At 31.5% G+C, this 57,671-nt stretch carries 43 protein-coding genes and 2 pseudogenes (2 of these 45 cut by a window edge); 43 read left to right on the top strand and 2 right to left on the bottom strand.

Annotated features, from left to right (window positions below):
* Positions 1 to 141 carry the 3' end of a stage V sporulation protein AE gene (locus CLOPA_RS14175; protein ID WP_015616133.1) on the top strand. The gene continues 426 nt to the left of window position 1, outside the view, so the window shows 141 of its 567 coding nt (coding positions 427-567); its start codon lies beyond the left edge, outside the window; it ends in the stop codon at positions 139 to 141.
* Between the two features lie 94 nt (positions 142 to 235).
* Here the strand turns inward: CLOPA_RS14175 and CLOPA_RS14170 are convergent, their stop codons facing one another.
* Entirely contained in the window at positions 236 to 2,668 is a 2,433-nt protein-coding gene (locus CLOPA_RS14170; protein ID WP_431602582.1) for a transglycosylase domain-containing protein, read from the bottom strand.
* A gap of 243 nt (positions 2,669 to 2,911) precedes the next feature.
* On the opposite strand from CLOPA_RS14170, the gene yunB reads away from it, so the two are divergent.
* From yunB to CLOPA_RS14010, 31 genes and pseudogenes are all read left to right on the top strand, one after another.
* Positions 2,912 to 3,571, top strand: a complete 660-nt coding sequence (gene yunB / locus CLOPA_RS14165) for a sporulation protein YunB (RefSeq protein WP_015616131.1) — start codon at positions 2,912 to 2,914, stop codon at positions 3,569 to 3,571.
* Positions 3,572 to 3,720: 149 nt separating this feature from the next.
* A complete protein-coding gene (gene hflX / locus CLOPA_RS14160) occupies positions 3,721 to 5,505 on the top strand; it encodes a GTPase HflX (RefSeq protein ID WP_015616130.1) in 1,785 nt (594 codons plus the stop codon).
* Positions 5,506 to 5,568: 63 nt separating this feature from the next.
* Positions 5,569 to 6,954 carry a PLP-dependent aminotransferase family protein gene (locus CLOPA_RS14155; RefSeq protein ID WP_431602581.1) on the top strand — a complete coding sequence of 462 codons (1,386 nt, stop codon included), beginning with the start codon at positions 5,569 to 5,571 and terminating at the stop codon, positions 6,952 to 6,954.
* Between the two features lie 32 nt (positions 6,955 to 6,986).
* Positions 6,987 to 7,637 (top strand): HEAT repeat domain-containing protein, encoded by a 651-nt coding sequence (locus CLOPA_RS14150; protein ID WP_041710900.1) that lies wholly within the window; start codon positions 6,987 to 6,989, stop codon positions 7,635 to 7,637.
* A 136-nt stretch (positions 7,638 to 7,773) separates the two neighbouring features.
* On the top strand, positions 7,774 to 8,421 hold the full coding sequence (locus CLOPA_RS14145) for a YigZ family protein (protein WP_015616127.1): 648 nt from the start codon (positions 7,774 to 7,776) through the stop codon (positions 8,419 to 8,421).
* A gap of 302 nt (positions 8,422 to 8,723) precedes the next feature.
* Positions 8,724 to 9,461, top strand: a complete 738-nt coding sequence (locus CLOPA_RS14140; RefSeq protein WP_015616126.1) for a YebC/PmpR family DNA-binding transcriptional regulator — start codon at positions 8,724 to 8,726, stop codon at positions 9,459 to 9,461.
* 156 nt (positions 9,462 to 9,617) lie between these two features.
* Positions 9,618 to 10,430, top strand: coding sequence for a helix-turn-helix domain-containing protein (locus tag CLOPA_RS24455; RefSeq protein WP_015616125.1), 813 nt, complete (start codon positions 9,618 to 9,620; stop codon positions 10,428 to 10,430).
* Positions 10,431 to 11,107: 677 nt separating this feature from the next.
* The gene (locus tag CLOPA_RS14125) at positions 11,108 to 11,347 is read left to right on the top strand and encodes a DUF3102 domain-containing protein (RefSeq protein ID WP_041710899.1); all 240 of its coding nucleotides are present in this window, start codon (positions 11,108 to 11,110) and stop codon (positions 11,345 to 11,347) included.
* 180 nt (positions 11,348 to 11,527) lie between these two features.
* The gene (locus CLOPA_RS14120) at positions 11,528 to 12,058 is read left to right on the top strand and encodes a DUF2127 domain-containing protein (RefSeq protein ID WP_015616124.1); all 531 of its coding nucleotides are present in this window, start codon (positions 11,528 to 11,530) and stop codon (positions 12,056 to 12,058) included.
* Between the two features lie 504 nt (positions 12,059 to 12,562).
* Positions 12,563 to 14,038: a hypothetical protein gene (locus CLOPA_RS14115; protein ID WP_015616123.1), complete on the top strand. Its 1,476-nt coding sequence runs from the start codon at positions 12,563 to 12,565 to the stop codon at positions 14,036 to 14,038.
* Between the two features lie 45 nt (positions 14,039 to 14,083).
* A complete protein-coding gene (locus CLOPA_RS14110) occupies positions 14,084 to 14,518 on the top strand; it encodes a DUF3102 domain-containing protein (RefSeq protein ID WP_080648319.1) in 435 nt (144 codons plus the stop codon).
* 238 nt (positions 14,519 to 14,756) lie between these two features.
* Entirely contained in the window at positions 14,757 to 15,491 is a 735-nt protein-coding gene (locus CLOPA_RS14105; RefSeq protein ID WP_015616122.1) for an MBL fold metallo-hydrolase, read from the top strand.
* Positions 15,492 to 16,436: 945 nt separating this feature from the next.
* The gene (gene pdxS / locus CLOPA_RS14100; RefSeq protein ID WP_015616121.1) at positions 16,437 to 17,306 is read left to right on the top strand and encodes a pyridoxal 5'-phosphate synthase lyase subunit PdxS; all 870 of its coding nucleotides are present in this window, start codon (positions 16,437 to 16,439) and stop codon (positions 17,304 to 17,306) included.
* Between the two features lies 1 nt (position 17,307).
* Positions 17,308 to 17,883, top strand: coding sequence for a pyridoxal 5'-phosphate synthase glutaminase subunit PdxT (gene pdxT / locus CLOPA_RS14095; RefSeq protein ID WP_015616120.1), 576 nt, complete (start codon positions 17,308 to 17,310; stop codon positions 17,881 to 17,883).
* Positions 17,884 to 18,563: 680 nt separating this feature from the next.
* On the top strand, positions 18,564 to 20,591 hold the full coding sequence (ptsG, locus tag CLOPA_RS14090) for a glucose-specific PTS transporter subunit IIBC (RefSeq protein WP_015616119.1): 2,028 nt from the start codon (positions 18,564 to 18,566) through the stop codon (positions 20,589 to 20,591).
* A gap of 174 nt (positions 20,592 to 20,765) precedes the next feature.
* A complete protein-coding gene (locus CLOPA_RS14085; RefSeq protein WP_015616118.1) occupies positions 20,766 to 21,146 on the top strand; it encodes a hypothetical protein in 381 nt (126 codons plus the stop codon).
* A 501-nt stretch (positions 21,147 to 21,647) separates the two neighbouring features.
* A complete protein-coding gene (locus tag CLOPA_RS14080) occupies positions 21,648 to 23,603 on the top strand; it encodes a DNA gyrase/topoisomerase IV subunit B (protein ID WP_015616117.1) in 1,956 nt (651 codons plus the stop codon).
* 67 nt (positions 23,604 to 23,670) lie between these two features.
* The gene (locus CLOPA_RS14075) at positions 23,671 to 26,556 is read left to right on the top strand and encodes a DNA topoisomerase IV subunit A (protein WP_015616116.1); all 2,886 of its coding nucleotides are present in this window, start codon (positions 23,671 to 23,673) and stop codon (positions 26,554 to 26,556) included.
* Between the two features lie 77 nt (positions 26,557 to 26,633).
* A complete protein-coding gene (locus CLOPA_RS14070; protein ID WP_015616115.1) occupies positions 26,634 to 27,200 on the top strand; it encodes a DJ-1 family glyoxalase III in 567 nt (188 codons plus the stop codon).
* A gap of 262 nt (positions 27,201 to 27,462) precedes the next feature.
* A pseudogene (locus CLOPA_RS14065) lies at positions 27,463 to 29,300 on the top strand (APC family permease).
* Positions 29,301 to 29,389: 89 nt separating this feature from the next.
* Positions 29,390 to 30,607, top strand: a complete 1,218-nt coding sequence (locus CLOPA_RS14060; protein WP_015616114.1) for a M16 family metallopeptidase — start codon at positions 29,390 to 29,392, stop codon at positions 30,605 to 30,607.
* 154 nt (positions 30,608 to 30,761) lie between these two features.
* Positions 30,762 to 31,829 carry a [FeFe] hydrogenase H-cluster radical SAM maturase HydE gene (gene hydE / locus CLOPA_RS14055; RefSeq protein WP_015616113.1) on the top strand — a complete coding sequence of 356 codons (1,068 nt, stop codon included), beginning with the start codon at positions 30,762 to 30,764 and terminating at the stop codon, positions 31,827 to 31,829.
* 221 nt (positions 31,830 to 32,050) lie between these two features.
* Positions 32,051 to 33,826: a single-stranded-DNA-specific exonuclease RecJ gene (gene recJ, locus CLOPA_RS14050; protein WP_015616112.1), complete on the top strand. Its 1,776-nt coding sequence runs from the start codon at positions 32,051 to 32,053 to the stop codon at positions 33,824 to 33,826.
* 150 nt (positions 33,827 to 33,976) lie between these two features.
* Positions 33,977 to 35,056 carry an undecaprenyldiphospho-muramoylpentapeptide beta-N-acetylglucosaminyltransferase gene (locus tag CLOPA_RS14045; protein ID WP_015616111.1) on the top strand — a complete coding sequence of 360 codons (1,080 nt, stop codon included), beginning with the start codon at positions 33,977 to 33,979 and terminating at the stop codon, positions 35,054 to 35,056.
* A 265-nt stretch (positions 35,057 to 35,321) separates the two neighbouring features.
* A complete protein-coding gene (locus CLOPA_RS14040) occupies positions 35,322 to 36,857 on the top strand; it encodes an MBL fold metallo-hydrolase RNA specificity domain-containing protein (protein ID WP_015616110.1) in 1,536 nt (511 codons plus the stop codon).
* 118 nt (positions 36,858 to 36,975) lie between these two features.
* The gene (locus tag CLOPA_RS14035; protein ID WP_015616109.1) at positions 36,976 to 37,401 is read left to right on the top strand and encodes a flavodoxin; all 426 of its coding nucleotides are present in this window, start codon (positions 36,976 to 36,978) and stop codon (positions 37,399 to 37,401) included.
* A 512-nt stretch (positions 37,402 to 37,913) separates the two neighbouring features.
* Positions 37,914 to 41,459, top strand: coding sequence for a pyruvate:ferredoxin (flavodoxin) oxidoreductase (nifJ, locus tag CLOPA_RS14030; protein ID WP_015616108.1), 3,546 nt, complete (start codon positions 37,914 to 37,916; stop codon positions 41,457 to 41,459).
* A gap of 391 nt (positions 41,460 to 41,850) precedes the next feature.
* Positions 41,851 to 45,369 (top strand): pyruvate:ferredoxin (flavodoxin) oxidoreductase, encoded by a 3,519-nt coding sequence (gene nifJ, locus CLOPA_RS14025; RefSeq protein WP_015616107.1) that lies wholly within the window; start codon positions 41,851 to 41,853, stop codon positions 45,367 to 45,369.
* A 142-nt stretch (positions 45,370 to 45,511) separates the two neighbouring features.
* Entirely contained in the window at positions 45,512 to 45,868 is a 357-nt protein-coding gene (locus tag CLOPA_RS14020; protein ID WP_015616106.1) for a DUF1292 domain-containing protein, read from the top strand.
* Positions 45,869 to 45,953: 85 nt separating this feature from the next.
* A complete protein-coding gene (locus CLOPA_RS14015) occupies positions 45,954 to 46,595 on the top strand; it encodes an HAD-IB family hydrolase (RefSeq protein ID WP_015616105.1) in 642 nt (213 codons plus the stop codon).
* A gap of 132 nt (positions 46,596 to 46,727) precedes the next feature.
* A complete protein-coding gene (locus CLOPA_RS14010; protein ID WP_015616104.1) occupies positions 46,728 to 47,567 on the top strand; it encodes an aminotransferase class IV in 840 nt (279 codons plus the stop codon).
* Between the two features lie 101 nt (positions 47,568 to 47,668).
* Here the strand turns inward: CLOPA_RS14010 and CLOPA_RS14005 are convergent, their stop codons facing one another.
* A complete protein-coding gene (locus CLOPA_RS14005; RefSeq protein ID WP_015616103.1) occupies positions 47,669 to 48,634 on the bottom strand; it encodes an L-lactate dehydrogenase in 966 nt (321 codons plus the stop codon).
* 229 nt (positions 48,635 to 48,863) lie between these two features.
* On the opposite strand from CLOPA_RS14005, the gene CLOPA_RS14000 reads away from it, so the two are divergent.
* From CLOPA_RS14000 to CLOPA_RS13955, 11 genes and pseudogenes are all read left to right on the top strand, one after another.
* On the top strand, positions 48,864 to 49,697 hold the full coding sequence (locus tag CLOPA_RS14000; RefSeq protein ID WP_041711494.1) for a PRD domain-containing protein: 834 nt from the start codon (positions 48,864 to 48,866) through the stop codon (positions 49,695 to 49,697).
* Positions 49,698 to 49,880: 183 nt separating this feature from the next.
* Entirely contained in the window at positions 49,881 to 50,033 is a 153-nt protein-coding gene (locus CLOPA_RS25165; protein ID WP_172638618.1) for a hypothetical protein, read from the top strand.
* Positions 50,030 to 51,439 (top strand): DUF342 domain-containing protein, encoded by a 1,410-nt coding sequence (locus CLOPA_RS13995; RefSeq protein WP_155241917.1) that lies wholly within the window; start codon positions 50,030 to 50,032, stop codon positions 51,437 to 51,439. Before CLOPA_RS25165 ends, CLOPA_RS13995 begins: the two co-directional genes overlap by 4 nt.
* Before the next feature lie 107 nt (positions 51,440 to 51,546).
* Positions 51,547 to 51,993 (top strand): chemotaxis protein CheW, encoded by a 447-nt coding sequence (locus CLOPA_RS13990; RefSeq protein ID WP_015616101.1) that lies wholly within the window; start codon positions 51,547 to 51,549, stop codon positions 51,991 to 51,993.
* A gap of 28 nt (positions 51,994 to 52,021) precedes the next feature.
* Complete coding sequence (locus CLOPA_RS13985; RefSeq protein WP_015616100.1) at positions 52,022 to 52,513, top strand: chemotaxis protein; 492 nt, start codon at positions 52,022 to 52,024, stop codon at positions 52,511 to 52,513.
* 55 nt (positions 52,514 to 52,568) lie between these two features.
* Positions 52,569 to 53,622 (top strand): annotated as a pseudogene (locus CLOPA_RS13980) (protein-glutamate methylesterase/protein-glutamine glutaminase).
* A 2-nt stretch (positions 53,623 to 53,624) separates the two neighbouring features.
* Positions 53,625 to 54,392 (top strand): CheR family methyltransferase, encoded by a 768-nt coding sequence (locus CLOPA_RS13975; RefSeq protein WP_015616098.1) that lies wholly within the window; start codon positions 53,625 to 53,627, stop codon positions 54,390 to 54,392.
* A gap of 14 nt (positions 54,393 to 54,406) precedes the next feature.
* Complete coding sequence (locus tag CLOPA_RS13970; protein ID WP_015616097.1) at positions 54,407 to 56,470, top strand: chemotaxis protein CheA; 2,064 nt, start codon at positions 54,407 to 54,409, stop codon at positions 56,468 to 56,470.
* An 11-nt stretch (positions 56,471 to 56,481) separates the two neighbouring features.
* Positions 56,482 to 57,084, top strand: a complete 603-nt coding sequence (locus CLOPA_RS13965) for a chemotaxis protein CheC (RefSeq protein ID WP_015616096.1) — start codon at positions 56,482 to 56,484, stop codon at positions 57,082 to 57,084.
* A gap of 17 nt (positions 57,085 to 57,101) precedes the next feature.
* Positions 57,102 to 57,461 (top strand): response regulator, encoded by a 360-nt coding sequence (locus CLOPA_RS13960; RefSeq protein ID WP_015616095.1) that lies wholly within the window; start codon positions 57,102 to 57,104, stop codon positions 57,459 to 57,461.
* A 66-nt stretch (positions 57,462 to 57,527) separates the two neighbouring features.
* Positions 57,528 to 57,671, top strand: the start of a protein-coding gene (locus CLOPA_RS13955) for a chemotaxis protein CheW (RefSeq protein ID WP_015616094.1). Its footprint extends 258 nt past the window's final position; the window shows 144 of its 402 coding nt (coding positions 1-144); it begins with the start codon at positions 57,528 to 57,530; the stop codon falls past the right edge of the window.

Below are 57,671 nucleotides of genomic sequence, written 5' to 3'. Positions count from 1 at the left end.
TCTATAAATAATTACTCTAAACTATTTGCTGTGGGAATAGGAGATCCAGGTAAAATGGATGATTTAGATAGTATTGAAATTGGAGCACCAATAGTTACAAGAGCTATGGAGAAAATAATAGAAGAATATAATAAAGTGTAGACTTAAAAATTTATTCCAAGTCTACACTTTATTTTATTTATTTACATTTTTAGAATCACTTATATTGCCATTGTTTGTTGTATTAAGTTGATTGCTATTTATTATTAGATGTTGTTGTACCTTGTTGAGTACCTTGCTGAGTACTGACAGTGTTCCCAGTTGTATTAGTATTTCCAGTGGTATTTGTTGCATTAGTATTTCTATTTGTTGCATTAGTATTTCCGGTTGTATTTGTTGCGTTAGTATTTCTATTTGTTGTATTAGTATTTCCGGTTGCATTTGTTGCATTAGTATTTCCAGTTGCATTTGTTGTATTAGTATTTCCTGTGGCATTTGTAGTTGTATTTTGATTATTTGGTACTGGAGTATTAACATCGTTGTTTGGGGTTTGTGTATTATTATTTAAAGTATCAGTAGGTTCTGTACCATCTATAAATAACTGATTATTTATAGTTGTTATACCTGATGGCATTTGCAAGTCTGTTACTGGAAGACTTTTGTTAGCTTCCTGCATAATTAATCCCCATACCTTTGCAGAAGTATTGCTATAATAGTCATTACCCATTGGAGTCTGTAAATCATTTCCTATCCACACTGCACCAGAGTAATAGGGAGTAAGACCACAGAACCATAGATTTTTCTTATCACTACTAGTACCAGTTTTACCTGCTACAGGCATATTTCCAAAATTTGCAGAAGGACCTGTTCCATTAGGGCTTACTGGACCCTTTAATAAATTATACATAATGTAAGCAGTTTGTGGTGAGATTACCTTCCTAGGTGAAGCAGAACTTTCCAATATATTATTTCCATTTTTATCCACTACCTTTGTATACAATCTAGGAGGTATATATAATCCGCTATTACCAAAGGTACCATAGGCAGCAGCCATGGTAGTAGGTGTATTACCAGTGGTTAATTGACCTAGAGCCATAGCTGCTATAGAAGTAGAGGTCGTATCTGCAGGGCTTAAAGTTAAACCAAACTTCTGTGCATAGGCAGCACCGGTAGTTACCCCAAGCTTATCTTCTACCTTTACGGCAACTACATTAACTGAGCGTGTAATGGCATCCTGTATGGTAGTAGGACCATGATATTGAAAGTCGTCATTACTAGGCTGATAAGGACCGCCATCGCTTCCTCTGTATTTATTGGCTATACTTGCTGGAAGAAGATTATCATCTACGATTGTTCCGGAAGTTATAATTTTGTTTTCTATAGCAGGAGCGTATACAGTTAAAGGTTTAATACTTGAACCCACAGCTTCAGCATTTTTAAAACTTGAACCGTAAGCTCTATTAAAGGAACCCATAGGCTGTGTACCTCTTCCGCCTATTAGAGCCTTAACTTCACCAGTACGATAATCTACTATAGTGGCTGCTGCCTGTGGTTCCAGTACACCCTTTGAATTTTTAATAGATCCCATACCACCGTAAGATGAGTCGCTATCAATAATTTTTTGAGCAGAATCTTCAAGATTTCTATCCATAGTGGTATATATCTTTAAACCGCCATCACTTAGCAAATTGTTAATTTGCTCATCAGTATAATTATATTGAGCTTTTAAGTCTGATCTAACTTGATCTACAACAGAAGATGAAAACCATTGATAGGTATATCTGCTGTTGGTTTTACCTGGATCAAATCCTAATTTACCATTGTCTAAATCACTAAGAGCTTGGGAGTAATCACTATCGCTTATGTAATTATTGACATGCATTCTCTGCAGCACTGTCTTTGTTCTGTTTATATAAACTGATGGATTTTTTTGTGCATAGGTGGAAAATGGATAATAAGCAGAAGGACTTTGTGGAAGACCGGCTATAAAAGCACACTGAATAAGATTTAAATCTTTTACATCTTTGCTAAAATATTGGTCTGCAGCCGCCTGAACTCCATTTGCCTGACCACCAAGATAAATGGTATTCATATAGGCTTGTAATATTTGATCTTTAGTTAGAACTTTCTCAAGCTCAGTAGCAAGATAAGCCTCTTGAATTTTTCTTTTCCAGGATATTCTGTTTTCCAGAGAGTCTGTTAAAAACATTCTCTGCTTTATAAGCTCTTGAGTTATAGTAGAGGCTCCTTGAATCCCTCCATTTTCTCTTAAAATTTTATTTTTTACGTTAATAAACATAGCACCAATAATTCTCTTTATATCAATTCCATTATGCGTATAGAATCTTTCATCCTCTATACTTATAAATGCATGGGATAAATTTGGTGGTATGGAATCTAAGTTAACTACAGTTCTTTTTTGTGCAGTTACAACTGTATCCATAACTTGAGTTTTATCATCATACAGTACAGATGGCTGATCTAGATTTAGTATGGTTCCATTTACATCTAAGGTCGGGGCTGTTTTTATCATAGCTAAAACAATACCTAAACCTGCTACAGAACCTATAATAATTGCACATAGTAAAGTTATAAAAAATATTTTAAATGCCTTTATAACTGGATTTTTTTTCTTTTTTACTTTTGTATTCTTCTTATTTTTAGCAGTAGTATTGTTACTACTAGGTATATTACGTGCCATAAAGTATCCTCCTTAAATTATAGCTAATGCTCTAACATTATAGCATAATATTGTACATTATTAAAATCACTCTATCTTTAGTTTATAATTGTTTTAATTTTATTTAATAATTTATTAATAAATGAAGTTTAGAGTTTTATTAATTATATACCAAATACTGTAATTATTCCACTCAAATTTCATACATATTTATATAGAAGATATTAAGTTTATTCAGGTAGGTGATTAAAAATTCATACTAAAACAAAAATAAAGATACTTGTCATATTATTAAGCATATTAATTTTATTCAATGTGTTTTTATACGAACTTAATAGAGTAATAAGTCCAGCTATTTCAAATATTGCAGATGAAGAAATAAAAATAAGAACGGTGGACATACTAAATAAAACAATACTAAAAGAATATAGTGATAAATTTAACTATGACGAAGTTATAAAAGTTGATAAAGATTCGGAGGGTAATATTATAATGCTTAGAGCTGATACTTTAAAGATGAATCAGATTGCATGTGAAGTAGCTATAAGAGCTCAGGAAGAATTAAAGGAATCTGGAAGTATAAATATAAAAATTCCTGTAGGATATATTTTTAGGAATAATATTATATCCAATATGGGTCCTGAAGTCACTGTAAAGGCTCAGCAATTGGGAAGTATTGATACTGAATATTCATCAAAATTTCAAAGTGAAGGTATAAATCAAACTAAACATAGTATATACATAAATGTAAAAACAAATGTAAGAGTGATTTTTCCAATGAGTGTAAGCAAATTAGAGGTAAAAAGTCAGGTACCATTAGCTGAAACTATTATAGTTGGTAAAGTTCCAAGCACAGCATTACAGTTTGATTTAAAAAGTGCAGGCTTTGACTTACCAGAGGGGAAGGAGTGAACTATTCACTCTATTTACAATAAAGACCTTATAGTATAAAATTAATAGAAAGAATTCTCGGTGACAGCAGATGATACAAGGTATCATAAAATAGATTAGGTATGAAAGGATTATTTATTTACGATGTTTAAGAAGATGAGGGTGATAATGTGATTTTAGGCAATATAGATGGAATAAAAAATTCATTATTAGAAAAATTAGAAGAAATATATGAAATGAAAATTCCAAAATATAATGTAATAACAGAAGAATTGGCGGATATTATATGCAATGTAACAGGTATTATAAATAGAGAAATAAGTGTAGCTATAGATAGAAGAGGAAAAGTTATAAGTGTAGCAGTGGGTGACAGCTCTACAGTGGAGTTGCCTTTAATTGATGTAAAGGAAGGAAAGCTTGCTGGTGTGAGAATAGTTCATACTCATCCAGGTGGAAACTCAAGATTGTCAATGATTGATATATCAGCACTTATAAAATTGAAACTTGATTGCATGGTAGCTGTAGGAGTAAATGAAGGCAATATTACAGATATTACAATAGGCTTTTGTGGTGTGTATAATAATGTACTTAAGCCAGAACTTTTCGGTCCTATGAATTTACATAAGGCTATGGATCTAGATTTAATGGATAAACTAAAATATATACAGGATGCAATAAAAAGCGAAAATATTAAAGAAGATAATAGCGAAAGGGCAATTTTGGTAGGCATAGATAGTGAGGAAAGTCTTGAAGAACTAGCGGAACTTGCTAGAGCCTGCAATGTACAATGTGTATATTCTGTACTTCAAAAAAAGGATAAAATGGACACAGCCTTATATATAGGCAGCGGAAAAGTAGAAGAAATTAGTGTTATAAGGCAAAGATTGTCTGCCAATGTAATAATTTTTGATGACGAACTGGCAGGTTCTCAGGTTAGAAATCTGGAAGAAGTTTTAGGCGTAAAAGTAATTGATAGAACTACTCTTATATTAGAGATATTTGCCAAAAGGGCAAGAAGTAGAGAAGCTAAAATTCAGGCGGAACTAGCTCAATTGAAATATAGGGCTGCCAGACTTATGGGACTTGGAAGTGTGCTTTCAAGAACCGGAGGTGGAATAGGAACCAGGGGTCCAGGAGAAAAAAAATTAGAGATTGATAGAAGGCATATAAGAGAAAGAGTATATGATTTGACAAAGGAACTGGAAAAGGTAAGGAAAAATAGAGAGATTCAAAGAGAAAAGAGAACTAACGAAAATATACCTAAGATTTCACTAGTGGGTTACACAAATGCAGGAAAATCAACTCTTAGAAATAAACTTTGTGAGATGGCAGCTCCAAATGATTCTGCAAAAAAAGAAAGTGTGTTTGAAGCAGATATGCTATTTGCAACACTGGATGTAACTACAAGGGCTATAGTTTTGCCAGATAATAGAATCGCCACTCTTACAGATACAGTGGGCTTTGTAAGAAAGCTTCCCCATGATTTAGTTGAAGCCTTCAAATCTACTCTGGAGGAAGTTATTTATGCAGATTTACTTTTACATGTAATAGATACTTCTAATGAAAATGTAATTAAGCAGATTGAAGCAGTTGAAAGAGTGTTATTGGAACTCGGTGCTGGAAAAAAGCCTGTTATATTAATATTAAATAAAATAGATAAAGCTGAAGTAAGTCAAATTCAGTATATAGAGAATAAATATAAAACTTTACATATAGTTGAAATTTCTGCAAAAGAGAATAGAAACTTGGATGTACTATTGGAAGAAATATGTAAAGATTTGCCTAATAATTTAAAAAGGGTAGAGTATCTTATACCTTATACAAGTCAAAGTGAAGTAGCTTATTTGCATAGAAATTCAAAAATTTATGAAGAAGAGTTTTTAGAAGAGGGAACAAAAATAGTTGCAGAAGTGGATGATAGGATTTATAACAGGTATTTAAAGTATAGGGTTTAAAGAACATATAATTTTGGAAGTGATTTGATATTGAAGATATATGCAGTAAACTTTAATGAAGAAATGCCTAAGTATATGCAGATTACAAGGCATATAAAAAAATTAATAGATTCAGGAAAAATAAGGGATGGAGAAAAATTACCACCTATAAGGAAATTGTCCTTGTTTCTCTCTGTCAATAACGATACCATAGTAAATTCTTATAAAAAACTTCAAAGTGAAGGCTATGCTGTTCAAAAAATAGGCAGTGGAACTTATGCTAAAAAGAAAGATGAAAATAGAAAATTAAAAAGAGACTATGCTGAAACCTTTAAAAGGATAAGCGGAGAAGATCTGAATAATTATATAGATTTTGCAGGGGAAACCTCCTGTAATGTATTTTTCTCAATAAATAATTTTAAAGAAGTAATTAATGAAGTTATAGATAGAGACGGTGTCAATGCATTGATTTATCAAGAAACATTGGGATTTGAAGGACTTAGAAAAAATATAAATAAGTATTTTTGGAATAATAAATTGGCAATAGAAGATATTTTAATAGTTTCAGGGGCACAGCAGGGAATAGATATTGTATCAAAGGCAATAATTAATGTTAATGATAATGTAATAGTTGAAAAACCAACTTATAATGGAGCACTTTTTGTTTTTAAATGGAGAGGTGCTAACATTTTAGAAGCAGATATGACAGAAGACGGCATAGATTTAGAGAATTTTAAGGATATATTAAAAAAGAATAGAATAAAATGTTTTTACACTATGAGCTATTTTCAAAATCCCACGGGAATGACTTACAGCCTGGAAAAGAAAAAGGAAATATTAAAATTAGCTGAAAAACATGACTTTTATATAGTGGAAGATGATTATCTTTCAGAGCTTATTTATGATTCTAACATTAAATATGAAAGTTTTAAAAGTCTTGATGTAAATGATAGAGTTATCTACATAAAAAGCTTTTCAAAAATATTTTTGCCAGGCATAAGATTGGGATATCTTATTTCACCAGAAGAAATTAAAGAACAGGTGGAAAATTCAAAGGTGAATACAGATATATCTACTTCTAGTCTTATGCAAAGGGCTTTGGATTTATATATAAAAAATGGATACTGGAAAGAGTATATAAATAAGCTTAAATGCATGTATTTGAAAAGATATACTTATATGGAAGAGTGCATTAAAGATATTTTAGGAAATAAAGTAACCTTCAATAGTCCTGGAGGAGGTTTTAATTTTTATATTAAAATTAATTCAAATATTTCTATAAACTCAGATAAATTATTTTATAGATGTAAGAGGCAGAAAGTACTTATTTCACCAGGAGTATTATTTTACAGGGATAGAGATGATGGATTAAAGTACTTTAGATTAGGTTATTCACAGACAGAAGAGTCTAAAATAAAAAGAGGAATAGAAATTATAGATAAAATACTTAGTGCAGCTGAGATAAAATAATTAATTTTCAGATGCTTATAGAGAGTGATAGAATGGATAGTGGATTAATAAATTTTAAATGGAATAATATTGACAACTATACTAATGAGCAAATATCTTATTTTTTATTTTTGGAAGGTAAATCTATTGATGTTATAAGTAAAATAAGAAATATAGATAGGGAAATTGTACAAAAGCATATTATTGAAGGAAAAATAAAATATAGATTTCTTGCAAAAAGCAGAAGCCCAAAGGAGCTTTTGGAAAGTATTGCAAGAGCGGGCAAATATGATAAAATTTCTTTTGTATCCAGTATAGATGAAGAAAATAAACGAGTATTGTTAGTATATATAAGAGAAAAATATGTAGAAATGCAGGGAAAAGATAAGGAAACTGCCATATGGATTATAGGAGAACTTAAAGATAGGAATTGCAAAGATATTCTTATAAAAGCCTCTGTACATAAATATGTGAATGTGAGAAGAATGGCTATTTCGGCTATGGGAAAGATAAATGATATTTCTTTTGAAAGTACACTTTTAAGGGCATTAGATGATGATAATCCTCAGGTGATTTCCTATGCAATAAGGGCATTTATAAAAATGAGCAGTAAAATTGCTATAGATAAAATAAGAGAAATAAAAAGTTCTACAGATAAAGATTATTTAAAAAGATTATGTGATGAATACATTAATAGTCAATAATTTTTTCATTTGTTAAATATACTTTTTGAGAGATAATCATTAATATTTAAGCTGCAATTTAAATTGTATATCTAAACTTGGTGGGAGTACAAATTTTCATTAAGTAAGATTCATTGATATTTTAGGAGAGGTATGTATGAGTTATTATACTATAAAAGATGAGACAAGCTTTCAGTTTGAAGAAAAGAAATCAATTTTTATAAGTAATATTAAAAGAGTTTATACAGAAGAAGATGCAAAAGAATTTATACAAAATATAAAAACACAATATAAAGATGCAAGGCATAATGTTTATGCATATGTTATTGGAGAAAAAACTGAGATACAAAGATACAGCGATGATGGAGAGCCACAGGGTACAGCGGGTATTCCCATGCTGGAGGTTATAAAGAAAAGCGGAATAACAGATGTAGTGATTGTAGTAACTAGGTATTTTGGAGGAATACTTCTTGGCACAGGTGGCCTTGCAAGGGCTTATTCAAAGGGTGCTTCCTCAGCAATCAAAGAAGGAAAAATTGTATTAAAAGTGAAAGGTAAGGCTCTCAATATTACTGTAAATTATGATCTTTTAGGAAAACTTCAGTATTTATGTGAAAAGAAAATGTGGCATATAGAGAGCTTAGAGTATACAGATAAAGTAAAATTAATGATTTATTTTGAAATAGATACTTTGGAAGAGGTTAAAAAAACTTTTATTGAAATAACTTCTGGCAATTGCCAGTTTGTCGAAGGAGAAGATACATATTATTTTAAAATAGAGAATAGGCTATTTTTAGATAAATAAAATATTGATTTAACATAAAATATTTTTTATGTTATAATATTTAAGGTTTAATAAGCATAATATACTTCGGTTAGTAAGAAGATGATGAACTAACATGAAGGTTTTTATTCATTAACAAGTGAAAGCTTTTCACCTGGCTGACGCGGTGAAAAAGTGAAAGATTGCCGCATTGCGTCAAGGTGAAAGATTTAACCTAGGCTTTGCAGCTGTTAAAAGTGAAAGAATTCACTGCGTGAATAGTGAAAGTTAATAAAACATTGATTTTATAAAATACATATAGTGTTATGTTAGGAGGTTTTTTTATGTCAGGACATTCAAAGTGGCATAATATTCAAGCAAAAAAAGGTAAAGCAGATGCTCAAAGAGGAAAAGTGTTTACAAAAATAGGAAAAGAAATAGCTGTGGCAGCTAAAGATGGTTCTAATCCAGATACTAATGCAAAATTAAGAGATGTTGTAGCTAAAGCAAAGGCTAATAATATGCCTTTAGATACAATTACAAGGGCAATAAAGAAGGGAGCAGGTGAACTTGAAGGAGTAAACTATGAAGAAATAGTTTATGAAGGCTATGGTCCTGCTGGAGTTGCAGTTATAGTTGATGTTTTAACAGATAATAAAAACAGAAGTGCAAGTAATGTAAGATATATATTTGACAGAAATGGTGGTAATTTAGGGGCGAATGGATGTGTGTCATTCATGTTCCAAAGAAAAGGCCAAATAATTATCGAGAAAAAAGATGGACTAGATGAAGATGAAGTTATGATGGCAGCACTAGATGCTGGAGCAGAGGACTTTAATCCAGAAGAAGAAGCATTTGAAATAACTACCGCTATGGAGGATTTTTCTGTGGTTAGGGAGGCTCTTGAAACTGCAGGTTATGAATTTGCTTCAGCTGAGCTTACTATGATTCCAGACACATATACTGAACTTAATTTAGAAGATGCTGAAAAGGTTCAAAGTCTTATAGACAAACTTGAAGATGATGACGATGTGCAAGATGTGTACTCAAATGCACAGTTCCCTGATGAATTTGAAGGATAGAGAGTTTAAAGCTATTTGAAGATTATTGATAAGTCCTAAATCTCAATTAGTTATGATAAACATTCATATAAAGGCTTAAAAAAGTGATGATAAATGTTAACCTCCATTATTTATAAAAACTATCATGGTTTTTTATGGATAATGGAGGTTTTTATTATGCAGACAAAAGATGCTATAAGAGAATTTTTTTATGAACTAATAATACAGAATTATACTGAACGAACTGTGCGAGGCTACAAGGGTAATATTGCACGATTTAATGCATTTATTGAAAAAGAGTTTGAGATTACAGAACTAGAAGAAATATCAAAACCACACATTAAAAAATATATATTCTTCTTACAACAAAAAGGATTAACATCAGTTTATATTAATACAATTCTTAAAAATCTTAGAAGTCTTTTTAAATACCGTTCAAATGAGGGATACTGTTCTAATATTGCTGAAAAAGTTGGGTGGCTTAAAGAAAAGAAAACTGTAATACAAACTTTTACAGATGCGGAAGTAAAAAAAATAATAACTAATTTTACCCTTATTGATAATGATGATATTATATCTAATATTACTGATGGAGCATTTAGAACATATACATTAATTAAATCCATGTGCTATGGTGATAAAAATACTTGTTACCCTAGTCAGAAGTATCTAGCAAAGAAACTTAATAAAAATATAAGAACAATCCAGCGATATCTAATTGAACTTGTGCAAGCTAAGATGATTAAAATTAAGCGTAAAGGCTCTATAAGTAATGTTTATACAGTAATGAGTAAAGTTACATCTACAGTGGGAAATGCTGTTAAAAAGGCTAAGAAGGCTTATGATAATCATTTTAAAAAGAAAAAAGATAGTGCTGATATTAAGAAAACTAAATTTAATGATTATGAACAGAGAAATTATAACTATGAAAATTTAGAGCAAATGTTATTGGGCGAAATGGAGTATGATGTTACTAAATTACTAGAATAAATAATCAAAAAAGTAAAAGACCTATTAAAGCTTGCAGGCTCTAATAAGTCCCAAAACAAATATGAAAAATAAAATATCCAATAAATATATTTTAACCTATATTTTTTAAAAATAAAAGTACCTAGGGTTTATTTCCTATACAATTTTTTAAAAATAATAATATATAGGTTTATTTGCGTTATACAAATATTGTTATTTGTATTTTATAATTATGGGAATGTGCTAATATTGGCAGGTTTATATAACGATAATTGTAAAATAGAGGTAATAATATTTATTTTTTTATGTGTATTTGCAATAATGTCGTATTAGATATGAAATGAGTATTGTCTTTGAGGTGACAGAGTTTCTATACTAATAAATAAAATTGAAGAATTAATTATACTTAATATTATATAGAAATATATTTTTATACAAAAAGGGAATAAACCCTATGCGCTTCCAGCATAAAGCTTATTTCTGTAAAGATTACTTCATAATATTAGATATTACTATTTACATTCTAATTTACAAAAATCATTAAGTGCTTTTGTATATTTGTTATCTAATAAGTCTGAAGCCACAAATCCTAAAGATATAACCATAATATATAATATTTATAACAATGATTAGTAACATAAAACTCACCTCCAATACATTTATTTATATCATCGCATATTAATTGTAACATAAAACTGTTGCAAATTACAACAGTTAAGGTAAAAGAAAGTTTACCACATGGTGAATGGGGTAAATGGCTAGAAGAAAAAGTGGATTTTCATCAAGCTACTGCTACAAGATTTATGAGAGTAGCTAAAGAGTTTTCAAATGCTTCAACGCTGAAGGATTTGGGTAGTAGTAAAATATTTGCATTACTAGATGTACCTATCGAGGAAAGAGAAGATTTCATCTCACAATCCCATGAAGTAAATGGATAAACTAAGTCAGTTGATCAAATGCCTAATAGGAGAATTACATAAAGTAATAAAAGAGAAAAAGAATTAGATAAAAAATCTAAACAATTTAATGATATTTTAATAAATCTTTAGTAAAACATAGACATAAAATAAATGATATATCGAAACTAAAGTTAAATCTGTTATTGAGGAGAAGAAATAATGATGTTGAATAATAAGTTATTAGAAAGTAAAAAAATCAATGAAAAAAATAATATATTTCATCAAAGCTTTGAAATAGGAATATTGTTAAAGGGCATTGATGGAATACTAGAAATCATAGGTGGAATTTTACTGGTATTTTTAAATCCACATAGATTAAATAGAATAGTTGTTTTATTAACGCAAGATGAGTTATCAGAAAATCCAAGAGATACCATTGCAAATTTTATTGTAAAATCAAGTTTAGGATTTAATTTAAGTTTTCAACATTTTGCTATATTTTATTTGATTTCTCATGGGGCAATAAAGCTAATACTTGTTATTTTGTTATGGAAGAAGAAGATGTTTGCTTATCCACTTACTATATTTTCTTTAACTGTATTTATTATTTACCAATTATATCGGTATACACAAAAGCACTCTGCATTGCTTATAGGGCTGACAATTTTTGATATCATAATGATAGTATTAACATTTATAGAATATAAAAATATTAAAAATAAAGGTTATGAAGAAGTATCAGAAAATTAATGTTAATGGAAATAGAAAAAAATTACTTTTCATTTATTATGCTGACTGAAAAGCTGTTGATAAATTGAAAAGGTGATTAAAAGACTTGAAATAATACTATAACACAAATAAGTACTTATAAAATAGCAGATAGCAACACCTTGTAATTCTGCTTTACTTACGATATCTAATTTAAAATAACAAATATAAACTTTATCAGAAAAATAATGGCATGATCCTTATAATCATAGATATACCAATGATTATGAGGATTTTTGTTAGTAGAATATAATGCTATATAAAAAGATTCAATTTGTACTTTTTATAACAGAATTTTAAATTTTTGTCATAGAGTTGACATAAAAGTATGTTAAACTTCAACTTGGCAACTAATTCAGTAAAGCAGTCACAATGATTACTTTGTTGAATATAGGTTAGAAATATTATATGAGCATCAAAATCAACTTAAATAAAAATAAAATTAGTTTAGGAATCTATTTCAGCTTTGGTGGGAGGGCAAATACTTTGGAAAAAGACGAACATAAATTTAAATATTTAATAATTTCAATATACTTCTTGGTGTTTTTGTTTTTTGTTTTTAAAATGTTTTTTTATGCACAATATGTTGGAGGTTTTCCTGATGAAATTGAACATGTTTCCTACATTGCCTATCTTGAAAAATCACATAAAATAATTCCTGATTTTAAAAATATGACAGTATTAGAACCAACAAAAACCATTGATAATAATAACATTAAAAATGCGACCTATACTTTTGGTGGTGCTTTTAATTATCTAGGTCATCCTCCTCTGTATTATCAAATTATGCGACTTAGTGGAGCAGTAAAAATTGTTAATAATACTGTAATTGTTAATTTTATTAGACTTCGATCCTTTAATATAGCGCTCAGTTCTTTAGCTATTTTACTTATTTTGTACATTGGATACAGTAGAATTGGTAAAAATCCATTGTTGCACTTGCTGTATGCAGCAATAGTAGTATCAGTACCAATGCTGGCCTATAATTCTGCAGGTATTAATAACGATACTTTGGCATTAATTGGATTATCTGTCTTTGTATTTGGACTGCTGCGTTTTTCTGAGGAAAATCGAAATTTTTCCACTTATCTTATAATAAGTTTGGGTGTATTTATTTCGTTTATGTCTAAACTTACAGCAGGTTTAGTGGTTTTTATTGCATCATGTATATATATTATTTTAATTATAATAAAAGAAAAAGATTTAAGTTTCTTAATTTCTAAAAAATTATTTGCTACATTACCTGTATATATTGTTACAGCTTTATACTATATAATAGTTTATCTTCAAACAGGAAGTATTCAGCCTACATATAAATTATTAGATCCTAAGGATTTTTATGCATCAGGTTTTTATGTTCCTGTTGCAAATCGTACTCATATGAATTTTACTCAATATATAGTATATTTTAGTAATGATTTTTTAAGAACATGGACAGGGATTGCATCTAATGTTTCTTTAATAAAGATTGATAGTCTTTTTTCTGTAAATAATATTGCATTACTTATACTTTTATTTCTTCCTATTATATTGTTATTTCAAATGAAAAAGGTTGCAAAAAAATATCCCATTGTTTTAGTGGCAATTTCAGTATACTTAGGATTAGCGATTTCGGCTGTAATACAGTGTATACGTGCTTATAAGGAATATGTAAATATTTCAGGATATATGGGTGGATATCAATCCCGTTATTATCTATGTGGTATATCGGCAATTGCTTTGGCTATAACATTTAGCATGAAAAATTTTTTTGAAAAGCTATCTGCAACTTACATGGGTATTAAGCGAAAATTAACGGTATATAATTATGAAATAAGAAATGATTTTAATTTTAAGAAATTATCATTATCCTTTATTTGTTTACTTTTTATTTGTCTGATTGTCATTTGCCTATTTTTTATTTGTCTGCTTTTTTATGAAGACTTCATATATTTTATAATTTATTTTAAAAATTACCTATAGAGAAAATTACATAATTAAAATTTTTATTTTCTTTCAGTAACTGAGATCTTAATCTATAAGCAGCAGACAGCACAGAATATTATTGAAATAGGAAAGAGGCTAATTAAAGTAAAGGAAAGTTTACCTCATGGTGAATGGGGTACATATTTAAAGGAAAAAGTTGTGTTTAGTAGGCAGTCAGCAAATAGATTTATGCAAGTTGCTAGAGAGTTCTCAAATTGCTCAGCGCTGAGCAATTTACAACCAACAAAGATATTCGCACTACTTGATGTTCCTTCAGAGGAAAGAGAGGATTTCATTTCACAGTCACATGAGATAAATGGACAGACTAAGACAGTAGACGAAATGACCAGTAGAGAATTACAGAAAGCAATAAAAGAGAAGAAGCAGCTTGAAGAACAAGTGAGGATACAAAAAGAGTCTAAGTATTACAACAAAACTATAATGAGTTATCTCAGGAGCTTCAAGCTACGATTATAAGTCGAGCTAAATAGTCAGGCAATTGTACTTTGAAAATTGAATAATATGATGTAATTTTTATACACAAAATACATTTTACTTATTATCTATAATTCATTTATTGACATTCAGATAAAGATACACTATAATTTATATTTATTATGTAAACGTAAATTATATCATAAAATAAGTAGAAAGTCAATAGATATTATGGAAAAATTAATAAATATTGATTTGAATTTGAGAGGAGAATAAATAAATGAAAATAGCTAGTGGAGTTGAAATGCTGGAAATATCTTCTGATGTCATGGGAATGCCATGTGTCATTAATCCAACACTGATTTGGGATAAGGATACAGTAATTTTAGTAGATGCTGGATTTCCAGGTCAATTAACTAAAATTCGTGATTCAATTGAGCATGCAGGTGTGCCATTTAATAAATTAAGCATGTTAATTCTTACACATCATGATGTTGACCATATTGGAAGTGTCTCCAGTATTTTGAGAGAACTACCTAATGTGAAAGTACTTGCTCACAAAGAAGAAAAAGCATATATAGAAGGTAAAAAATGTCCACTTAAGGTAGCTAAAATGAAAGATAATTTGGATTCATTGCCAGAAAAGATGAAAATGGTATATGAAAAACTCAAAGCTGGTTTTGAAAAATGCAAAGTCAATGTAGATAAAACTCTAATTGACGGTGAGAAATTGCTTTGCTGTGAAGGAATCGAAATTATTTACACGCCAGGACATACTCTGGGTCACATTTGCCTTTACCTTAAAAAGAGTAAAATACTCATAGCTGGAGATATATTAAAAGTTGAAAATGGAATACTTGCCCAAGTATCTCCTGATATTAATTTTGATATGAACTTAAATATAAAATCTTTGAAAAAGCTTACAGAATATGATATACAAACAGTAATTTGTTATCATGGCGGTTTGTATAATGAAAAAGTAAATGAACGTATTGCAGAATTAATAAATGAGTAATATCAATGTAAAATATACTTTATACTTAGAATAAAAATTTATAAATTATTTTATGTATTCTTCTAAGCTTACGTTTAATAATTAAAGCATTTTGTAAACACTGTATTATTCAATAAAGAATTTTACGGTGTTTTTGTTTGCAATTTAAATCTAGTATGATTAAACTATTTTCAAAACTACCTTTTCATTATGGTGTAGCTTATAGCATTACAAGATCCTAAAATATAGATAATTAAATTTATCCATATCTAAGCTTGAGGCTCTATTTTAGTCTACAAGCCACCTCAAATTAGATATAGGTGCAAATTCTATTGTTCCTTTCTAAAAACTCACTATAGAGCCTTGGGGGTGGCATAAGCTGTAAAATGGGTATTTTACCAGGTTTAACATGTAATGATTCAATGTTGATGCTAAAAATTTACTTTCGTAATATCAAGCAACGAAACAACAACAAATTGATGCTCAAAATAAAGCTGATGAAGAAAAGCAAAAACAAGAGCAGCAGAAACAGCAGCAGGATAAAATTAACAATGTAAGAAATATTATAAGAGTTAAAAGTATTACTACCAGTAAGCCAAATTCAGCAGGTGGAGTGGATTTATATATTACATGTACAAATAATTCAAATAAAGCTATAAAATATATTACGTTTAAAGTTACACCCTTTAAGGGGGAGATAACAGCGGCACGTACCTAGATGAACTGTAATAATGAATAACATTTTTATATTTAGACGTAAAAATCTAGTATAAAGGTGTTATTTTTTTATTATTAGCTCTTAAAAATCTATATTAATTGTACCCATACATTTTGAAAAAAATATGATTACATTTATAATTGTTATTGTAATAATATAGTAATTAAAAAGCAAAGATTTTATATATAAGATTTGGGCCTAAATCTGTACAACTGTGTCTTTGTAGCTAAAATTAGGAGGATTTTAATATGGGTAAATATGAAATAAATAAAAATTTAGCTCAAATGCTAAAGGGTGGAGTAATAATGGATGTTGTAAATCCAGAACAGGCAGTAATAGCAGAGAAAGCAGGTGCTTGTGCAGTTATGGCACTGGAAAGAGTACCTTCTGATATTAGAAAAGAGGGTGGAGTAGCTAGAATGTCTGACCCAAAGATGATAAAGGGAATACAGGAAGCTGTATCTATTCCAGTAATGGCAAAGGTAAGAATAGGGCATTTTGTGGAAGCTCAAATATTGCAGCAATTATCAATAGATTTTATTGATGAAAGTGAAGTTCTTACTCCTGCAGATGAAGCTTATCATATAAATAAATGGGATTTCAATGTTCCCTATGTATGCGGTGCAAGAAATTTAGGAGAAGCCCTTAGAAGAATTGGTGAAGGCGCTGCCATGATAAGGACAAAGGGAGAAGCTGGCACAGGAAATGTAGTTGAGGCAGTAACGCACATGAGAACTATGATGGATGATATTAGAAAAGTAAAGAATGCGCCAAAAGAAGAACTTATGTCTATTGCCAGGGATTTTGCAGCACCTTATGATTTAGTAGAATATGTGTGGGAAAATGGAAAGCTTCCAGTAGTCAATTTTGCGGCAGGTGGAATTGCTACCCCAGCGGATGCAGCACTTATGATGCAATTAGGTGCAGAAGGTGTATTTGTTGGATCTGGAATATTCAAGTCTGAAAATCCGCAGGAAAGAGCAAAAGCTATTGTTTTAGCAACCACTTATTACAATGATCCTAAGGTACTTTCAGAAGTATCAGAGGGACTTGGAGAAGCAATGCATGGTCTTGAATTAAATGAAATTAAAGATAGGTATGCAGAAAGAGGCTGGTAATATGAAAATTGGCATATTATCACTTCAGGGTGGAGTTTTAGAGCATATAAAACATATACAGGCTCTTCAGCAGCAGCCAGTGGAAGTAAAAAAAGAAGAAGATTTAGAGGGATTAGCCGGTATAATACTTCCAGGTGGAGAAAGTACAACTATTGGTAAATTACTAAAGGATACTGGATTATTAAACCCTCTGAGAGAAAAAATATTAAAAGGGTTACCGGTTTGGGGAACTTGTGCTGGCATGATACTTTTGGCTAAAAATATAGAAAATTGGAATGATAGTTATCTTAAAGTTATGAATATAAGCGTTAGAAGAAATGCCTACGGTAGGCAGAGTGATAGTTTTGAAACAGAGGAATTAGTGGAAAAGGTTTCTGCTAATAAGATACCTTTGGTTTTTATTAGAGCTCCATTTATAACAAAACTAGGTGAAAGTGTAGAAAGTGTATATGAATTGAAGGGCAATGTAGTTGCGGCAAGAGAAAATAATATGCTTGTAACCTCCTTTCATCCTGAATTAACGGATAATTTGGATTTTCATAGATATTTTTTATCTATATGCAGTGAATATAGATAAACAGAGTTCTTAGAAAAACATTATAATAAATACAAAACACCATAAATACTGTGATTTTATTAAATCAGTATTTATGGTGTTTTAACTGTATAAGGCATATTCAAATAAATAACTAGTCAGTATGCTAGCCTATTTTGAATCCTACTGCGTCAACAGAACCCTCAGATAGTCCACTATCCTCGGAACCTGTTTCCTTGTATGATTCAAAATATTCGTCGCATCTTTGACTTACTATTTATTTTCACATGCCTAACTATGTAAAATCTAAATAAATAACAAATATAATATATTTTATCTAAATGTGTACTTGGAATTAAAAAAAATTTAAAAATAAATTATTATTTTTAACAAAAAAATGTTGTAATTTTATTGTTGATATGCTATTATGAAAACGTAAACAAAACAATGATTTATATATTTACAAATTATAATTTAATTAAATATTATTGCGTGTTACTGATTCTATCAGGCATGAGCAATGGTGAAAAATATAATTTAATATTTATTTGCAATAGGATTTTATTTTGAATTCTATACTAAAAGCTATTATGTATTTTTTAATTTATATACAGAAAATATAAATTTAAAATTTATCATATTGCAAATAGATACTAGTTATGTTACAGCCTTGCTCATGCCTTTTATGCTTTGGTAACAAGGAAAAAGAGGAGGAAAAGATCATGTTTAAAAAAGCTTTCGGTGTTTTACAACAAATTGGTAAAGCGTTAATGCTTCCAGTTGCAATCTTGCCAGCAGCAGGATTATTACTTGCTTTTGGTACTATGTTTCAGGAAGAACAGTTTTTAAGTGCTGTACCAGCATTAAAAGTAGCTTGGTTTCAAAGTCTTGCAATTATAATGAGTCAAGCTGGAGGAATAATTTTTGATAATCTTGCAATATTATTTGCTGTTGGTGTTGCCGTAGGACTTGCTGATGGAGAAGGTGTTGCAGGACTTGCAGCAATAGTTGGTTTCTTAATAATGAACAAAACTGTTGGAGCAGTAGTGGGAATTACTCCAAATATGATTGATGCTGCCCACCCTCAATATACATCGGCTTTAGGTGTCCCAACATTACAAATGGGTGTTTTTGGCGGTATCATAATTGGTATTATAGCTGCACAATTATATAAAAGATTCTTTAAAATTGAATTACCTTCATATTTAGGTTTCTTTGCTGGAAAAAGATTTGTGCCAATAGTTACAGCCTTAGCTGCCATTGTTGCAGGTCTTGCACTTACTATAATTTGGCCACCAATAGGAAGAGGATTAAATGCATTTTCACATAATATGATAGATGCTAATCCTACTATAGCGGCATTTATATTTGGTGTCATTGAAAGAGCTTTAATACCTTTTGGATTGCATCACATATGGTATAATCCATTCTGGTATCAATTTGGGGAATATGTAAATAAATCAGGTCAACTGGTTAATGGAGATCAGAAAATATTCTTTGCACAGTTAAAGGATGGTGTACCATTTACAGCAGGTACTTTCACAACTGGTAAGTTCCCATTTATGATGTTTGGATTGCCAGCAGCAGCACTAGCTATTTATCAGGAAGCAAAACCAGAAAAGAAGGCAATAGTTGGTGGTATTATGGCTTCAGCAGCTTTAACATCATTTTTAACTGGTATTACAGAGCCTCTTGAATTTTCTTTCTTGTTTGTTGCTCCAGCGTTATTTGGTATTCATTGTATATTTGCTGGGCTTTCCTTTATGACAATGCAGCTTCTGCATGTTAAAATTGGTATGACTTTCTCAGGCGGTGTTATTGACTTTTTACTATTTGGAGTAATACCTAATAGAACTGCTTGGTGGCTAGTAATACCGGTAGGATTGGTATTTGCAGTAATTTACTATTTTGGATTTAGATTTGCAATAAGAATTTGGAACCTCAAAACTCCAGGTCGTGAAGATGACACAGAAGATTCTGTTGGAGGAACTGTTGAAGGTACCGATCTTGCCTATGGAATATTAAATGCACTTGGTGGAAAAGAAAATCTGGATAATTTAGATGCTTGTATAACTCGTTTACGTGTAATTGTCAAAGACGTTAATAATGTTGACAAGGCTCAGCTCAAAAAATTAGGGGCAGCTGGTGTTATGGAAATTGGTAACAATATTCAAGCAATATTTGGGCCTAAATCGGACAATCTTAAAGGGCAAATAAAAGATATAATTAATGGAAAGACGCCAATTCCTACTGCAAAGGAAGAAACTTCAAAGTCAGTTGATGTAGATTTAAGTGATGTTTCTGAAATAGTTTCTCCTTTAGATGGAAAAATAATCAGTATTACAGAAGTTCCTGATGATGTATTCTCACAGAAGATGATGGGTGATGGTTTTGCTATTGAACCAGCTAATGGAGAAGTGGTTTCACCGGTTAATGGAACTATAACAACTCTATTTCCAACTAAACATGCTGTAGGTATAACTGCAGAAGATGGATTAGAACTTTTAGTGCATTTTGGTATGGATACTGTTAAACTTAAAGGTGAAGGTTTTACAGCTCTTGTTAAGCAAGATGATAAAGTAAAGGCAGGGCAGACAATTTTAAAAATTGATATTGATCAGGTTAAAGACAAGGTTCCATCTATAATTACGCCAGTAGTATTTACGAATTTACCGGAGGGTAAAAGTGTAGTAATTAGCGAAGGAACGCAAGTTAAGCGTGGACAAAAAAATATAATAACAATTAAGTAAAATATAACTTTTAATTACGAAGAGGTTGTCTCAAGATGCATTATTATGCAGGAGAGACGCCTCTTTTTTCCTTCTATTAATTTTAGAGGTACATGTTCTAAAACTACTGCATATATCAATATTAGATAGATATTTAATGTATGGATATATGTAATTGTTTAAGGAGTGATTCCTATGTTAGAAATAATAGTTCAATATATATTATTAGTTGCTATAGTGCTTGGAATTTCATATTTTGTATACTTATTAAAGGAAAAGGATGCTAAAATTAAGGAAGATTATTATGGTATAACTGCTAATATTTTGAAGTTGGAAACTGAGGAGACTACAGAGAAAACTATAAAAAACATATTAAGGGCTATTGGTGAAGCTGTAATTTTTGTTGAAGAAAATTTTAAAACAGACTATAATGATGTAAAGGAAGAAAAAGCGCTGCTAATTTCTAAAGAATTGATTGAAAATCTGAATTTAAAAAGTACTATTAGTGATAAAGCTATTAAACATATTATAAAATTAATTTGCGCTACATTACCTGCTACTAATTTAATTGAATAGTCATCTAGCTTAATGTTTAAATACTATTTGATTTTATTCAACTATTTTACTAAATTAAAAATATTTTATAAAAAATTTTCTTGATGAATTGTGAATAATCAATTAGAATTTAATGTAAAAATATAAAAACCGAAATGCTTCGGTTTTTTATATTTGATAAATATTTTGCTTTTATAATCAATTAAGGCATGTGAAAATAAATAGTAAGTCAAAGATGCGACGAATATTTTGAATCATACAAGGAAAAAGGTTCCGAGGATAGTGGGCTATCTGAGGGTTCTGCTGACGCAGTAGGATTCAAAATAGGCTAACATACTGACTAGTTATTTATTTGAATATGCCTAAAATAATAAAGTAAAAATAGATTGATAATTTGTAAATGTAGGGGCAATATATGAATTAATGCATAGAAAATGAAAATAAAAGTGAAAGGTAATATGTAAGGTAGTGTTATCTTTTACCTGATTTCTTTAATATGCTTATATGGAGGAAATGAATAACATGAATTTAGAAAATGAAAGAGAACAGGATTATGATGTACTATCCCTTACATCTCTTGAAAAACTAGAACCAGTGAGAATAAGACCCGGCATGTATATTGGTTCCACTGGAACAAAGGGATTACATCATTGCATATGGGAAATATTAGATAACGCCATAGATGAGATATCCAATGGCTTTGGTAATAAGGCTACTGTCACATTAAATCAGGACAAAAGTGTCACCATTTCTGATAATGGAAGAGGTATACCAACCGGAATCCACCCAATTAAGAAGAAATCCGGGGTTGAAATGGTATATACAGAGCTTCACACTGGAGGGAAATTTGATAATAAGAACTACAAAACCTCTGGTGGACTTCATGGTGTTGGTGCAGCAGTAGTTAATGCACTTTCTGAATGGCTGGAAGTTAAAGTTAGTCAAAATGGCCACATATACAAACAGAGATTTGAATATGCTTTTGATAAAGCTCTTGATAAATATATGCCAGGTACACCAGTAACAAAACTAGAGATAGCTGGTAAAACAAAGGAAACGGGAACCACTGTAACTTTTAAACCAGATAAAAAAGTTTTTAGTTCTACAGATTTTAAATTTGAAGTAATAGATGAAAGGCTCCAGGAATTAGCTTTCCAAAATAAAGGTATAACACTGGAATTAATAGATAATAGAAAAGAAGAGCCTATTAGTAAGATATATCATTCTGAAAGAGGTCTTTTAGATTTTATAGATTATTTAAATGAAAGCAAAACTCCACTTCACAAGGATCCTATTATATTTGAAGGGGAAAGAGAAATAAGTAAAATATATATGCAGGCAGAAGTTTGCATGCAATTTACGGATTCAACCACAGAATACATAGCTAGTTATGTAAATAATATACCTACCACAGAGGCAGGAACTCATGAAACTGGCTTTAAAACTGGAATGACTAGAGCCTTTAAAGAATGGGCAAAAAAATTAAATCTCTTAAAGGAAAAGGATAAAGAATTTGATGGTGATGATTTAAGAGAGGGAATGACAGCCATAATAAAAATAAAATTATCAAATCCAATTTTTGAGGGACAAACTAAGACAAAGCTTGGAAATAGCGAATCAGCTACTATGATGAATGACCTTGCCTATACAAAACTTTGTGAATGGATTGAAGATAATAGGGAGTTAGCTGTAGCTATTATAAATAATGCAATACAAGCCTTCACCAGAAGGGAAAAGATAAAGAAGATAAATGAGGCCGAAAAAAAGAAAATAGGGAAGGGTGCAGCTCCTTTAGCTGGTAAAGTAGCAGTTTGTACTCTTAAGGATTCCTCTGTAGCTGAATTTATAATTGTAGAAGGGGACTCTGCGGGAGGTAGTGCAAAACAGGCAAGAGACAGAAGGTTTCAAACCATTATGCCCTCTAAAGGTAAAATTATGAATACTGAAAAGCAGAAATTAGAAAATGTCCTTGCCAGCGAGGAACTTAAAATTTTTACTGCGGCAGTTGGTACAGGTGTATTAGATAATTATAGAGAAAACAATTTAAAATACGATAAAATTATAATAATGAGTGATGCAGACGTGGATGGCTATCATATAAGAACTCTCTGGATGACTTATCTATATAGATATATGAGACCGCTTATTGCTAATGGGCATTTGTATATTGCTCTTCCCCCTCTTTATAAGGTATATAAGGAGGTTAAAAATAAAGAGGTGATAAAATATGCCTATTCTGATGGTGAGCTAGCTGAGGCAAAAAAACAGGTGGGAAAAGGAGCGCTAATACAAAGATATAAGGGCCTTGGAGAAATGAATCCCGATCAGCTTTGGGATACTACCTTAAATCCAACTACAAGAACACTGCAAAGAGTAACCATTGAAGATGCTGCAAAGGCAGAAAAAATGGTATCTCTTTTAATGGGAGATATAGTGGAGCCTAGAAAAAATTATATGTATAAATACGCAGAATTTTAAATTTAGGCATGTAAAAATAAATAGTGAGTAGTTATTAATTTGAATATGCATTAATGGAGGAAATTACGTGGCTAAGAAGATGGATATACCAAAAGATAATAATATAATTAATGTCCCCTTAGAAGAGGCTATGCCAGATAATTATTTGCCCTATGCTGTGGAGGTAGCAAAAGACAGAGCACTGCCAGATGTTCGGGATGGGCTAAAACCTGTTCATAGAAGAATTTTATATGGTGCCTATATGATGAAGGCATTTCCTGATAAGCCCTATTATAAATCTGCAAGAATAGTAGGAGATATTCTTGGGAAATATCATCCTCATGGAGATACCTCTGTTTATGATGCTATGGTTATACTTGCGCAAAGTTTTACCACCAGGTATCCACTTATAGATGGACATGGAAACTGGGGAAGTCAGGATGGTGATAATGCCGCTGCCATGCGTTATACAGAAGCCAGGCTTACACCTAATGCCATGGAAATGCTTAAGGATATGGACAAAGATGTGGTGAACATGGTAGACAATTATTCTGCCTCAGAGCTTGAACCAGAGGTGCTTCCAGCTAAATATCCTAATCTTTTAGTAAATGGAGCCTTTGGTATTGCAGTAGGTCTTGCAACAAACATACCTCCTCATAATTTGAGAGAAGTTATAGATGCAGCGCTTTTGTACATAGATAATAATGAAGTTACCACAAGGGAGCTCATGGAGTATATAAAAGGACCGGATTTACCTACTGGAGGTATACTGATAGGAGCGGAATCACTTTTATCTGCTTATGAAACCGGAGAGGGAAAAGTTACTTTAAGATCAAAGACCAGTATAGAAGAATTGGAAAATGGCAGATATGGAATTGTTATAACGGAATTTCCCTATAGGAGAAATAAAGCTAAAATACTACAGACTATTTCTGAAATGACAGGAGATAAAAGACACCAAAAGGCATTAGAAGGTATTGCAGATATTAGAGATGAATCTGATAGATCTGGAATAAGAGCTGTTATAGAATTTAAGAAGACTTTATCTAAAGAAGAGGTTGAAAAGGTACAAAAATATCTTTTTAAAAAGACAGAGCTTCAATGCAATGTAAGCTTTAATATGGTAGCTCTGGCTAATGGCAAGCCACTTACTATGGGACTTAAAACTATTTTAAAATACTATGTTGAACACCAAAAAGATGTAATTAAAAGAAGAACTGAAAAAGAACTGGAAATGGCCGAAAAAAGATTTCACATAGTACAGGGCTTTATTAAAGCTATAGATATATTGGATGATATAATTGCTACTATAAGGGCTTCAAAATCCAAGAAAGATTCTATCGATAATTTAGTGAAAGAGTATGAATTTACAGAAATTCAGGCACAGGCAATAGTGGAGCTCATGTTATACAGACTTACAGGTCTTGAGATAAAAACCTTTGAAAAAGAATATAGAGAATTGGAAAAGGTAATTAAAAAGCTGAAAAATATTCTTGAAAAGGAAAAAGAATTACTGAAGGTTATAAAAAATGAGTTGAAAGAAGTAAGGGAAAAATATGGCGATGACAGGCGCACGGAGATAATTGAAAATGAAGAGGAAGCAAAAATAGACCTGGAGGAGTTAATTGTAGTAGAAGATATTGTAGTTACTATATCAAAGGAAGGATATACAAAGAGAATATCTCAAAAGACTTATGGCAGATCTAACACCAATGTAGAAGATATAGAGTACAGGGAAGGGGATTATAACAAATTTCTACTTGATTCTAATACAAAGCATACAATTATGTTTTTTACAGATAAAGGGAATATGTATCAGATAAAGGGAAATGCCATACCTGAATACAAGTGGAAAGAAAAGGGAGAGAGGTTGGATACCCTTATAAGAGCCTTAGACCTGGAGAAAGAGCATATAGTAAATGTATTTTCTATAGAAAATATTCTTTCTCAAGAGGATCTGATTTTTATAACTGATAGAGGATTTATAAAGAAAATATCCTTAGATAAATTTAACTCAAATTATTCTAAAATTATGGCGTTAAAAATAAGGAACGAGGAAAGTCTCATTTTCATAGAATTGGTAGAAAAAAACAGAAAAGAGAAATTTTTAACTATTGAAACAAAATTAAATTTTCAATTTACCATAGAAGAACCAATACTTGAGGAATCCGAAAGAAATAACTTTGGTACAAAACTTTTTAATCTTCCAAATAAGGATAGCATTACAAGGGTGGAGTTTAATAATGAATACAGTTTTAAAACCTTTAAAGTCAGCGTAAGTAGTAATGGAAATATAAAAGTAGAGGATAAAATTAAAAATAATCCTAGTGTAAAGGAATGTAACACAGATTCCTCAAGCACCATTTTATTTTTTACTAATACAGGAAAGTTATTATATATACCAGCTTTATTTTTGCAAAACATGGATAGTGAAGGCATAAATATAGAAGAAATTAACGAAGATTTTGATGGAAAGTCTGAAAAAATACTGAATATAATTTCTGTAAAAGACTTCAAGGAACTTATAGATGTATATTTCTTTACAAAAAATGGATTGATTAAGAAAACAGCTTTAGAAGAATTTAAAATGGAGAATACCAGTACTATTGCCTACAAATTTAGAGGTAAGGATACATTAATAAACGTTGAATTTTTAAATAAAGAAAAAGATAATGATATTATAATTATTACTTTAAAGGGAATGAGTATAAGGTTTTTGTCCAAGAACATAAGTTACATGGGTAAAATTGCTTCAGGAGTAACAGGCATAAGTTTGGATGAGGAAGATGAAGCTTTATATGGTTTTCTATGCCGTGAGGAGTATAAAGTCGTTACTGTAAAATCCAAGAATAAGGAAAGTAAAGTTATACCTCTTGAGGAGTTTAAACTTCAAAACAGGGCAGGAAGAGGAAAAAATATAATGCTTGTACTTATGGGAGATTACATAAGGGAAATAAAAATTAAAAAAAGATAAAGGTTAAAAGTCAAAGGAAGTAATATAGTCAGGTGTATATTAAAGAAAATGAAAGATTATGGAGGGAGAGTCTAAATATGATTGATGTTTTATTATTTATTGCAGAAGGATTTGAGGAAATAGAAGCATTTACTGTAGTGGATATACTGAGAAGGGCAAATATTAAATGTGATACCTGTTCCATAGCTGGCAGTTTTGTAAAAGGGTCTCATGGCATTGAAGTAAAGGCAGATAAATTAATAGAAGAAATTAATAAAAATGAATATGGTGCAGTAGTACTTCCTGGAGGTATGCCTGGAGCAAAAAATCTTAAAGAAAATAAAAGAGTTATAGAAATAGTAAAGAATTTTTATGAGGATAATAAAATTGTTGCAGCAATTTGTGCTGCCCCTATTGTCTTGAAGGAAGCTGATATCTATAGGAAACATAAAATAACTTCTTATCCAGATTTTAAAGAAGAACTAAAGGCAGCTGATTATATAGAAGACATAGTGGTGGAAGATAAAAATATTATTACCAGCAGAGGTCCTGCTACTGCTATATACTTTGGATTAAAATTAACAGAAAAAATAGTTGGTAAAGCTAAAGCAGATAACTTAAAAGAAGGAATGCTATTAAATTTTGTAGAAAGAACTGCAAAATGATGAAAAAAGGAGTTAAGTGCATTTAATTCTATGATATATAAAAATAAATAGTTTATATGAGCTATTTAGAGAAAATTTACACTGATAAATAGTTTTAATAAATGTTATTTGTAAGATATAATCAACTAGTGATACTTTATTTAAGATATCTGAAAAAATAATTACTCGGTATAGTGGCATACTTTGTTATGATTTATTTTTAGATGTGTAGATATTTGTAAAATGCACAAAGAAGATGAAAAGTTTTTACTAGAGGTGGAAGATGTTTAACAAAATAAAAGGTTTTTTATTAGGTAAATCTCTAAAAACAGAGGAATTAAAAGCTGAAAAATTTAATGTGTTTTGGGGATTGCCAATTCTTTCAAGTGATGCTATTTCTTCAGTGGCCTACGCTGGAGAAGAAATACTTTGGATACTGGTTCCTGCTATTGGAATCATGGCATTTCAGAAGATGCTCTATGTGGCTCTTTCAATAGTTTTGCTTTTGTTTATACTTATGTTTTCTTATAGACAAACTATAGATAGTTATCCAAAGGGTGGAGGATCTTATATAGTTGCTAAGGATAATTTAGGTACAATTCCAAGCCTTATTGCCAGTGCTTCTCTTTGCATAGACTATGTCTTAACAGTAGCAGTAAGTGTCTCATCAGGAGCCAGTGCAATTACCTCAGCAATACCAGAGCTTTTACATTATAAGGTCACTATATGTCTTATAATTGTAATTATAATGACCATTGGTAATCTTAGAGGGCTTAAAGATTCTGCAAGGCTTTTTGGAATTCCAACCTATTTGTTTATTATAAGCATGATAATTATGATAGTAGTGGGTATTGTAAGGGTAAAAGTTTTTGGATATACTCCTAAAGCCATAGAAAAATTACCGGACTTTGCTGGACAACTTACTTTTCTTGTATTCTTAAAGGCTTTTGCAGGTGGATGTACTGCTGTAACTGGTGTGGAAGCCGTAAGTGATGGTATCCCTAACTTTAAGGAACCTTGCCAAAAAAATGCAAAAAAAGTGCTTTTAATGTTAGGATGCATTGCCTTTGTATTATTTACAGGTATATCCTATCTTGCTACAATGTATCAGGCAGTTCCAAGCCTTGATAGAACAGTTATATCACAAATTGCTACAGAAGTATTTGGAAATGGATTTATGTTTTATGTGATTCAGGGAACTACTGCTTTAATACTTATTATGGCTGCCAATACTGCTTATGCGGATTTTCCTTTTTTATTATCCATAATTTCAAGGGATGGATATGCACCAAGGCAACTTTCCAAGAGAGGAACTAGATTGAGCTTTTCCAATGGTATCGTAGTTTTAGCTGTAGCGGCCAGTATATTGCTCATACATTTTAACGGTGAAAACCATTATTTGCTGCCGTTATATGCTGTTGGAGTTTTCATATCCTTTACCCTTTCACAATCAGGAATGTTAATGAGATGGCTTAGAAAAAAGGAAGGAAATTGGAGGCATAAAGCTTTTATAAATGGTTTTGGAGCCCTAATAACCTGTATTACGGCTATTGTAATAGGAGTTACTAAATTTGTACATGGTGCATGGATTGTATGTCTGTTAATACCCATATTAGTATTTATAATGATGAGAATTAAGAATCATTATAATAAGGTGGCAGATTCCCTTAGACTTCCGCTTGATATAAAACCCAAGGAAATACATTATGGGGCCAACAGAAATTATGTTATCGTTCCTATAGACACTTTAAATAAATCCTTCTTAAAATCTCTTAATTATGCTAGAGCCTTATCAGAGGATATTATTGTTTTTCATGTATCTGTAGATGTAGAATCCACAGAAAAATTAAAAAAGAGATGGCAGGAATACAATGTAGGTATCCCACTTACTATAAAGAGTTCTCCTTATAGAAGTTTAGTAGGACCTCTGTTAAGTTTATAGAGTCGGAGGAATTTGTTTTAGGACCTAAAGATACCATAACAGTTGTAATGCCTCAGTTTGTAGTTAAAAAGTGGTGGCATCATGCTCTTCATAATCAAACTTCACTTTTTGTGAAAAGTGTGCTTCTAAACAGAAGAAACATTGCCTTGACTACTATACCTTATATAATAAATGAATAAATTTAAGTCTCGAGATTGATTTCTCGAGATTTTTATTGCAACTGGGTGGGAAGGGATTCAAATAAGTATTATTTTATGGTGGTGATATTATGAAAATTTGTAAGATCCAAAATGGTATAAATCTGGTTTATGAACATAGAGAGGGTAAGATAACCTCTTTTTGCATAGGTTTCAATGCAGGGGCATTAATGGAAGAGGAAAATGAAATGGGAATCGCTCATGTAGTAGAACATATGCTTTTTAAGGGTACCTCTAAAAGAGATGAACTTAAAATAAATAGACTATGTGATGAAATATTTGGTTTTAATAATGCTATGACTAATTTTCCTTATGCAATCTATTATGGCACAACTTTATCAGAGGATTTTTCTAAAGGTTTTGATTTATATTCTGAAATAGTTAAAGAACCAGCTTTTCCAGAAGAAGGCTTTAAAGAAGAGATAGATGTAATTTGTGAAGAATTAAAGGAATGGAAAGATGATAATTTTCAGCTGTGCGAAGATGAGCTATTGAATAATGCTTTTAGAAATAGAAGAATTAAAACCTGCATAATCGGAAATGAAGATGGTATAAAAAATTTTTCTTTAAAAGATGTGAGAGATTTTTATAATAGATATTATAATCCAGATAATTGTGTTATAAGTGTAGTTTCTTCTCTGAGATATGAGGAGGTTTTAAATGTAGTTGAAAAATATATGACGCAGTGGAAGGGACAGAAGACACATAGTAAGGATATAATTTATGAAAAAAATTCTAAAGGGATTTTCATAAAAAACAAAGCTGGAATTGAAGGGGCTAAAATACAGTATTGTTTTACTATAGATAAACTGACAGAAGGCGAAATGGCAGCCCTTAATACATTTAACTATAAATTTGGAAGTGGAACCAGCGGTATTCTATATGATGATATAAGAACTAAAAATGGCTTGGCTTATGACGTATTTAGCAGCATAAAAAATGAAAATGGTATTAAACTTTTTACTATATCTATGGGAACTTCTATAACAAATGTGGATAAAGCTATTGAAATAATAAATAGGCATATATCAAATATAGATAATTTTAGTTATCTTTTCTCTAAGAACAATATAGAACCTATGCTAAATAGTATTAAATTAAAGAGGGAATTACAACTTGAAAAGTCTATAGAACTTTCTAAGGTTTTAGCTGTAAATAAAATTATGTATGACAACTTTGATTTATTTAGTTTAATTGACTATTCACATGAAAATATAGAAGAAAGGGAAATAATGTGTACAGCAAAAAAAATATTAAAAGATCCCACAATTCAAATATTGACTTCCTAAGTTTTATTATTTAACATATAATTAACTGAACTCCAGGGTGTTTGTTTATAACCACAGGGGTGTAATGTATTCTAAAAATAGTATTTATTTGCAAATAAAGGGTGTAACGTATTATATATTTCATAAATTACATTTATTGGGTGGGAGAGGAAATATGGATAATATTTTGGATTTGATAAAAAAAGCTGAATATACAAATGATTTGACAAAAGCTGAGATAATAGCAATTCTTAAAGATTCACAATATAATCAGGAATTATTTGATTCAGCAGATAAAATAAGAAAAAAATATATGGGTGATGAAGTACATTTAAGAGGTCTCATAGAATTTTCAAATATATGTAAGAGAAATTGTATGTATTGTGGTTTAAGAGCAGGAAATAAAAATGTAAAAAGGTATAGGTTGATGCCAGATGAAATAATTGAATTGGCAAGAAAAGGTACTGAGTATGGTTATAGAACCTTTGTACTTCAATCCGGAGAAGATGAATTCTATACTGTAGATAAAATGAAATACATTATAAGCAATATTAAAAAGATGAATGCAGCAGTAACTATTAGCATAGGGGAAAAAACTTATGAAGAATACAAGGCATATAGGGAAGCTGGGGCAGATAGGTATCTCATAAGAATTGAAACCACGGATAAAAAATTATATGAGGCTATGGATCCCTTTATGAGTCATGAAAACAGAAAAAGATGTTTATCAGATTTAAAAAAGTTAGGTTATGAAGTTGGTAGTGGTTGCCTTGTGGGACTACCAAATCAGAATATTGGCTCTTTAGCAGAGGATATACTTTTTTTTAAGGAAATTGGTGCCGATATGATTGGTATTGGGCCTTTTATTCCCAATGCAGATACACCTTTAAAGGATGAAATGGGAGGAGAATTTTATTTGAGTCTTAAGGTTATGGCTCTAACTAGGCTTCTTTTAAAAGACATAAATATACCGGCTACTACGGCAATGGAAACACTAAATAAAAATGGCAGAATAATTGCACTTCAAAGTGGAGCAAATGTGGTAATGCCAAATATAACAGAAGGGGAATACAGGGAGCTATATGCACTATATCCAGGTAAGATTTGCATAAATGATACACCAGCTCACTGTAGATCCTGTATTACAGGTAAGATTACAACTATAGGAAGAACTATAGGTAAGAATAAAGGATTTAGAAATAAAGAGCGTGAAAAAGAAGTTTATCCTACAACTAGCTGCTAAATGAAGCATTGTGGATAATTTTGTAGATAATACATTTATAGTCATGTATTATCTATTTTTCTGTGTTGACAATTAAAACCATAGCTAATTTTCAATATATTAATAGCTTAAAAGGATAGATATAGATTTTGTAAATGATATTCTTAAATATTGAGTTTTCAAGTGACGTTATTATCGCTATGTGGTATACTTTGAAAGTGTAATAATGAGGTGATAGCTTAATGACAAGATGGATGCTTAAAAGAACCAATGCAGACATTAACTATATAGCAAGAAGAGCAAATATAACTACTACTACAGCCAAAATATTGGCAAATAGAGGGATAAAAAATATAGTTGATATAAATAGATTTTTAAATGCTGAGGAAAAGGACTTATATAGTCCTATTCTTATGAAGGATATGGATAAGGGAACAGATATAATAAAGAATAGTATTTTACATAGAGAAAAAATAGTTATTTATGGAGATTACGATGCTGATGGAGTAACAAGCACCGTTATAATGTATAAGGCATTAAAAAAGTGTGGAGCTGAAGTGGGTTATCATATACCTGACAGGGAAACAGAAGGATATGGACTTAGCAAGGAAAGATTAGAAATACTTAAAGAACAGGGATTTCATACAGTTTTAACTTGTGATAATGGAATTTCTGCCCTTGAAGAAATCAAATTTGCAAAAGAATTAGGTCTTAAGGTGGTAGTAACAGATCACCATGAATTACCCTTTACTGAAGATGAGAAAAAAAATAAAAAGTATATTATTCCAAAAGCAGATGCAATAATAAATCCAAAACAGCAGGATTGTACCTATCCTTTTAAATTATTATGTGGTGCCGGCATAGCCTTTAAATTTGCTCAGGCTCTATTTTCCAAGATGGGAATAGATGAGAGGGAAGCTTATGACTATATTGAGATTGCTTGTATTGGAACTATATGTGATGTAGTTGATTTAGTGGATGAAAATAGAATTATTGCAAAGCTTGGATTAAACACTTTAAGTAATAGTAAAAATCGGGGCATAAATACTCTTCTTGAAACTTTAGAAATGAAAAATAAGAAAATTACTTCTCATACCGTTGGATTTCTAATAGGGCCTTGTATAAATGCTACTGGAAGGCTAGAAACTGCGGAGTTATCTGTTAACCTGTTATTAACGGAGGATAAAAACGAAGCAATTTCACTTTCAAGGGAACTGGTGGCACTAAATAAAAAGAGACAAGAAATGACGGTGAAGTGTGTAGATGAAATAATAAATAATATAGAAAATTCAGATATGAAATATGATAGAGTCTTAGTGGTATATAATGAAAATGTTCACGAGAGTATAGCTGGAATCGTAGCGGGGAAGATCAGGGAAAAATTTAATTTACCAACTATAGTTATTACTAATGGAACAGAAATGCCCAAGGGTTCAGGCAGATCTATTGAGGAATATAACTTATTTGAAGAGTTAATAAGATGTAAAGATCTATTTCACAAATTTGGGGGACATCCCATGGCAGCAGGGTTATCAATAAGAGAAGAAAATATTCCTTTACTTAGGAAAAAACTTAATGAAAACTGCAATTTGACAGAAGAAGATATAATACCTAAACTGAGATTAGAAAAGCAGGTTCCGTTGGAAGAAATAGATGAAAAATTGGTTAATGAAATAAATAGATTAGAGCCCTTTGGTAAAGGAAATGCATCTCCTCTATTAGGGGAAAAGAATGTACTTGTGAACAATATACAGCTTTTAGGAAGGGAAATTAAAAATACATTAAAATTTCAAGTATGCTCGAAAAATCATAAAAAAGTAATAACCGGCATATGTTTTGGAAAGGTAGAGGAATTTCAGCAAATGCTTAAGGATTTCTATAATATTTCCTTAGATCAGGCCCTAGTGGATAACACTAGTATAAAATTGGATTTAGTTTATATACCCTTTATAAATGTATTTAGGGATAGAAAATATTTACAAATGAGAGTTGTAGATTTTAGAACCTCAAAATATTAATAAATATTATTTTCAGTAAATTTGTACTCCTGTTAAGTTTAGAAGGATTATTCAGGAGTTTATAGTTTTGTTTTATATTAAAGAATGAACAGCTTTAGCTATCTATAAAAGCAAGTGTAATTAATAAAAATTTTGTTGGGGGTGCTTTTTTTGAAGAAGCATAAAATAATTATGACAGGTGGAGGTTCGGCAGGACATGTTACGCCTAATCTGGCATTAATGCCGAAGCTCACAGCTTTAGGCTATGAAGTAGAATATATAGGTACTAAAAATGGTATAGAAAAAAATATAATACAAGGAGAAAATATTAAATATCATATTATATCCAGTGGAAAGCTCAGAAGATACTTTGATATAAAAAATTTTTCTGACCCCTTTAAGGTTCTAAGAGGTATAATTCAATCAATAGGTATTATGAAAAGAGAAAAGCCAGATATAGTATTTTCAAAAGGTGGATTTGTAACAGTTCCAGTAGTAATAGCAGCACATCTATGTAAAATTCCTGTAATAGCACATGAATCTGATATTACCCCTGGGCTTGCAAATAGATTGGCGGCACCTTATTGTACTAAAGTTTGTGTTACATTTCCGGAGTCCATAGAAAATATAAAGGGAAATAAAGGGGTACTTACAGGAACGCCTATAAGAAAAGAGCTGCTTGAAGGCAGCAGAATGAATGGACTAAGATTATGTAAATTTTCTGATTTAAATAAACCTGTTGTTTTTGTTATAGGTGGAAGCCTTGGCTCCAAAGTAATAAATGATACTATTAGAAAAAATATTGATAGTATTTTATCAAAGTACAATGTAATTCATATTTGTGGTAAGGGAAATTTAGAAGATGGACTAAAAGACAAAAAAGGGTATAAGCAGTTTGAATATGTAAAGGATGAACTGCCGGATCTAATGAATGCAGCAGATCTAGTGATTTCAAGAGCAGGTGCCAATGTGATTTTTGAACTTCTAGCCCTTAGAAAGCCCAATATTTTAATTCCTCTTTCAAAGAAGTCCAGTAGAGGTGATCAGATTTTAAATGCAGCCTCCTTTGAAAATCATGGGTATAGTATGGTTATAGAAGAGGAAAGCCTGAATAGTGAACTGCTTATAAAGAAATTAAATGAGCTCAGTAGAGAACAAGATAAATATATAAAAGCTATGAATGAAAGTCCTGTAAAAAACGGAGTTAATAATATTATAAATATAATAGATAAATATTCTAAAAAAGCTTAGCTTATAAATAACTATATTTATAATAAATCCAAAAAAAATTTATTAGTAGCTTATGTATTGATAATTACTGTAAATAACGATGGTTTATATTAATTGACAATATCAAAGATTATGAAGTGTAAATATACTTTCATAGTCTTTTATTATTTTTTTATAATATTTTATTTAACATGTAAAAGTAAACATTTTAATTTGAAATATTAAAATTATTGCGAAAAATGAAAGATACACTGTATAATAAAATTATAGAAAGGGGATGTGAAATATGAAATTAGAATTTTATGGTGCTGCTGAATGTGTTACAGGTTCCTGTCATATTTTAAGAGTAAGTAATAAAACAATATTATTAGATTGTGGGCTATATCAAGGTAAGGATGAAAAAGAAAGGGGAAATGATGGGTTTAATTTTGACCCAAAAGAAATAGATTACGTAATATTATCACATGCCCATATAGATCACAGTGGAAGAATACCTCTACTCTATAAAAAAGGTTTTAAAGGGCAGATTTTTTGTACGAATGCTACAAAAGACCTCTGCGAAGCTATGCTTGCAGATAGTGGTTACATTCAGGAAATGGAAGTAGAATGGAAGAACAAAAGAAGAAGAAGACAGGGATTGGATTTAATAGAACCACTTTATACGGCGGCTATTGCCAGATTATCCATATATCTATTTACAGGTATACCCTACAATACCACCATGGAGATCTTTGATGGATTTAAAATCAGATTTAGAGATTCAGGTCATCTTTTAGGATCTGCTTTTGTAGAAATATTTATAAAAGAGGAGGAAAAAGATGAGGTGAAAATAGTGTATACAGGAGATGTAGGCAATGTAAACATTCCAATTATGAGAGATCCTACAATACTGGATTATGCAGATTATCTCATAATGGAAACCACTTACGGTAATCGGTTGCACGACAATTTAAATAGCCAATTGCATAGGTTAACAAATATAATAAAAGAAACCTTCAATCGGGGTGGCAATGTTGTTATTCCTTCCTTTGCTGTGGGAAGAGTACAGGAAATTTTATATGAACTCAGTAAACTTAGAAAAAATGGAGAACTAGGCAATTTGATGGTGTTTGTAGATAGCCCCCTTGCGGCAGAATCCACAAAGATATTTGAGAAATACAGCAGCTGCTTTGATGAGGAAACTAAAAGTGAATTTGATGATGGAAGTAATCCGCTTAAGTTTGATGGGTTAATTTTCACTAATAGTCAGGAAGATTCAGCGAAAATAAATAAGATTCAATCTGGTGCAGTGATTATTTCTGCTAGTGGTATGTGCGAGGCGGGAAGGATTAAACATCATCTAAAGCATAATTTGTGGAGGAAAGAGTGTTCCATAGTTTTTGTAGGATATCAAGCTCAGGGAACACTGGGGTACAATATTGTAAATGGAGCAAAAAAAGTAAAAATTTTTGGAGAAGAATTTGCAGTAAATGCTTCAATATATAATATTGAAGCACTATCAGGGCATGCTGATAGAGATGGTTTGATTCAATGGCTAGATAGTTTCAGTAAAAAACCAGAAGAAATATTTCTAGTACATGGGGAAAAAGAAGCAGAGGAAAGTTTTTTGAATTTTACAAGGGAAAAAGGATATAATACAAGAATAGTGAGATCTGGAGATATCGTTCATATAAATGAAAGAATGAGGTTAAAAAAAATTAATAGTAACTCTAATCTAAAAAATCAGTTAATAAAACTTTTGGATTCTATAGATAATATTGATGAAATGAACAAAGAACTTCTTGTAGGTAAAATAAAGGACACTATAAAGAAATTCAGATAAATTGAGATTAATATAAATTTAATTCTTGTAAAAGGTAAAATGTAGTATTATAATAAAATTGTTAAATAATTATCAATATAATTAGTAAAATATCAATTTATAGAGGGAAGTGGTCGAAATGAAAAAAATTGCTGTAATATATTGGAGTAATATGGGAAATGTTGAGGTGTTGGCAAACCATATTGCAGAAGGCGCTAAAAAAGCTGGTGCAGAAGTAGATTTAAAGTTAGTTGGAGATGTTAAACCAACAGAGATTACTAACTACGATGCTGTTGCACTTGGAAGTCCATCAATGGATAATAATAGAATTGAACAAGAAGAAATGGAACCATTTATAAAAGAAATAAGAATACTCGCTCCAAACAACATGCCAGTTGTATTATTTGGCTCATATGGTTGGGATAATGGAAAATTCATGGAAGACTGGATAACAAGAATGGTAGACGAAAAATTCGACGTAAAGGGAAGTCTTGCAGTTAAAGAGGCTCCTACAGCTGAAGAAATAACAAAAGCAGAAGAACTTGGTAAGTTATTAGCTCTATAATTAGCTTAAATTAAGGTTATGAGAAATAAAGAGTAAATCAGTATATTTTAAAGCTATCAGAAGCTAAACTCTATTTAACAAAATATAACCTAATTCAACAAATTTTGTGTAAATGATGAAGAATGAATAATTGAGGAAGATCATAATCAATTTTTCATCATTCATCATTTATTTTTTCTGTATCACTTATATTTTCTGTTATATTACAGCATAAAAAAATCTGTATTACTTTTTTTTATGTGTTATACTACAGCAAAATAAAATACAAAAAGTATGATAAAAATCTAAAATTCGTCTTGTAAAACCTAATTTAGAGTATTATAATTAAATCGTTAAATAATCATCAAATATTTTATTAATATAATTATTAATATAAAATTGTTTGTATCATTGCTTTTTCACATATACTTTGACAGAAATGATAAATAACATGGTCATGCCTTTGCAAAGTCTAATAGTAATGATGAAATTATGCCGATTAATAGGGCGTAATAATAAGGAGGAAATTTAATATGTCAAGAGCTAAACAATCAATGGATGGTAATACAGCTGCTGCACATGTAGCCTATGCTTATACTGAAGTAGCTGGTATCTACCCAATTACACCATCAAGCCCAATGGCTGATAGTGTTGATATGTGGTCTGCTGCAGGTCAAGAGAACATTTTCGGTAATCAGGTTAAAGTTGTAGAACTACAGTCTGAGGCAGGTGCTGCAGGAACTGTTCACGGTTCACTTGCTGCAGGTGCACTTACTACTACATTTACAGCTTCACAAGGTCTTCTTTTAATGATTCCAAATATGTACAAGATTGCTGGTGAAATGCTTCCAAGTGTATTCCATGTATCTGCACGTACAGTTTCATCACATGCACTTAACATTTTTGGTGATCATAGTGACGTATATGCTTGTCGTCAGGTGGGTTTTGCAATGCTTGCTGAGACAAATCCACAAGAAGTTATGGACTTAAGTCCTGTTGCACATCTTGCTGCACTTGAAGGAAAAGTTCCTTTCATCAATTTCTTTGATGGATTCCGTACATCACATGAAATTCAAAAAATTGAAAAATGGGATTATAAAGATCTTAAAGAAATGTGCAATATGGATGCTGTTAAAGCTTTCCGTGAGCATGCATTAAATCCAGAAAAACCAGCTATGCGTGGTTCTCATGAAAATGGAGATGTTTTCTTCCAACATCGTGAAGCATCTAACACAGCTTATAATAATTTACCAGCTGTAGTTGAAAAATACATGGCTAAGGTAAATGAAAAACTTGGTACAAACTATGATTTATTCAATTACTATGGAGCTCCAGATGCTGACCGTGTCATCATCGCAATGGGATCTATTTGTGATGTGGCTGAGGAAGTTATTGATTACTTAACAGCTAAAGGAGAAAAAGTTGGACTAGTTAAAGTTCGTTTATATCGTCCATGGGTATCTAATAGTCTTCTTAAAGTTCTTCCTAAGACTGCTAAGAAGGTTGCTGTTCTTGATCGTACAAAAGAGCCAGGAGCATTAGGTGATCCATTATACCTTGATGTTGCTACAACTCTTCGTGAAGCAGGACTTAATGATGTTACATTATCAAATGGTCGTTATGGACTTGGTTCTAAGGATACTCCTCCTTCATCTGTATTTGCTGTGTATACTGAACTTTTGAAAGATTCTCCTAAAGCTCGTTTCACACTTGGTATCGTAGATGATGTTACTAACTTAAGTTTACCAGAAGTTAAGCCAGCTCCTATTACATCTGCAGTTGGTACAGTAGAGTGTAAATTCTGGGGTCTTGGTGGTGATGGTACTGTTGGTGCTAACAAGAACTCTACAAAGATTCTTGGTGATCATACAGATAAATTTATTCAAGCATACTTCCAATATGACTCTAAGAAGACTGGTGGAATAACAATTTCTCATCTTCGTTTTGGTGATAAGGCAATTAGAAGTCCGTATTACATAAATCAAGCTGATTTCGTTGCATGCCATAACCCATCTTATGTTGTTAAAGGATTCAAGATGGTTCAGGATGTTAAGCCAGGCGGAATATTCATGATTAACTGCCAGTGGTCAGATGAAGAACTTGATTCTAAGCTTAATTCTGCTGCTAAGAAATATATTGCAGAAAACAACATTCAATTGTACACAATTAATGCTATTGATAAAGCAATTGAAATTGGTATGGGTAAACGTACTAACACTATTCTTCAATCTGCATTCTTCAAATTAGCAAATGTTATGCCAATTGATGATGCTGTTGGCTTTATGAAGGCTGCTGCTAAGAAATCCTACGGTAAAAAGGGCGATGCAATTGTAGAAATGAACTACAAAGCAATTGATGCTGGTGTAGATGCTGTTCATAAAGTAGAAGTTCCAGCTTCATGGTCAAATCCAGAAGCAGATGCTCCAGCTCCAGAACTTACAGGTCGTCCAGAAACAGTTAAGATGGTTAATGATCTTATGAATCCTATCGGACTTATGGATGGTGACAGTCTTCCTGTATCTGCATTTGCAGAGAATCCAGACGGACAGTACGAATTAGGCGCTTCAGCATATGAAAAGCGTGGTACTGCTGTATTGGTTCCAGAATGGAATCCAGAAAAATGTATTCAGTGTAATAACTGTGCATTTGTATGTTCTCACGCTACAATTCGTCCTTTCATGCTTAGCGAAGACGAAGTTAAAGCAGCTCCTGATAATATTAAACTTGCTAATACTAAGCCAAAAGCTGGAGATTACAAATTTACAATGAGTGTAACTCCTCTTGATTGTATGGGCTGTGGAGAGTGTATTACAGTATGTCCTACAAAGGCTATCACAATGGTACCTCAAGAAACTCAATTACATGAACAGCCAGTATTTGATTACTTAGTTGCAAATGTAGGTAAGAAACCTGGAATTCCTGCTGATACTACAGTTAAGGGATCTCAGTTTAATCAGCCGCTCCTTGAGTTCTCAGGAAGCTGTGCAGGCTGTGCAGAAACATCTTATGCTCGTATACTTACACAACTCTTTGGTGAACAAATGTATATTTCAAATGCTACAGGATGTTCTTCAATCTGGGGTGGTCCTGCTGCAACTTGTCCATATACAGTAAACAAAGATTCAAATAAAGGTCCAGCATGGGCTAACTCATTATTTGAAGACAATGCAGAACATGGATTTGGTATGTATCTTGGACAGAAGACCCTTCGTGATCAGGTAATTGCTAAGATTGAGAAGATTGCTGCTGATGATAAGGCATCTGCTGAGTTTAAAGCTGCTGCTGCTAAATTCATTGAAACAAAAGAAAGCACAAAAGAAAACACTGCTGCTGTTACTACACTTGTAGCTGAACTTGAAAAAACTGCTGCTGCAGGCTGTGATCTTTCTAAAGAAGTTCTTGAAAAGAAAGCGTACCTTGCTAAGAAGTCAGTATGGATTCTTGGAGGAGATGGATGGGCATATGATATCGGATTCGGTGGACTTGACCATGTACTTGCTTCTGGAGAGAACGTAAATGTTATGGTATTCGATACAGAAATGTATTCTAATACAGGTGGTCAAGCTTCTAAGGCTTCTAATATCGGTGAAGTTTGTCAGTTCGCTGCTGCTGGTAAAGATGTTGGAAAGAAGAGTCTTGCTGAAATCGCTATGAGCTATGGTTACATATATGTAGCACAAATCGCTCTTGGTGCTAATCCAGCTCAAACTCTTAAAACTATTGCTGAAGCAGAAGCTTATAACGGACCATCATTAATAATTGGATATGCACCTTGTGAACTTCACGGAGTTAAAGGTGGTATGAACCACTGCCAGGATGAAATGAAAGCAGCTGTAAAATCTGGATACTGGAATCTATTCTCCTTTAATCCTGAACTTAAGGCTGAAGGAAAGAATCCATTCACTCTTACATCTAAACCAGGTGATGGAACATACCAAGAATTCTTGAATAACGAAACACGTTACACTCGTTTGAAACGTGCATTCCCAGAACGTGCTGAAAAACTATTCAGTGAAAATGAGAAAGCTGCGATGGAACGTTATGAACATTTATTAAAGTTAGTAGAACTTTATAAATAATATTTTACAAGGCTTATTTGCTTGCAAATACGTCTTGTATATTAAGGAAGGTAAAACATGTTAGCATGTTTATATCTTAGTCATTTTCAAAAAAGAGGAGTCACTTTATGTGGCTCCTCTTTTTTGTTCTTGTGAATAATAATTGCTTACAAAATGGTTAAACTATCTAAAGCAATAATCTTTTCACTAGCTAAAGTATCTGAAAAAAATAAACTAATATTGCAAGATAATTTTGTATAATCCAATGAAAAATGTTATACTAATACTAAATAGTCTTAACTGGTTCTTCTAGGGCGTTGCATTATGCAAAATCATCTGATTGATGAACTTATTTTTTTTGAAGATGCCTAAGGATTATGATTTATTAAATTATGAGAAAGAAGGGTTTTACATGGGAAAAATGAAGACTATGGATGGAAACACTGCAGCAGCACACATAGCTTATGCTTTCACTGATGTTACAGCAATTTATCCTATAACACCATCATCACCTATGGCAGAACATGTTGATGAATGGGCAGTACAAGGTAGAAAAAATTTATTTGGTCAAACTGTTAAAGTAATGGAAATGCAATCAGAAGCAGGTGCTGCAGGTGCAGTTCATGGTTCACTTCAGGCAGGAGCTTTAACAACAACATTTACAGCTTCTCAAGGATTGCTGTTAATGATACCAAACATGTATAAAATAGCTGGTGAACTTTTACCATCAGTATTTCATGTAAGTGCAAGAGCATTAGCAACAAAATCATTAAACATATTTGGTGATCATCAGGACGTTATGGCTGCAAGACAAACAGGATTTGCACAACTTGCAGAAGGTAGTGTTCAAGAAGTTATGGATTTATCAGCAGTTGCACATTTAGCTGCAATAAAGGGAAAAGTTCCTTTTATAAACTTCTTTGATGGATTTAGAACATCACATGAAATACAAAAAATTGAAGTTATAGACTATGAAGATTTAAGACCATTATTAGATATGGATGCTGTTAAAGCATTTAGAGATAATGCTTTAAATCCAGAACACCCAGTAACTAGAGGTACAGCAGAAAATCCTGATGTATACTTCCAAGGAAGAGAAGCATCAAACAAATACTACAACGCACTTCCAGAAATAGTTGAAAACTATATGGGAGAAATCAGTAAAATCACAGGAAGAGAATATCATCTATTTAATTATTATGGAGCAGAAGATGCTGAGAGAATAATAATTGCAATGGGTTCAATTTGCGATGCAATTGAAGAAACTATAGATTACTTAAACGCTAAGGGCGAAAAAGTAGGTATATTAAAAGTACATTTATTCAGACCTTTCTCAGTTGAACACTTCTTTAAATATATACCAAAAACAGTTAAGAAAATAGCTGTTCTTGATAGAACAAAAGAACCAGGTAGCTTTGGTGAACCACTTTATCAGGATGTTGTTACATCATTCTATCAAAGTGATTTAAAACCTGTAATAGTTGGTGGAAGATATGGATTAGGTTCAAAGGATACAGTTCCTAGTGACATATTAGCTGTTTATGACAACTTAAATGCTGCTGAACCTAAAAACGGATTTACAATAGCAATAAATGATGACGTAACATTCACTTCACTTCCTACTACTGAAAAAATCGATACTACTCCAGAAGGAACTAAAGCTTGTAAGTTCTGGGGACTTGGTTCAGATGGTACAGTTGGTGCTAACAAGAGCGCTATAAAAATCATAGGTGACCATACAGACATGTATGCTCAAGGTTATTTCGCATATGATTCAAAAAAATCAGGTGGTATTACAATTTCTCACTTGAGATTTGGTAAAAAACCAATAAAATCACCATACCTTATAAATACAGCAGACTTTGTTGCGTGTCATAATCAATCTTATGTTTACAAATATGATCTTTTAGAAGGATTAAAAGATGGTGGTAACTTCTTACTTAACAGTATCTGGTCTCCTGAAGAAGTTGAAACTCATTTACCAGCAAAAATGAAGAGATATATTGCTGAACATAACATACATTTCTATACATTAAACGCTGTAAAGATAGCTCAAAGCATAGGTCTTGGCGGAAGAATCAACATGATCATGCAATCAGCATTCTTCAAATTAGCTAACATAATACCAGTTGATGATGCAATAAAATATTTAAAAGAAGCAGTTGTAACTTCTTATGGTAAAAAAGGTGAAAAAGTTGTTAAGATGAATAATGATGCTATAGATTTAGGTGTAAATGCTATAGTTAAGATAGATGTTCCAGCAGCTTGGAAAGAAGCACAGGATGAAAAGGTAGAAGAAGTTGTAAAAGCTAAACCTAAATTCATAACTGAAATTCTTGAACCAATGAATGGACAGCAAGGAGATAAACTTCCTGTAAGTGCATTCAATGGTTATGAAGACGGAACATATCCTAATGGAACTGCAGCTTATGAAAAGAGAGCAATTGCTATTAATATTCCTGAATGGCAAGTAGATAAATGTATACAATGTAACCAATGTGCATATGTTTGTCCTCACTCTGTAATAAGACCATTCTTATTAACTGAAGAAGAAACTAAGAATGCTCCAGAAGGATTTACAACTAAGCCAGCAATGGGATTAAAAACTGCTGAAAAACTTAATTTTGCAATAAAGATTAGTGCTCTTGATTGTACAGGATGCGGAAACTGTGCTCAGGTTTGTCCTGCAAAGGAAAAGGCATTAGTAATGAAACCAGCTGAATCACAATATAAAGAAGCTGATAACTTTGAATATGCACTTAATCTTTCACCAAAAGAAAATCCAATGAACAAAACAACAGTAAAAGGTAGTCAATTTGAACAGCCATTACTTGAGTTCAATGGTGCTTGTGCAGGTTGTGGAGAAGCTCCTTATGCAAGACTTATAACTCAATTATATGGTGACAGAATGATGATCGCTAATGCAACAGGTTGTACTTCAATCTGGGGTGGTAGTGCACCAGCTACACCATATACAATTAACCATAAAGGTCAAGGTCCTGCTTGGGCTAACTCATTATTCGAAGATAATGCTGAGTTTGGGTTAGGAATGTATCTTGGTGTTAAACAATTAAGAGAGAGAATAGCACAACAAGCAAATGAACTTATAGCTTCAGATGCAAAACAAGAATTAAAAGAAGCTTTAACTGAATGGGTAAATAACATGGACTTAGCTGATGAATCAAAAGCAGCTACAGCTAAATTATTACCATTATTAGAAGCAGAAAAAGATAGCAATGCTACTGTAAAAGAAATCTTCGATGCTAAAGATCATTTAGTTAAAAAATCACAATGGATATTTGGTGGAGATGGTTGGGCTTACGACATCGGTTATGGTGGTGTAGATCACGTACTTGCATCAGGTGAAGATGTAAACATATTTGTATTTGATACAGAAGTTTACTCAAATACAGGCGGTCAATCATCAAAATCTACTCCAACAGCAGCAATAGCACAATTTGCAGCTGGTGGTAAGAGAACTAAGAAGAAAGATCTTGGAATGATGGCTATGAGCTATGGCTATGTTTATGTAGCACAAATAGCTATGGGTGCTGATAAAAATCAGACTATAAAGGCTATTACTGAAGCTGAAGCTTATCCAGGTCCATCATTAATCATAGGTTATTCTCCATGTATAAACCAAGGACTAAGAGCTGGTATGGGATGTAGTCAACTTGAAGAGAAAAAAGCTGTTGATTGTGGATACTGGGCTATGTATAGATTTAACCCAACTCTTAAAGAAGCAGGAAAGAATCCGTTTAGCTTAGATTCAAAAGAGCCAACTGGTGACTTCAAAGAATTCTTATTAGGTGAAGTAAGATTTGCTTCATTAAAGAAAGTATACCCAGATAAGGCTGATGAATTATTTGCTAAAACTGAACAAGATGCTAAAGAAAGATTAGAATCTTATAAATTCTTAGCAGATAGATAATATAATAAATTTAAAAAAGAGAGGAAAGGTAACACTTTCCTCTCTTTTTTAATAAAATAATATAAATTTTAGTAAAACCCCTTTTATTATTTTCATTTTAAGGGTAAAATTAAGATATGACACAAAAAGGAGGTATGTAATAATGAGTGAAAATGAAAAAGTTAATGCATGTAGTATAGATGGGTGTGGATGTGGAGAAAATGAACATCAACATGAAGAACATTCACATGAATGCGATTGTGGGTGTGAAGATCATGAGCACGAGACATTTTCAGTAGAACTTGAAGATGAACATGGAAACGTAGTTTCCTGTGATGTTATAGACGGCTTTGTATATAATGATTTAGAATTTGCTTTAGTTCAAAATCCTCAAGATGGTTCAGTATATTTATTTAAAGTAGTAGGTGAAGGTGAAGAGGGCGAACTTGTAATTCCAGATGACGAAGAATTTAAGGCTGCTACTGCTTATTACGAATCAACTTTGGAGAAAGAAAAATAATTCCTATAAGAAGTCGCTGCTTTAAGTAGCGGCTTTTATTTTACATATATATAAGTAAAACTTGATAATATATGGAGATGATACCTTGGAGAAATTAGCTATATTTGATGTGGACTATACTTTGACAAAGAGAGAAACACTTTTTGAATTCTATATGTTTATGCTTAGAAAAAAGCCTCATTTAATAATATATATGCCCAAAAGTTTTGGTTCAGCTATTCTGTATGCTTTAGGTATTTTTGGTGCAGCTAAGGCAAAAAATAATTTTATGGCCTTTATAAAGAGGATTCATGAAGATGAAATAAAAAAGTTAGTAAAAGAATTTTATAGCACAAGATTCAGTAAAATTTTTTATGTAGATGCAATAAGCACTTTAAAAAAATTAAAAGCTGAAGGTTATAAAATATATTTAATTTCTGCATCAGCAGAATTTTATCTAAATGAACTTTATAATATAAAAGAAGTTGATAAAGTTATAGGAACAAGATTTAAATTTATTAACGGCTATTATACTGGAGAAATTACAGGAGAAAATAATAAAGGAGAGGAAAAGGTTAAAAGACTTATGGAAGTATTAAAAGAAGAAAATATTCATGTGGATTTTAAGAATTCTTATATGTATTCCGATTCCCTTTCTGATTTGCCTTTATTTAAGCTGGTGGGTCACCCTTATTTAATAAATTCCAGGAAAAAAGATCATAACATTGAAGTACTTCATTGGAAGTAAAGAGTGGCAACGTCCCTGAATAACGATTTATCCTAAAGGACAACGATTTCTAAGTATCAGAAATATCGATACTAAGAAATCTGTTTATATGATGACTATCAGTAGGATTCATTGATAGGAGGTAATAAGCTGATGGAAGACATAAGTTATAGAGAATTTTATATACAGAATGATGAAATTAAACAAAAGGATAGTTTTAATGGTGAATTTATAACTCTAGGTAAATCCCTTTATGAAGTGATTAGAATCGAAGAGGGAGTGCCTTTGTTTGTAGAAAAAAATCTTAAGAGGTTAGAAAATTCAGCAAAGATTACAAATTTAATATTGTCCATAAGCCCAGAAGAAATAAGAAAAAAAATCAACAAATTAATTCAGGTTAATGACGTAAAAATAGGAAATATAAAAATAGTTTTTAATTTCTTTAAGGATAAATGCAATTTTTATGCTTATTTTCTAAAACATAATTATCCTACTAAAGATCAGTATGATAATGGTGTAGATACTATTTTTTTTCACGGTGAGAGAAGAAATCCCAATGCTAAAATTGTTAATACCGAATTTAGAGCATCTGTAGAAGCAAAAATGAAGGAAAATAATGCCTACGAGGCACTGCTGGTTGATAGAAATGGTAATATAACAGAGGGAAGTAGATCAAATATATTTATGGTGAAGGATAAAACTGTTTATACTGCTCCACTAGAAGATGTTTTACCAGGCACTACTAGAGATTCTATTATAGAGGTTGCTTTAAAATGCGGGTATGAATTTAAGGAAAAAAGAATAAATTATAAAGATGTAACTAAAATAGATGGAATGTTTATTTCAGGCACTCTGTCAAAGGTATTGCCAATAAGAAGAATAGGAACTATTCAGCTGAACTCTTCTAAAAATGCTGCAATTAGAAATATAATGGCAGAATATGATAAAATGATTAAAGAGTACATTACTGAAAATAGACTATTAAAGATTTAACCTTAGCTTCGCCGCGGAAAAATTGCACCTGGGGTAAATAAAAAAACTGGAAAAAATTACACCCCAGGGGTAAATTTCTTAATTTCATTAACTCTTAATTCTTAGATTTGAACTTTAAACTCTAAATTTACAGTTTTATCTAAAGATTCCTTCAGTTTCTTTGCTGAATCCTGCAGAGCGGATAATTCTTCCTTATTTAAAGGGGATTCTACTATATTTTTTACTCCTGATGCACCTATTACACTTGGAACACCTAGGTATATATCCTTTATCCCATACTGACCTTCAAGTAAAGTGGAAATAGTCAATATGGAGTTTTCATCTCTTAATATGGCTTCTACGATTCTTCTTATTGCAAGAGCTACAGCATAATAGGTTGCTCCTTTTTTCTTAATGATTTCATAGGCTGCATTTTTTACATTTTCATGAATTTTATATCTTATATTTCCATCACATTTATTGCAATATCTGCTGCAATATTCAGCAATATCCAGGCCTGCTATATTAGTTATGCTCCAGGTAGCTATTTCTGAATCACCATGTTCACCCATTATATAAGTGTGGATATTTCTTGTATCAATATTAAAGTGATCACCTAGCATATATTTAAATCTGGAAGTATCCAGAACAGTACCAGAGCCAATAACTCTTTCCTTTGGAAATCCAGAAATTTTATAAGTTATATAAGACAATATATCTACTGGATTAGAAACTACCAATAATATTGAATTTGGACTATATTTTACAACCTCAGGAACTATGGAATTCATTATTTTATAATTTTTATTTATGAGGTCAAGCCTAGTTTCTCCAGGTTTTTGTGGAGCACCAGCTGTTATTATAACAATATCTGAATTATTGGTGTCTGCATAGTCTCCAGCTTTAATAATTGCTGGTTTCACAAAAGATACACCATGGGATAGATCCATTGCTTCACCTTCAGCCTTATCCTTATTAATGTCTACTATCACAATTTCTGAAGCAAGACCTTCATCTATAAGGGCAAAAGCAGTAGTTGATCCAACAAAACCTGCACCTATTATTGAAATCTTAGTTGTTGTTTTCATAATAAAAACCTCCTTGAATATAGAAAAATTTTAGTATATGAAGCATTGTAATACTTATTATAAGTATATTATAAAACAAAAGATAATGATTATCAATTAAGAGAAGTATAAATTGAAGATTTCTGAGCACTAACCAGTGAAAGCTTTTCACCCAATATGTAAACAATATGTTATAATAACATTAATAATTTTGTGCAATATATTTTCAAATTATGCGGAGGATGTAATGATTGAGGATGCAATAATAAAAAAAGTATTAAATAATAATGTTGTCATAGCCCAAAAAGACAACAGTGATTTTATACTTATTGGAAATGGCCTTGGATTCGATTTCCATAAGGGAAGCACAGTACCAAGTAGTAGAATTGAAAAGGTATTCATAAGAGAGACTACAGAGATAGCTAATAATTATGATAAGGTTTTGGAAACCATTGATAATAAAATTATAGGCCTTTCAGAGGAAGTAATATGTATAGCAGAAAAGGATTTAGGGATTAAACTAAGTGATTCTATACATGTTTCTCTACCAGATCATATAAATTTTTCTTTAAGACGTATGGAAAAAAATATAAAAATAGAAAATCCATTTTTAAATGAATTAAGGGTATTGTATCCAGTGGAATATTCTATAGCTTCTAAAGCTCTAAAAATGATTAATGAAAGATTTAATTCCAAGCTTCAAGAAGATGAAATTGGTTTTATATGTCTTCATATTCAAGCTGCAATTACAGAAAAGGGAATAGGCGTTCATCTGGAATATACAAAAAAGATTAAAGAGATTATGGATCTTATTAAAAAATTAATAGGAAGATCTATAGATAAGAATTCTTTAGAATACGCCAGAACCTTAACTCATATAAATTTTATGCTGGAGAGAGTATTAGAGGGTAAAACTATAAAGAATTTATTATTAGATAATATAAAGGATAAGCTTTCTAAGGAGTATGATATTGCTATAAAACTAGCTTTAATGATAGATGCTTTATTTTCTGTGAAGGTACCAGAAGATGAAATAGGTTATTTAGCACTGCATTTAAAAAGACTTTCCGATATGGAAAGCTAAGAATAGTGTAGTAGTAGATTATGTCACAATTTAGATAAAAAACTCATTTTCTATCTAAAAAAATTGATTGTAAAGTTTATTTGGACTTTTACGATATAATAAATAAAGTGTAATTGGGCAGATTCAAAGAAATAAAAAATTATTATTTCTTTTTCTATGCTGTATTTAATTGGAGTGCTTGTAATGGATGGAGCATATGATGCTATAAGAAAATTAGAAATTTTAACTAGTCCTAATAATATGGAAGTACATATACATATAAACTATATACCTAAAACTGATAAACTTAATAAGGATAAAACTATATCAAATCATACTGTGAAAAAAATCACATGAGATATTCACAAGTTTATTCAGCAGAAGAAATTAGGAAACAGTTGAAGAACAATGGAATAATTTACGGGATTTTAGAAGATGCCTTAGAAAAGTGCAGCAATGTAGATGGAGTAAAAAATTTATTAATTGCTAAGGGAAAAGAACCAGTAGATGGTACTGATGATTTTCTTGAAATTAGGTTTAAAACAGGCAGCATTAAGGAGTTTATAGAAGATAGTCGTGGAAGGGTAAATTTTAAAAGTATAGGTTTTGTTGATTACGTACAAAAAGACACAGTAATTGCAGTAAAGCATAAGGGCATAGATGGAAGTGATGGTAAGGATATATACGGCAATGGTGTAGAGCATAAACCCGGTAAAAGAATTAATCTTAGAGTAGGAACGGGCTGCTGTATTAAAGATGAAAATGAAATCCTTGCGTTAATAAAGGGTGAACCAAGTTTTCAGGGAAACACATTTTGCGTACATAAATTACATGAAATAACTTCAGATGTGGATATTAAAACTGGAAATGTAAAGTTTGATGGAGCAATATTGATAAATGGAACAGTTAAGGAAGATATGATGGTAGAATCTGGAGATTTCGTGGAGATTAAAAAGGACATAGAGAAGTCAAGAATTATTGCAAAAGGAAATGTCGTAGTTAATGGAAACGTAATTTCTTCCACAATTGTATCTGGTGGAGAAGATACAACAAGGATTAGAGATTCAAATATACTATTAAACTTAAAAGACAATATTTTAAATCTAATTAATGCTGCAAGACAAATGCAGAAATTAATTAGATTGCAAAATGATATTTCTTATGGGGAAATAATAAAATTATTACTAGAAAACAGATTCAAGAGTATATTGAAACTATGCACTGAGATTATAAATGATGATGAATATATGTCTAAATTATTTATAAAAAAACTATTTAATTTAGCTCCACTGAAAATAAAAAATTCAAAAGAATTGCTTGAAATCATTTTTTTAATAGATAAAAATATAGAGAATATTAAAAAATTTGCTATAATACCTACAAATATTGATATTCCTTATTGTCAAGACTCCACAATCGAAAGTTCTGGTAGTATAACAATTAATGGTAAGGGTGAATATGTATCAAGACTTGTAGCTAAGGATTACATAATATTTAAAAATGATGATAGTATTTCAAGAGGAGGATTCATTAAAGCAGAGCATGAAGTCCGATGTGGTATAGTTGGAAGCCCAAGTGGCGTGTCAACAAAGATTTCTGTTGGAAGAAATGGTCATATATATGTAAAAAAGGCTTATGCCAATACAATATTTGTCATAGATAATATAGAATACATATTGGAAGTACCAGGTAAAGAAATACATGCTTATTTAAACAATAATAGAGAAATTGTAGTTAATAAATTTCCATTATATGACAACTAGCAGCTGTATAAAGTTAAGTATACAAGGTTGGCCACTGGATAGTTCATTTAAGCTTAGTGAAGTGCAAATTCCCACAGAGTAAGATACATTGATAGGAGGGTATAATTATGGATGGTAAAGAACTGAAAATATTGATTTTTAATATAAATGGTGAATATTATGCAGCAGATATTATGGAAGTAGAGAGAATATTGGGCTATGAAAAAACTACAAAATTACCTGATTCACCGGAATTTGTGGATGGTTTAATAAATTATGAAGGTAAAATTCTTCCAGTCATTTCTCTATCAAGAAGGTTTAATCTGTCAGAAAACAGTATAAATGAGGATTCCAAAATCATAGTTTCAAAGCAAAAGGAAAGTAAATTTGGAATTATTGTAGATGTAGTTTCGGAAGTAAAAGATATAAATATTAAGGATATGGAAGAAGCACCAGATGTAGTAGGTGGAATTTCTAAAAGATATATTAAGGGTTTAATAAAAATAGATGGAAAGATAATTATCTTCTTAAGGTTATCCAATATTCTAAGTGAAGAAGAGAAAATATTAATATAGAATTATAGAAGATTGATAAGGTGAGTATATGGATGAGGTAAAAGAGATAAGAGTAGGGATAGCCGATTTAAATTTAGCCTATCCGCCGGATAGAATAATAACTGTTGGGCTTGGTTCCTGCGTGGGTATCGCTCTATATGATCAATATAAAAAAATAGGGGGATTAGCTCATATAATGCTGCCGGATAGCAGGCAATTCAATAACATTACAAATGAAAAAAAATTTGCTGATCTTGCTATACCTATTTTAATTGAAAAAATGGTAAAGCAAGGCTCTAGCGTAAGAAATATAAAGGCCAAAATTGCTGGTGGAGCATCTATGTTTAATTTTACTGATAAACGTATGAATATGGATATTGGAAAGAGAAATAGCATGGCCGTGAAAAATATGTTAAGGGAGTTTAATATACCTATATTGAGTGAAGATGTGGGTGGCAATAAAGGGAGAACTATGATCCTTCGCACTTCAGACTTTATTGTACAGATAAGAACTGTAGGGCTTGGTATAAAAGAAATTTAAGTTCTCTGAAAATAAGTATAAGTGAAAACAGAGGATGCAAATGGAGTGATATTATTTGGAAAGCATAAAGGTTTTAATAGTTGATGATTCAGCATTAATGAGAAAAGTAATATCTGATATGTTAAATGAAAAAAAAGGCATTAATGTTGTAGATACAGCTAGAAATGGACAGGATGCACTTGAAAAGATTAAGAAGATAACTGTGGATGTTATTACTCTTGATGTAGAAATGCCTATTATGAATGGTATAGATACTTTAAAGGAACTAAAAAAAAGTAAAATAAATATACCTGTCATTATGTTAAGTGGTTTCACAAAAGTGAGTACAAGACTAACCATGGAGTGTTTACAGTTAGGTGCTTTTGACTTTATCTCCAAGCCCTCGGGGGCTATATCTATAGATATTAATAGGGTTCAGGATGAATTGGTTTTAAAGGTAAGGGCCGCTTTTCAGGAATGTTTAAGTAGAGGTAATTGTGGGGTAAGGAAATTATCAGTAGACTCTAAACAAGAAAATTATAAGGATAAAATTGATAAGATCTATTTATCAGGTATTGAAGCTGTGGTTATTGGTGCATCTACAGGAGGGCCTAAGGCGGTATACAATGTAATCACAAAATTTCCAAAGAATATAGGCGTCCCAATCTTTATTGTGCAGCATATGCCAGCAGGTTTTACAAAGGCTTTTGCGGAAAGATTAGATTCTAATAGTGAGATAAAGATAGTAGAAGCCAAGGAAGGTGAGATATATGAAAAGAATATAGCTTATGTGGCACCTGGAGGTAAAAAGTGATGGCAGGATTCATTTGAATAAAGAGCCAGCTATATGGGGAGTTAGACCAGCTGTAGATAAGTTATTTAAATCTGCTTCAGAAGTTTTTAAAAATAAAATTGTAAGTGTAGTTTTAACTGGAATGGGAAGAGATGGTGCAGAAGGTACCAAGGTAATAAAGCAAAAGGGTGGAATAACAATATCAGAGGATGAATCCACTTGCGTTATCTATGGTATGCCTAAAATGGCCTATGAAACTGGTGCTGTAGATTTCGTAATACCACTTGATAAAATTGCGCAGGAAATTATAAAAATAGTTCATGGAATCAGGAGGTAGCAATGGATTTAGAGCAGTTTAAAGATTGGGTCTTAAAATATTTTGGAATAAATTTATTCGCCTATAAGTCAAACCAGCTTCACAGACGAATTTTAAGCTTGATGTCAAGAATTGGCATAAGCAGTATTGATGATTATGTAAAACTTTTAAAAAATGATTATGCTCAAAGACAAAAATTTTTAGATTTTATTACTATAAATGTAACAGAATTTTTTAGAAATCCAGAATTATTTAAAGAACTTGAAAGAGAAATTGGAATATATGTAAAGGAAAAAAATCAGAATTTAAAAGTATGGAGTGCTGCTTGTTCCATAGGAGCAGAGCCTTATTCCTTGGCTATAATTTTTGACAATTTAAAAAATGCTAATAGACCATCAATAATAGCTACAGATATTGATACAACTATTTTGGAAAGAGCAAAAAAAGGTGAGTATACATTATCTGAAATGAAAAATGTAGAAAAAAAATATATAGATAGGTATTTTAAACTAGCAGGAGATAAATATCTTATAGACACAAGCATTAAGAGCATGGTAACATTTGAGAAGCATGATTTAATACTTCAGAATTATGAAAAGAATTTTGATTTGATTGTATGCAGAAATGTAGTAATATATTTTAATCAGGACATAAAAGAGAAAATATACGAAAAATTTAGTAACTCGTTAAAAAAAGATGGCTTGTTATTTGTAGGGGCAACAGAAAGCATATATAATTACAGAGATTATGGTTTTGAAAAAGCATCTACTTTTATCTATAGAAAGCTGTAAGGGGGAAAAGTACTTTGGATACTTCACAATATTTGTCAATGTTTTTGGAAGAATCAATGGATAATCTACAAAGGTTAAATGAAGTGCTTCTACAGTTGGAACAAGAACCAGAGGATGTAGATAAATTAAATGAAATATTTAGAGTTGCACATACCATAAAGGGTATGGCAGCAACTATGGGTTTTAATAGAATGGCAGAGCTTACTCATAAGATGGAAGATGTGCTTTCAGAATTTAGAAATGGAGAACTTAAGGTCACTCAAAAAGTAGTTACAGTATTATTTAAATGTCTTGATACCTTAGAAAAAATGGTAGATAATATATCAAATGGTGAAGAAGAAGAAATACCCGTAGGAGATATTATAGATAAACTTGAGGATATATCTAAAAATGCCATGAATTCTTCTGAGGAAATATCAGCTAAAGAGCTGCAGCAGGAGGACAAGCTAAACGGTGAAGAGGAGAAAGCTTCAAAGGACAATAGAGAAGATAGTAAAATACAATTAAATGAATATGATGCAAATGTGATAAAGCAGGCACTGGACAAAGGCTATAATGCTCTAGCAATTACTATAATGCTTAGTGAAACAACTCTGCTGAAATCTGCCCGCTCTTTCTTAATATTTAAGAGCCTTGAGGAAAGTGGAGAAATTATCAAGTCTATTCCAGGTACAGAAGATTTGGAAAGTGAAAATTTTGATTTTGAAATACAACTTGTGTATATAACTGGAAGTTCTAAAGAGGATACTAAAAAAATATTAGAGGATATTTCGGAAATCGATGAAATTGAAATAACTAATGTAGATGCTAATAATATAAAAGACTATTATAATGATTATAGAGTGGAAAAACTGGTTGAAAAAGTTGAAGTAAAAGCTGCGCAGCCTCAGGCAAAAACTAAGGTGAGCATTGAAAATACACAAAAAAAACCTGCAGAAAACCATAAAAAAGTTCATCAGTCTGTAAGGGTAGATCTTGAAAGATTAGATAAATTTTTAAATATGGTTTCTGAACTGGTAATAAATAGGACAAGACTTGAACAAATAAGCAGTAATTATAAACTTACAGAACTTAATGAAACTATAGAGCAAGTGGCCAGAACTACAAATGATCTGCAGGATCTTGTTATGAAAATCAGAATGCTTCCACTGGACACTGTTTTTAATAGATTTCCAAGGATGGTAAGGGATTTATCTGTAGAATTAGATAAGGAAATGGAACTTATCATAGAAGGACAGGATACAGAACTTGATAGAACTGTTATTGATGAAATTGGAGAACCTTTAATTCATCTCATAAGAAATGCGGCGGATCATGGTATTGAATCTAAGGAGGAGAGAATCTCTAAGGGTAAAGATGCAGTAGGAAAGATAAGATTAATAGCCTATCAGGAAGGTACTAAAGCAGTAATAAAGGTTCAAGACGATGGTGCAGGTATAGATGTAGAAAAGGTCAGAGCAAAGGCAGAAAAAGTAGGTATTAATACTGCTGGAATGAGTGAAAATGATATTAAAAATCTTATTTTTGCCCAAGGCTTCAGTACCAATGAAACTGTAACAGATATTTCAGGCAGAGGAGTTGGTATGGATGTGGTTAAGACAAAGATTTCAGCTCTTGGAGGTACTGTAGATACCAGCAGTGAACAAGGTGAAGGTTCAACCTTCATCATAAAATTACCTTTGACACTTCAAATAATAACTGCTCTTCTAGTAAAAGTAGGAGAAGAAAATTTAGCAATTTCATTAAACTATATTGATAGTGTTATCGATTATAAAGAGGGAGACATAAAAAGGACTAACAATAAAGAAGTTATTGTCTATAGAGGCAAGGTACTACCTATAATAAGAGTTAATAAACGTCTGGGACTTCCAAAGACAAATAAGGATAAAGTTTACATAGTAATAGTTAATGTGGGAGAAAAAAGTGCAGGACTCCTTGTGGATTCACTTCAAGGTCAACAGGATATTGTAATAAAGCCACTTGGCAAAACTCTAAAACAGCTTAAGGAATATATAGGGGCAACAATACTTGGAGATGGATTTGTAACTCTCATTCTTGATGTTGCAGCCTTTGTATAGGAGGTGAATCAATGGATTACTCACAGTTTACGCCAATGCAGTTTGATGCACTTAAGGAAGTAAGTAATATAGGAGCAGGAAATGCAGCTACAGCACTATCAAGACTTCTAAACAGAAAAGTGGACATGACTGTTCCTTCGGTAAATATAATTCCTCTGGAATCGGTATTTACAAAAATTGATGCAGAGAAAATAGCTGTTGGGGTTATTGTAAGAGTTTTGGGAGATACACCAGGAAATATTCTGTTTATATTTGAAAAAGAGGTAGCTTTTGATATAATTAAGAAATTGACAGGTACCCAAGAAGAGGAACTAAGTGAAATGGGAGCCTCAGTAGTGGCTGAAATAGGAAATATAATATCTGCTTCTTACATGAATGCCATAAGCAGGTTTACAAATCTTGCTATAACACCATCAGTACCAGCCGTGAGCTACGATATGATGGCAGCTATTCTTTCTACCAGTTTTATTGAAGCCGGTCAATTTGAGGACAATGTGCTGGATTTTGAAACAGAATTTTTACAAGATGATTTAAATAAAATAAGCGGGCATTTTTATTATATACCTATGCCCGGTTCATTAGAAAAGATATTAAATACATTAGGAGTAAATTAATTTGGAGGTTGTATAAAATGGCAAAAGTTTTAATTGTTGATGATGCTGCTTTTATGAGAATGATGATAAAGGACATATTGGAGAAAAATGGATTTGAAGTAATAGGAGAAGCTAGCAATGGCTTAAAAGCCGTAGAACTTTATAAAAAAGAAAGACCGGATGTAGTTACTATGGATATAACTATGCCGGATATGGATGGCATAGAAGCTGTAAAGGCAATAAGGGAATTTGATCCAACTGCAAGGGTGATTATGTGCAGCGCTATGGGACAGCAAACTATGGTAATGGATGCTATAAAGGCAGGGGCAAAGGATTTTATAGTTAAGCCTTTTCAGTCAGACAGAGTACTTGAAGCAATTAGAAAAGCTATAGGTTAAGTTTTAAAAGATAGTTTTGTGAAATATAAGGTGTTTCTATAAATATCTTAGTTGGAGGTGAAAAATGTGCAGGTAGTTATTTTTAAGTTAAAAAATGAACAATTTGCGGTGGAAACCTCAAAGGTTCAGACTATCAGCGAAGCTGTAACAGTAACTAAGGTTCCAAAGGCTCCAGAATACGTAAAGGGATTAATTAATCTTAGAGGTACT

The sequence above is a fragment of the Clostridium pasteurianum BC1 genome (assembly GCF_000389635.1).
In the GTDB taxonomy this organism is placed as follows: domain Bacteria; phylum Bacillota; class Clostridia; order Clostridiales; family Clostridiaceae; genus Clostridium_I; species Clostridium_I pasteurianum_A.
The sequence above is the reverse complement of the archived record's forward strand: the minus strand, read 5'-3'. Positions and strand labels throughout refer to the sequence as shown.

Bases quoted from the DNA above. Each gene is read 5' to 3' on its own strand.
- CLOPA_RS14155 (WP_431602581.1), top strand. From the start codon at position 5,569: ATGCCTAAGTATATGCAGATTACAAGGCATATAAAAAAATTAATAGAT.
- CLOPA_RS14150 (WP_041710900.1), top strand. From the start codon at position 6,987: ATGGATAGTGGATTAATAAATTTTAAATGGAATAATATTGACAACTAT.
- CLOPA_RS14145 (WP_015616127.1), top strand. From the start codon at position 7,774: ATGAGTTATTATACTATAAAAGATGAGACAAGCTTTCAGTTTGAAGAA.
- CLOPA_RS14140 (WP_015616126.1), top strand. From the start codon at position 8,724: ATGTCAGGACATTCAAAGTGGCATAATATTCAAGCAAAAAAAGGTAAA.
- CLOPA_RS24455 (WP_015616125.1), top strand. From the start codon at position 9,618: ATGCAGACAAAAGATGCTATAAGAGAATTTTTTTATGAACTAATAATA.
- CLOPA_RS14120 (WP_015616124.1), top strand. From the start codon at position 11,528: ATGATGTTGAATAATAAGTTATTAGAAAGTAAAAAAATCAATGAAAAA.
- CLOPA_RS14105 (WP_015616122.1), top strand. From the start codon at position 14,757: ATGAAAATAGCTAGTGGAGTTGAAATGCTGGAAATATCTTCTGATGTC.
- pdxS (WP_015616121.1), top strand. From the start codon at position 16,437: ATGGGTAAATATGAAATAAATAAAAATTTAGCTCAAATGCTAAAGGGT.
- pdxT (WP_015616120.1), top strand. From the start codon at position 17,308: ATGAAAATTGGCATATTATCACTTCAGGGTGGAGTTTTAGAGCATATA.
- ptsG (WP_015616119.1), top strand. From the start codon at position 18,564: ATGTTTAAAAAAGCTTTCGGTGTTTTACAACAAATTGGTAAAGCGTTA.
- CLOPA_RS14085 (WP_015616118.1), top strand. From the start codon at position 20,766: ATGTTAGAAATAATAGTTCAATATATATTATTAGTTGCTATAGTGCTT.
- CLOPA_RS14080 (WP_015616117.1), top strand. From the start codon at position 21,648: ATGAATTTAGAAAATGAAAGAGAACAGGATTATGATGTACTATCCCTT.
- CLOPA_RS14070 (WP_015616115.1), top strand. From the start codon at position 26,634: ATGATTGATGTTTTATTATTTATTGCAGAAGGATTTGAGGAAATAGAA.
- CLOPA_RS14060 (WP_015616114.1), top strand. From the start codon at position 29,390: ATGAAAATTTGTAAGATCCAAAATGGTATAAATCTGGTTTATGAACAT.
- hydE (WP_015616113.1), top strand. From the start codon at position 30,762: ATGGATAATATTTTGGATTTGATAAAAAAAGCTGAATATACAAATGAT.
- recJ (WP_015616112.1), top strand. From the start codon at position 32,051: ATGACAAGATGGATGCTTAAAAGAACCAATGCAGACATTAACTATATA.
- CLOPA_RS14040 (WP_015616110.1), top strand. From the start codon at position 35,322: ATGAAATTAGAATTTTATGGTGCTGCTGAATGTGTTACAGGTTCCTGT.
- CLOPA_RS14035 (WP_015616109.1), top strand. From the start codon at position 36,976: ATGAAAAAAATTGCTGTAATATATTGGAGTAATATGGGAAATGTTGAG.
- nifJ (WP_015616108.1), top strand. From the start codon at position 37,914: ATGTCAAGAGCTAAACAATCAATGGATGGTAATACAGCTGCTGCACAT.
- nifJ (WP_015616107.1), top strand. From the start codon at position 41,851: ATGGGAAAAATGAAGACTATGGATGGAAACACTGCAGCAGCACACATA.
- CLOPA_RS14020 (WP_015616106.1), top strand. From the start codon at position 45,512: ATGAGTGAAAATGAAAAAGTTAATGCATGTAGTATAGATGGGTGTGGA.
- CLOPA_RS14010 (WP_015616104.1), top strand. From the start codon at position 46,728: ATGGAAGACATAAGTTATAGAGAATTTTATATACAGAATGATGAAATT.
- CLOPA_RS14005 (WP_015616103.1), bottom strand. From the start codon at position 48,634: ATGAAAACAACAACTAAGATTTCAATAATAGGTGCAGGTTTTGTTGGA.
- CLOPA_RS25165 (WP_172638618.1), top strand. From the start codon at position 49,881: ATGGATGGAGCATATGATGCTATAAGAAAATTAGAAATTTTAACTAGT.
- CLOPA_RS13995 (WP_155241917.1), top strand. From the start codon at position 50,030: ATGAGATATTCACAAGTTTATTCAGCAGAAGAAATTAGGAAACAGTTG.
- CLOPA_RS13990 (WP_015616101.1), top strand. From the start codon at position 51,547: ATGGATGGTAAAGAACTGAAAATATTGATTTTTAATATAAATGGTGAA.
- CLOPA_RS13985 (WP_015616100.1), top strand. From the start codon at position 52,022: ATGGATGAGGTAAAAGAGATAAGAGTAGGGATAGCCGATTTAAATTTA.
- CLOPA_RS13975 (WP_015616098.1), top strand. From the start codon at position 53,625: ATGGATTTAGAGCAGTTTAAAGATTGGGTCTTAAAATATTTTGGAATA.
- CLOPA_RS13965 (WP_015616096.1), top strand. From the start codon at position 56,482: ATGGATTACTCACAGTTTACGCCAATGCAGTTTGATGCACTTAAGGAA.
- CLOPA_RS13960 (WP_015616095.1), top strand. From the start codon at position 57,102: ATGGCAAAAGTTTTAATTGTTGATGATGCTGCTTTTATGAGAATGATG.